Annotated in this window: 54 protein-coding genes and 2 tRNA genes (2 of these 56 running past the window's edge); 26 read left to right on the top strand and 30 right to left on the bottom strand. The window is 67.6% G+C overall.

All coding sequences use genetic code 11. From position 1 onward, the window contains the following. Positions 1-913 carry the final stretch of a beta-propeller fold lactonase family protein gene (locus tag ADBZ9K_RS03025; RefSeq protein ID WP_526618421.1) on the top strand. The gene continues 1847 nt to the left of window position 1, outside the view, so the window shows 913 of its 2760 coding nt (coding positions 1848-2760); the start codon falls outside the window, past its left edge; its stop codon occupies positions 911-913. A gap of 30 nt (positions 914-943) precedes the next feature. Here ADBZ9K_RS03025 and ADBZ9K_RS03020 read toward each other — a convergent pair whose 3' ends face one another. Further along, positions 944-1954: a magnesium transporter CorA family protein gene (locus tag ADBZ9K_RS03020; RefSeq protein WP_526618420.1), complete on the bottom strand. Its 1011-nt coding sequence runs from the start codon at positions 1952-1954 to the stop codon at positions 944-946. A 23-nt stretch (positions 1955-1977) separates the two neighbouring features. Beyond that, the gene (locus ADBZ9K_RS03015; RefSeq protein ID WP_526618419.1) at positions 1978-2424 is read right to left on the bottom strand and encodes a universal stress protein; all 447 of its coding nucleotides are present in this window, start codon (positions 2422-2424) and stop codon (positions 1978-1980) included. Between the two features lie 145 nt (positions 2425-2569). On the opposite strand from ADBZ9K_RS03015, the gene ADBZ9K_RS03010 reads away from it, so the two are divergent. Beyond that, entirely contained in the window at positions 2570-2791 is a 222-nt protein-coding gene (locus ADBZ9K_RS03010; RefSeq protein ID WP_526618418.1) for a hypothetical protein, read from the top strand. Beyond that, on the top strand, positions 2788-4335 hold the full coding sequence (locus tag ADBZ9K_RS03005) for a glycosyltransferase family 39 protein (protein ID WP_526618417.1): 1548 nt from the start codon (positions 2788-2790) through the stop codon (positions 4333-4335). Before ADBZ9K_RS03010 ends, ADBZ9K_RS03005 begins: the two co-directional genes overlap by 4 nt. An 18-nt stretch (positions 4336-4353) precedes the next feature. On the opposite strand, the gene ADBZ9K_RS03000 is transcribed toward ADBZ9K_RS03005, so the two are convergent. Both ADBZ9K_RS03000 and ADBZ9K_RS02995 read right to left on the bottom strand, forming a co-directional pair. Then, positions 4354-6462 (bottom strand): hypothetical protein, encoded by a 2109-nt coding sequence (locus ADBZ9K_RS03000; RefSeq protein ID WP_526618416.1) that lies wholly within the window; start codon positions 6460-6462, stop codon positions 4354-4356. Then, entirely contained in the window at positions 6459-7400 is a 942-nt protein-coding gene (locus ADBZ9K_RS02995; RefSeq protein WP_526618415.1) for a hypothetical protein, read from the bottom strand. The genes ADBZ9K_RS03000 and ADBZ9K_RS02995 overlap by 4 nt, the downstream gene beginning before the upstream one ends. Positions 7401-7459: 59 nt before the next feature. Between ADBZ9K_RS02995 and ADBZ9K_RS02990 the strand changes: the two genes are divergently transcribed. Beyond that, on the top strand, positions 7460-7687 hold the full coding sequence (locus tag ADBZ9K_RS02990) for a hypothetical protein (protein ID WP_526618413.1): 228 nt from the start codon (positions 7460-7462) through the stop codon (positions 7685-7687). A 324-nt stretch (positions 7688-8011) separates the two neighbouring features. On the opposite strand, the gene ADBZ9K_RS02985 is transcribed toward ADBZ9K_RS02990, so the two are convergent. The 3 genes from ADBZ9K_RS02985 to uvrB form a co-directional block, all read right to left on the bottom strand. Further along, positions 8012-8085, bottom strand: a tRNA-Cys gene (locus ADBZ9K_RS02985). A 317-nt stretch (positions 8086-8402) separates the two neighbouring features. Then, complete coding sequence (locus ADBZ9K_RS02980; RefSeq protein WP_526618412.1) at positions 8403-9809, bottom strand: MFS transporter; 1407 nt, start codon at positions 9807-9809, stop codon at positions 8403-8405. Positions 9810-9857: 48 nt separating this feature from the next. Further along, a complete protein-coding gene (gene uvrB / locus ADBZ9K_RS02975; RefSeq protein ID WP_526618411.1) occupies positions 9858-12020 on the bottom strand; it encodes an excinuclease ABC subunit UvrB in 2163 nt (720 codons plus the stop codon). An 11-nt stretch (positions 12021-12031) separates the two neighbouring features. Here uvrB and ADBZ9K_RS02970 point away from each other — a divergent pair, with 11 nt between their 5' ends. Continuing rightward, the gene (locus ADBZ9K_RS02970) at positions 12032-12631 is read left to right on the top strand and encodes a ribonuclease FAU-1 family protein (protein ID WP_526618410.1); all 600 of its coding nucleotides are present in this window, start codon (positions 12032-12034) and stop codon (positions 12629-12631) included. Between the two features lie 11 nt (positions 12632-12642). Beyond that, positions 12643-13197, top strand: a complete 555-nt coding sequence (locus ADBZ9K_RS02965; RefSeq protein ID WP_526618409.1) for a hypothetical protein — start codon at positions 12643-12645, stop codon at positions 13195-13197. 3 nt (positions 13198-13200) lie between these two features. Here the strand turns inward: ADBZ9K_RS02965 and coaE are convergent, their stop codons facing one another. Continuing rightward, positions 13201-14409 (bottom strand): dephospho-CoA kinase, encoded by a 1209-nt coding sequence (coaE, locus tag ADBZ9K_RS02960; protein ID WP_526618408.1) that lies wholly within the window; start codon positions 14407-14409, stop codon positions 13201-13203. A gap of 93 nt (positions 14410-14502) precedes the next feature. After that, on the bottom strand, positions 14503-15954 hold the full coding sequence (gene rpsA / locus ADBZ9K_RS02955) for a 30S ribosomal protein S1 (protein WP_526618407.1): 1452 nt from the start codon (positions 15952-15954) through the stop codon (positions 14503-14505). A gap of 187 nt (positions 15955-16141) precedes the next feature. Here rpsA and ADBZ9K_RS02950 point away from each other — a divergent pair, with 187 nt between their 5' ends. After that, positions 16142-17284 (top strand): PrsW family intramembrane metalloprotease, encoded by a 1143-nt coding sequence (locus ADBZ9K_RS02950; protein ID WP_526618406.1) that lies wholly within the window; start codon positions 16142-16144, stop codon positions 17282-17284. 45 nt (positions 17285-17329) lie between these two features. Then, positions 17330-17998, top strand: a complete 669-nt coding sequence (locus tag ADBZ9K_RS02945) for a TRIC cation channel family protein (protein WP_526618405.1) — start codon at positions 17330-17332, stop codon at positions 17996-17998. Here ADBZ9K_RS02945 and polA read toward each other — a convergent pair. Continuing rightward, positions 17965-20628, bottom strand: coding sequence for a DNA polymerase I (gene polA / locus ADBZ9K_RS02940; protein WP_526620680.1), 2664 nt, complete (start codon positions 20626-20628; stop codon positions 17965-17967). The two genes, ADBZ9K_RS02945 and polA, sit on opposite strands and share 34 nt — an antisense overlap. A gap of 476 nt (positions 20629-21104) precedes the next feature. Next, the gene (locus ADBZ9K_RS02935; RefSeq protein ID WP_526618404.1) at positions 21105-21785 is read right to left on the bottom strand and encodes a TetR family transcriptional regulator; all 681 of its coding nucleotides are present in this window, start codon (positions 21783-21785) and stop codon (positions 21105-21107) included. Between the two features lie 209 nt (positions 21786-21994). On the opposite strand from ADBZ9K_RS02935, the gene ADBZ9K_RS02930 reads away from it, so the two are divergent. The 4 genes from ADBZ9K_RS02930 to ADBZ9K_RS02915 all read left to right on the top strand — a co-directional run bounded on the left by ADBZ9K_RS02930 (position 21995) and on the right by ADBZ9K_RS02915 (position 25534). After that, complete coding sequence (locus tag ADBZ9K_RS02930) at positions 21995-22444, top strand: Zn-ribbon domain-containing OB-fold protein (RefSeq protein WP_526618403.1); 450 nt, start codon at positions 21995-21997, stop codon at positions 22442-22444. Further along, positions 22444-23643 (top strand): lipid-transfer protein, encoded by a 1200-nt coding sequence (locus ADBZ9K_RS02925; RefSeq protein ID WP_526618402.1) that lies wholly within the window; start codon positions 22444-22446, stop codon positions 23641-23643. Before ADBZ9K_RS02930 ends, ADBZ9K_RS02925 begins: the two co-directional genes overlap by 1 nt. A 9-nt stretch (positions 23644-23652) precedes the next feature. Beyond that, positions 23653-23880, top strand: coding sequence for a DUF167 domain-containing protein (locus ADBZ9K_RS02920; RefSeq protein ID WP_526618401.1), 228 nt, complete (start codon positions 23653-23655; stop codon positions 23878-23880). Between the two features lie 145 nt (positions 23881-24025). Continuing rightward, the gene (locus ADBZ9K_RS02915; protein WP_526618400.1) at positions 24026-25534 is read left to right on the top strand and encodes an MFS transporter; all 1509 of its coding nucleotides are present in this window, start codon (positions 24026-24028) and stop codon (positions 25532-25534) included. Here the strand turns inward: ADBZ9K_RS02915 and ADBZ9K_RS02910 are convergent. From ADBZ9K_RS02910 to ADBZ9K_RS02885, 6 genes are all read right to left on the bottom strand, one after another. Further along, positions 25516-26253 carry an ABC transporter ATP-binding protein gene (locus tag ADBZ9K_RS02910; RefSeq protein WP_526620678.1) on the bottom strand — a complete coding sequence of 246 codons (738 nt, stop codon included), beginning with the start codon at positions 26251-26253 and terminating at the stop codon, positions 25516-25518. The two genes, ADBZ9K_RS02915 and ADBZ9K_RS02910, sit on opposite strands and share 19 nt — an antisense overlap. Further along, positions 26240-27070, bottom strand: coding sequence for an ABC transporter ATP-binding protein (locus tag ADBZ9K_RS02905; protein WP_526618399.1), 831 nt, complete (start codon positions 27068-27070; stop codon positions 26240-26242). The genes ADBZ9K_RS02910 and ADBZ9K_RS02905 overlap by 14 nt, the downstream gene beginning before the upstream one ends. Further along, entirely contained in the window at positions 27067-28266 is a 1200-nt protein-coding gene (locus ADBZ9K_RS02900; protein WP_526618398.1) for a branched-chain amino acid ABC transporter permease, read from the bottom strand. Before ADBZ9K_RS02900 ends, ADBZ9K_RS02905 begins: the two co-directional genes overlap by 4 nt. After that, the gene (locus ADBZ9K_RS02895) at positions 28263-29300 is read right to left on the bottom strand and encodes a branched-chain amino acid ABC transporter permease (protein ID WP_526618397.1); all 1038 of its coding nucleotides are present in this window, start codon (positions 29298-29300) and stop codon (positions 28263-28265) included. The genes ADBZ9K_RS02900 and ADBZ9K_RS02895 overlap by 4 nt, the downstream gene beginning before the upstream one ends. A gap of 80 nt (positions 29301-29380) precedes the next feature. Continuing rightward, positions 29381-30592, bottom strand: a complete 1212-nt coding sequence (locus tag ADBZ9K_RS02890; protein WP_526618396.1) for a branched-chain amino acid ABC transporter substrate-binding protein — start codon at positions 30590-30592, stop codon at positions 29381-29383. Positions 30593-30783: 191 nt separating this feature from the next. Beyond that, the gene (locus ADBZ9K_RS02885; RefSeq protein ID WP_526618395.1) at positions 30784-31413 is read right to left on the bottom strand and encodes a two-component system response regulator PdtaR; all 630 of its coding nucleotides are present in this window, start codon (positions 31411-31413) and stop codon (positions 30784-30786) included. A gap of 115 nt (positions 31414-31528) precedes the next feature. Between ADBZ9K_RS02885 and ADBZ9K_RS02880 the strand changes: the two genes are divergently transcribed. The 5 genes from ADBZ9K_RS02880 to ADBZ9K_RS02860 all read left to right on the top strand — a co-directional run bounded on the left by ADBZ9K_RS02880 (position 31529) and on the right by ADBZ9K_RS02860 (position 35376). Beyond that, positions 31529-31602, top strand: a tRNA-Leu gene (locus tag ADBZ9K_RS02880). A 326-nt stretch (positions 31603-31928) separates the two neighbouring features. After that, positions 31929-33470: a hypothetical protein gene (locus ADBZ9K_RS02875; protein WP_526618394.1), complete on the top strand. Its 1542-nt coding sequence runs from the start codon at positions 31929-31931 to the stop codon at positions 33468-33470. Positions 33471-33593: 123 nt separating this feature from the next. Then, positions 33594-34208 (top strand): transposase, encoded by a 615-nt coding sequence (locus tag ADBZ9K_RS02870; protein WP_526618392.1) that lies wholly within the window; start codon positions 33594-33596, stop codon positions 34206-34208. Positions 34209-34224: 16 nt separating this feature from the next. Then, complete coding sequence (locus ADBZ9K_RS02865; RefSeq protein WP_526618390.1) at positions 34225-34974, top strand: phosphatase PAP2 family protein; 750 nt, start codon at positions 34225-34227, stop codon at positions 34972-34974. A gap of 42 nt (positions 34975-35016) precedes the next feature. After that, on the top strand, positions 35017-35376 hold the full coding sequence (locus tag ADBZ9K_RS02860) for a hemophore-related protein (RefSeq protein WP_526618388.1): 360 nt from the start codon (positions 35017-35019) through the stop codon (positions 35374-35376). On the opposite strand, the gene ADBZ9K_RS02855 is transcribed toward ADBZ9K_RS02860, so the two are convergent. The 5 genes from ADBZ9K_RS02855 to ADBZ9K_RS02835 form a co-directional block, all read right to left on the bottom strand. After that, a complete protein-coding gene (locus tag ADBZ9K_RS02855) occupies positions 35364-36023 on the bottom strand; it encodes a biliverdin-producing heme oxygenase (RefSeq protein ID WP_526618386.1) in 660 nt (219 codons plus the stop codon). The genes ADBZ9K_RS02860 and ADBZ9K_RS02855 overlap by 13 nt on opposite strands. Positions 36024-36120: 97 nt before the next feature. Beyond that, on the bottom strand, positions 36121-36690 hold the full coding sequence (locus tag ADBZ9K_RS02850) for a TetR/AcrR family transcriptional regulator (RefSeq protein ID WP_526618384.1): 570 nt from the start codon (positions 36688-36690) through the stop codon (positions 36121-36123). A 35-nt stretch (positions 36691-36725) separates the two neighbouring features. After that, positions 36726-36986, bottom strand: coding sequence for a hypothetical protein (locus ADBZ9K_RS02845; RefSeq protein WP_526618382.1), 261 nt, complete (start codon positions 36984-36986; stop codon positions 36726-36728). Positions 36987-37282: 296 nt separating this feature from the next. Next, entirely contained in the window at positions 37283-37537 is a 255-nt protein-coding gene (locus ADBZ9K_RS02840) for a hypothetical protein (RefSeq protein WP_526618381.1), read from the bottom strand. Between the two features lie 7 nt (positions 37538-37544). After that, positions 37545-38342 (bottom strand): nitrilase-related carbon-nitrogen hydrolase, encoded by a 798-nt coding sequence (locus tag ADBZ9K_RS02835; protein ID WP_526618379.1) that lies wholly within the window; start codon positions 38340-38342, stop codon positions 37545-37547. A gap of 130 nt (positions 38343-38472) precedes the next feature. Here ADBZ9K_RS02835 and speB point away from each other — a divergent pair, with 130 nt between their 5' ends. Continuing rightward, positions 38473-39417 (top strand): agmatinase, encoded by a 945-nt coding sequence (speB, locus tag ADBZ9K_RS02830; RefSeq protein ID WP_526618377.1) that lies wholly within the window; start codon positions 38473-38475, stop codon positions 39415-39417. Positions 39418-39498: 81 nt separating this feature from the next. After that, positions 39499-40770 carry an adenylate/guanylate cyclase domain-containing protein gene (locus ADBZ9K_RS02825; RefSeq protein WP_526618375.1) on the top strand — a complete coding sequence of 424 codons (1272 nt, stop codon included), beginning with the start codon at positions 39499-39501 and terminating at the stop codon, positions 40768-40770. On the opposite strand, the gene ADBZ9K_RS02820 is transcribed toward ADBZ9K_RS02825, so the two are convergent. From ADBZ9K_RS02820 to ADBZ9K_RS02795, 6 genes are read right to left on the bottom strand one after another with little or no spacing between them, the layout of a single operon-like run. After that, positions 40767-42509, bottom strand: coding sequence for a DUF2339 domain-containing protein (locus ADBZ9K_RS02820; protein WP_526618373.1), 1743 nt, complete (start codon positions 42507-42509; stop codon positions 40767-40769). The two genes, ADBZ9K_RS02825 and ADBZ9K_RS02820, sit on opposite strands and share 4 nt — an antisense overlap. 51 nt (positions 42510-42560) lie before the next feature. Beyond that, on the bottom strand, positions 42561-43190 hold the full coding sequence (locus ADBZ9K_RS02815; protein WP_526620677.1) for a response regulator transcription factor: 630 nt from the start codon (positions 43188-43190) through the stop codon (positions 42561-42563). Positions 43191-43203: 13 nt separating this feature from the next. Beyond that, entirely contained in the window at positions 43204-44334 is a 1131-nt protein-coding gene (macS, locus tag ADBZ9K_RS02810; protein WP_526618372.1) for a MacS family sensor histidine kinase, read from the bottom strand. Positions 44335-44340: 6 nt separating this feature from the next. Then, positions 44341-45105, bottom strand: coding sequence for an amino acid ABC transporter ATP-binding protein (locus ADBZ9K_RS02805; protein WP_526618370.1), 765 nt, complete (start codon positions 45103-45105; stop codon positions 44341-44343). Further along, positions 45102-46034: an amino acid ABC transporter permease gene (locus ADBZ9K_RS02800; RefSeq protein ID WP_526618369.1), complete on the bottom strand. Its 933-nt coding sequence runs from the start codon at positions 46032-46034 to the stop codon at positions 45102-45104. The genes ADBZ9K_RS02805 and ADBZ9K_RS02800 overlap by 4 nt, the downstream gene beginning before the upstream one ends. Before the next feature lie 5 nt (positions 46035-46039). Then, complete coding sequence (locus ADBZ9K_RS02795; RefSeq protein WP_526618367.1) at positions 46040-46966, bottom strand: ABC transporter substrate-binding protein; 927 nt, start codon at positions 46964-46966, stop codon at positions 46040-46042. A gap of 149 nt (positions 46967-47115) precedes the next feature. Between ADBZ9K_RS02795 and ADBZ9K_RS02790 the strand changes: the two genes are divergently transcribed. From ADBZ9K_RS02790 to ADBZ9K_RS02760, 7 genes are all read left to right on the top strand, one after another. Further along, a complete protein-coding gene (locus tag ADBZ9K_RS02790; RefSeq protein WP_526618365.1) occupies positions 47116-47436 on the top strand; it encodes a hypothetical protein in 321 nt (106 codons plus the stop codon). A 68-nt stretch (positions 47437-47504) separates the two neighbouring features. After that, on the top strand, positions 47505-48080 hold the full coding sequence (locus ADBZ9K_RS02785) for an HdeD family acid-resistance protein (RefSeq protein ID WP_526618364.1): 576 nt from the start codon (positions 47505-47507) through the stop codon (positions 48078-48080). A gap of 117 nt (positions 48081-48197) precedes the next feature. Next, entirely contained in the window at positions 48198-49646 is a 1449-nt protein-coding gene (locus tag ADBZ9K_RS02780; RefSeq protein ID WP_526618361.1) for a cytochrome ubiquinol oxidase subunit I, read from the top strand. A gap of 13 nt (positions 49647-49659) precedes the next feature. Beyond that, positions 49660-50703: a cytochrome d ubiquinol oxidase subunit II gene (cydB, locus tag ADBZ9K_RS02775; protein WP_526618360.1), complete on the top strand. Its 1044-nt coding sequence runs from the start codon at positions 49660-49662 to the stop codon at positions 50701-50703. 86 nt (positions 50704-50789) lie between these two features. Next, entirely contained in the window at positions 50790-52370 is a 1581-nt protein-coding gene (gene cydD / locus ADBZ9K_RS02770) for a thiol reductant ABC exporter subunit CydD (RefSeq protein ID WP_526620675.1), read from the top strand. Beyond that, positions 52357-54009 (top strand): thiol reductant ABC exporter subunit CydC, encoded by a 1653-nt coding sequence (cydC, locus tag ADBZ9K_RS02765; protein WP_526618359.1) that lies wholly within the window; start codon positions 52357-52359, stop codon positions 54007-54009. The genes cydD and cydC overlap by 14 nt, the downstream gene beginning before the upstream one ends. A gap of 10 nt (positions 54010-54019) precedes the next feature. After that, positions 54020-54553 (top strand): DUF4190 domain-containing protein, encoded by a 534-nt coding sequence (locus ADBZ9K_RS02760; RefSeq protein ID WP_526618358.1) that lies wholly within the window; start codon positions 54020-54022, stop codon positions 54551-54553. Here ADBZ9K_RS02760 and ADBZ9K_RS02755 read toward each other — a convergent pair. Further along, on the bottom strand, positions 54531-55955 hold the full coding sequence (locus ADBZ9K_RS02755) for a phosphatidylglycerol lysyltransferase domain-containing protein (RefSeq protein WP_526618356.1): 1425 nt from the start codon (positions 55953-55955) through the stop codon (positions 54531-54533). The two genes, ADBZ9K_RS02760 and ADBZ9K_RS02755, sit on opposite strands and share 23 nt — an antisense overlap. A 21-nt stretch (positions 55956-55976) precedes the next feature. Next, positions 55977-56460, bottom strand: partial view of an acyl-CoA thioesterase gene (locus ADBZ9K_RS02750; RefSeq protein ID WP_526618355.1) — the 3' portion only. It continues 383 nt past the right edge of the window; the window shows 484 of its 867 coding nt (coding positions 384-867); its start codon lies beyond the right edge, outside the window — the gene reads right to left on this strand; it ends in the stop codon at positions 55977-55979.

Here is a 56460-nt window from a genome sequence, read left to right as displayed (position 1 = left end):
CGCCAACAGCCAGAGCAACTCGGTCTCCAAGATCGCGTTCGACACCAGTGGCACGCCCACCGACGGCGGGACCTACCGGTACGTGGTGACGATGACCGGCGGTTCCACGCCGGGTTGTTCGGCGGCGGGCAGCAACCAGTGCCCCGTCGCCGGGACCACCTCGTACCTCGAAGATCCGCCCGGCACCATCTATTACATTCCATCGACCCAACCGCAGCAGCAGTCCGACGTCCTGCAGAATCTGGTCAGCGATGACCTGTCGAACGCCACGTTCTACACGAAGTCCGAAGCCAGGATCGGATACACCAACCCGCTCAAGGCGCAGGGCTTCAGCCCGTACATCAACAACACCTCGTCACCGTCGACGAGCACCTACACCGTTTCAACGACCACCACCACGGCAAGCAGCTCGACGTGGAACGTGTCGGTGAAGGTGGCTCAGGAAGAGAAGATGGGCACCCTCACCTTGAAGGCCGAGGAAGGGGCGTCATACACCTGGGGTAAGACGACGACCAATTCACAGACGTACACCCAGGCCGTGACCCAGACCGTGCAGCCCGGCGAAACGCTCTACCTGTACACGGAGACCCCGGTCTACCGGTTCTACGGCGACTGGAATGTGCTGTACGGCAACACCACCTACTACCTACAGGACGTCTGGTACGACACCCCGTACGCCGCGGACAGCCTGTACCCGAGCTACATCGCCGCCTACACCTGCCAAAGCGGGTCTCCGCAGTGCACGCAACTGGCCTCCGGCGACCTCACGGGATACCCCGACTCGTTCCCGACCAGCGCTCCGACCTACCCGGTGGCCGAGTCCGACGTGGACTCCAGCTACAACTCGGCCGCGACCGCCCAAACGTCGAGCCTCTCGGCGCCCTCTCTCCGCTGGCCTACGATCAGCATCTGACCCGTCGGAAGTCGATCAGGACAGGCGATTTCAGATCCATCCGCGCCGCCTGAACAAGACATACAGCAGCCCCGAGGTCACGATGATGATCAGGGCGCTGGACACCACTCCCGCCGTCTGGGAGAACCCCGGATAGGGAACATTCTGGCCGTACCAGCCGGTTACGGCGGTCGGCACCGCGATGATCGCCGCCCAGCCGGTCAGCTTCTTCATGATGGTGTTCAGGCGGGCGTCCTGCAGGGACAGGTTCGTCTCGAACACCGTGGTGATCATGTCGCGCAGCGACTCCGTCCACTCCGCGGCGCGGATCACGTGGTCATACAGGTCGGCATACCAGCTGTCGAGTTCGACGGTGTCACCACGCTCGGCGCGGCGGCGCATGATCGTGTTGATCACCTCACGCATCGGCAACACGATGCGGCGCAACTCGACGAGCTCCTTGCGCAGCCGGTAGGTGTCGCGCTGGATCTGGCGAGTCTGAGCGCGGTCATCGAACAACCCGTCCTCGAGCGCCTCGATGGCGTCGTCGAGGTCCTGGATGGTGTCGAACTGTCCGTCCACGATCACGTCGAGCAGACCGTGCAGCAACGCCGGGGCGCCCAGCCGCAGCAGGTCATTGTTGTCGTCCCAGCGGCGGACCGCTTCGTCGATGTCGAAAACCGGCCGCTGAGGGTCGTTTTCGTGTCGCACGGTGACGATTCCAGAATGCAGGACGAAGATCGACACCCGCCCCGTCTGCAGCCGCGACTCGAGGTCGTTATCCAGTGCCGGGCCCAGCGCCGTCGCGTAGACGGTCAGGAAAGTGTGGGTCGAGTACCTGGTCGCCTTGGTGCGTTCGCCGTTGTCGACGGTGTCTTCTACCGCATGCTGGTCAAAGCCGAGTTCATCGGCCAGCTCACAGAGGACCTGATGATCCGGGTTGCACATGTCCACCCATACCAGGGCCCCATCTTCGGCGAGGTGCTCGGAGACGTCCCGGAGCGGAAAGTCCTCGACTTTGAGTGCGCCGTCAACCCACAGTCGAGTCCGGCAGTGGGTCATCAGTCCAGTCTGCCCCCGGGCAGCTAGCCGGTGGTGTGCACGATCAGGACATCGCTCTTGGACCGGCGCGCGACATTGGCCGGCACCGAGCCCAGCAGACGCCCCGCGATCGTGCTGAGTCCGACATTTCCGACGACCAGCAGATCGGCACCGACTTCTTCGGCGAGGTCCACCAGGGCATCGACGGGGGCTCCGACCACGGCGCGCTCTTCGACAGTGGTTGCGCCGGCAGCCTTGGCGCGGTCGCGGGCCTCCCGCAAGATCGCGTAGATGGGGGCGTTGCCCGACATCTTGTAGCCCTCGTCCTTGAGCAGGTCGGCCGCGCGAGTGTCCTCGTTAGCCGGGAAGTAAGCGGTTGCCACGATGACCTTCGAATCCGCATCTTGGGCGAGCTGACCCGCCCGGTCGACTGCACGCAGCGAGGAATCCGAGCCGTCCGTGCCGACGACCACGGTCTTGTAACCGCCCATCCGTTACCCTCCAGTCTTCAATTGCAACGCCATCCGGAACAGTAACGCCTCGGCGCCACACAAGGATGCGATTCACGCCACGCGGTAATTCCGAAACGTCATGCAAGGCCACTCTACCGGCCAAAATGGTGCGACCGGCACCGGCGTGAGCTTGCCGACAGCAACGCCAATTGCAAATCCGCATCGCACCGGAATCGTGATTGTCGGAGCCGCCACATCAATGATGACCAATGGTGAAAATCTGAAGCCTTGCGAATTCCGGCCGTTCCCGAATGATGCGGGACTGTCCGGCACACCGCGCGGCCAGGTGAACGGCGGGTTACCGTTTGGCTCACCAATGGACGTGGTACAGGACGGCCCCGAGTGAGCATCACCATTCGACCAGAGCCAGTCGCCGGCGAGATTGCGTCGTCGGTTGACACCGCCCGGCGATACGACGCGGTCTGGGTTGCCGCGTTCGCCGCGGCGTTCAGTGCCGCCGGAGCGGCGCGCCCGTCGCTGTGGTTCGACGAGGCCGCCACCATCTCCGCGTCCACCCGCTCGGTGCCCGAACTGTGGCGGATGCTCGCCAACATCGACGCCGTCCACGGCCTCTACTACCTGATCATGCAGGGCTGGTTCACGGTGTTCCCGGCCACCGAATTCTGGTCCCGCGTGTCGAGCTCGCTGGCCGTCGGTCTGGCGGCCGCCGGCGTGGTGGTGCTGGGCCGCCGGCTGTCCACCCGCGCGGTCGGGGTCACCTCCGGTGTGCTGTTCGCTCTGCTGCCCCGCGTCACCTCCGCCGGCATCGAAACGCGCTCGTATGCGTTGACCATGGTCGCCGGTGTGTGGCTGACGGTGCTGTGCATGACCGCGATGCGCCGGAATCGACCAGGCTGGTGGGCAGCATACGCGGCCCTGATGGCCGCCGGAACACTGCTGAACGTCTTTGTCGTGTTGCTGGTGGTCGTCCATGCGGTGGTGGTGGCGGTACTGGCCGAGTCGCGGTCGGTGCGCTGGCGGTGGGCGGTGGCCGCGCTGGCGGCCTGCGTGGCAGTAGCGCCCTTCCTGTTGTTCACCCAGACCCAGCTCTTCCAAGTCGGCTGGATCTCCCCGCTGAGCGACCAAACCGTCGGAAAGATCCTGCAGGAACAGTATTTCGACCGCTCACTGTTGTTCGCGGTGTTGGCCGGTCTGGTGCTCCTTGCCGCTTTGCTGTGCCATTCATGGATGCGGGTGCCGACCGGCGACGACCCCGGACGGCTGGTCGCGATCACCGGTGCGTGGATGGCGATTCCTACCGTCGCGTTACTCGTCTACTCGGTGTTGCGCCATCCGGTCTACTACCCGCGGTATCTGTCCTTCACTGCGCCGGCCATCGCACTGCTGATCGGGTTGTCGATCGTGATCGTTGGGCGCTCACGCGCGGGCATCACCGTGGTGCTCACGCTCTTCGCGGTGGTCGCCACACCCAACTACCTGGCCCAGCGCGGCCCCTACGCCAAGGAAGGCATGGACTACAGCCAGGTCGCCGACACCATCACCCGGTATGCGGCACCTGGCGACTGCCTGGTGATGGACAACTCCGCCGCATGGAAGCCCGGCCCGATTCGACCACTGATGGCGGCCCGGCCTGCCGCCTTCGCCAAGCTGCACGACTACGGCCGCGGCCGCACCGCCGTCGAACGAAACAGGTTGTGGGACGCCCACATTGCGGTGTGGACGTGGGCCGACAAGATGCCCGACTGCCCGGCGATCTGGACAGTGTCCGAACGCGACCCGACGATGCCCGCCCATCAGCAGGGAACGCTGTTACCCGCGGGTCCACGCCTGGCCCGTTCGATGGCCTACCAGGTGCCCGACCGCTTCGGGTTCCACGTCGTGGAGCGCTGGCAATTCAACTTCGCCCAGGTCACCAAGTCGATTCGTTGACGCGTCCGCGGCGCGATCTCAGTCGTCAAACCACCGACCCGCCGGGGGCAGCTCGGTGCCCAGCACCGCCCCGGCCGGCGCACCGGACACGACGCCGGCCTTGGCCGACCAGCCGGTGCCGACGCAGAGCAGGTCACGCGGCGTCGAGATCGTCGTCGGCAGCGGGATCCCGAAGCCCGGAATGCCCGGGATCGTCACCTGCGGCGGCGAGAGCAGTGTCGAAATGCCCTGTGCCATAGCGGGGAACAGCTGCGCCGGCGGGGTCGGCAGCGTGGCGGCCGAATCGGCGATCGGCGCCGCCGGGATCAGGCTCCCCAGTCCGCCCGGAGCGGGCGGGATGTAGGCGCCAGGACCGCCGGGCAACACGGTCGGCGGGGTCGGCGGGGTCGCTGCGCGATTGACGCCAGGCGTGCCGGGAGTCGCCGCGGGAGGTGTCGGGACTCCGCCACCACCGCCTCCACCGGGACCACCGGGCACGGCGGCCGGCGGGGTGCCAGGGGTGACCACGTTGTTAGTGAAGGGGACTCCCGGGACCGCGGCCGGGGGCGTCGGCAGACCGCCGCCACCACCACCGCCAGGACCACCCGGCACAGCACCCGGCGGAGTCGGAACCCCACCACCACCACCACCGCCAGGACCACCCGGCACAGCACCCGGCGGAGTCGGAACCCCACCACCACCACCGCCACCAGGACCACCCGGCACAGCACCCGGCGGAGTCGGAACCCCACCACCACCACCACCGCCAGGACCACCCGGCACAGCACCCGGCGGAGTCGGAACCCCACCACCACCGCCGCCACCAGGACCACCCGGCACAGCAGCCGGCGGGGCCGGAATCCCTGCACCGCCGCCGTCGACGGCGGCTGCGGGCAGAGCAGCCGGAGGGGCCGGCACACCAGCGGCGGCCGCGGCGATCGCCTCGGCAGGCACGCCGGCCGACGGCGCGATAACGCCCGAGGCGTCCGCAACCGGCGCACCTGCGGCGCCACCCGCGCCGGCTCCGGCGCCGGGGATGGCAGCCACCGGTGCACCTGTGATGCCAGAGCTGTCGGACAGTGCAGCGGCCGGCACGCCGGTCCCCGCGTTGTCGCTGATCGGGGCCGCGGGCACCCCTTCGCCTACCGGCACGGGGATTCCGTCGCCGCCGCCGACCGGTACGTCGGGCACGCCCGCCGGCGGAGTCGGAACCCCACCACCGCCGCCGCCACCGGGACCACCCGGCACAGCAGCCGGCGGAGTCGGAACCCCACCACCACCACCGCCACCGGGACCACCCGGCACAGCAGCCGGCGGAGTCGGAACCCCACCACCACCACCGCCACCGGGACCACCCGGCACAGCAGCCGGCGGAGTCGGAACCCCACCACCGCCGCCCTCACCGGGACCACCCGGCACAGCAGCCGGCGGAGTCGGAACCCCACCACCGCCGCCCTCACCGGGACCACCGGGCACGACGCCGGGCGGGGTCGTGCCGGTTTCCACGAGGTTGCCGCCCGGGGTTCCGGGGACCGCGGCAGGCGGGGTCGGAACACCGCCGCCGCCGCCCTCGCCGGGGGCGCCAGGAACTGCTGCCGGCGGGGTCGAGAGTTCCTCGACGGCCGGGGTACCCGGCGTGCCGGGAATGACCGTCGGCGGGGTGGGCGGGAGTTCCGCGCCGGGCGTTCCCGGGGTGCCGGGAACCGCTGCCGGTGTTCCCGGAACACCGATATTGATGGAGTTGCCCGGCCCGCCGGGGACTGCCGCGGGCGGAGTGCTGCTGCCCGGCGTCGACGCCGCGCTGGGTACGCCGCCCAGGGTGAGCGGCGGTGTTCCGGGCACGTCGAGCATGCCGCCCGGGGTGGGCACGCCAGGCACCGACACACCTGGCGGGGGCACCGTGGCGGCCGAATCGTTGATGACGTTGCCGGGCGTAATGGTCGGAGGAACGGGCGGCGTGGTGATGCGGGTCTCCGTCGACGTTCCCGGGTTGCCCGGAACGGCGGCGGGCGGAGTGCTCACTGAATCGGTGGCCAAGTCACCGGGCACAGCGGCCGGCGGCGCCGGCGGAGTAGCCACCGAACCCGGGATCACATCGCCGGGCACGGCCGCAGGCGGAACCGGTGGAGTGCTCAGAGATTCGGTCACGACGTCACCGGGCACGGCCGCGGGCGGAGCGGGCGGAGTACCGCCACCGCCACCACCGGGACCACCCGGCACCTCAGCAGGCGGACCAGGCGGAGTACCGCCACCGCCACCACCGGGACCTCCCGGCACCTCAGCAGGCGGACCAGGCGGAGTACCGCCACCGCCACCACCGGGACCTCCCGGCACCTCAGCGGGCGGACCAGGCGGAGTACCGCCACCGCCGCCGATAGGACCACCCGGCACCTCAGCGGGCGGACCAGGCGGAGTACCGCCACCGCCGCCGATAGGACCACTCGGGACAGCTGCCGGTGGGGCGGGCAGGGCGCCCGACGCATCGGCCAGCGGCGCTGCGGGCACCCCTGCGGGCAGCGCGGGCACCAGCCCGCTGGCATCGGAGATAGGAGCACCGGCGTCTCCGCCGACCGGGGCGGCCAGACCGCCCGCTGCGTCGGCGACTGCGGCGCCCGGCGCACCTGCACCGGCACCGGCACCGGCACCGGCTCCCGAACCGGCACCGCCGCCTGCGCCTGCACCGGCACCGGCTGCCGCGGCTTCAGCTGCGGCCGCGCCCCCGCCGCCGCCAGCCGCGGGCAGGGCGCCGGCCGCATCAGCCACCGGGGCGCCGGCAGCGCCGAGGCCACCTCCCGGCAGACCTGCCGCGTTGTCGATCGGAGCGCTGGGCACACCAGCCGGCGGAGTCGGAATCCCACCACCGCCACCACCAGGCGGCGTGCCAGGCACACCAGCCGGCGGAGTCGGAATACCACCACCGCCACCACCAGGCGGCGTGCCAGGCACACCAGCCGGCGGAGTCGGAATACCACCACCGCCACCACCAGGCGGCGTGCCAGGCACACCAGCCGGCGGAGTCGGAATACCACCACCGCCACCACCAGGCGGCGTGCCGGGCACACCAGCCGGCGGAGTCGGGATACCACCACCGCCACCACCGCCGGGAACACCCGGAGTCGCGGCCGGGGGCGTGGGAATGCTGCGGGTGACGTTGGTGCCAGGGGCCCCCGGGACCGAGGCCGGCGGCACCGTCACGCCATTCGTGCCCGGCATCCCCGGCGAGCCCGGAGCGCTGGCCGGCGGAATGCGCACGCTACCGGGGACGGTCGCCGGCGGCACCGGGCCACCCACGTTGGGCGGGCTGTTGGTGAAGATCGAGGTCACGCTGCCCGGCTCGCCCGGGGTGAAGCTCGGCGGATTGGACGCAACCTGATGAAGAATGTCTGCACACGGCACACCCGGGCCACCGAAATCGGCGGCCGCGCGGGGACTGAACAGCGGCGCAGTCCAGAAAAACCCCGCAGTCGCCATGGCGGTGATCGCCGCCACGCGAGAGGTGGTCCGTGACATCATTTCCCCGTTTCTGTGAGAGGCCTGAAGGCAAACTACAGACGTGTAAGTAGGGGAACGGTGGGGCCATTCAGGGGGTTACCGAACTGTTGCTAACCAGTGCCACTGCAGTTACCCGACTGCGCTGCGACAGCGCTGACATGCGGGGAAAGGCATCCCGACGACACCGCAAAGCGGGCCGGATTGCTGGAGCGAGTGACGGGATTCGAACCCGTGTAGACGGCTTTGCAGGCCGGTGCCTAGCCACTCAGCCACACCCGCAGCAGACTCGACCATGTCACTGGCGTCGTGGCGCGGACACCCTTTGAATCAACGTGATCGCGACCGTCCCGGCGCCGGCCTGATCATCACCCGCCAAGGCGCGGTGCATGGCTGACGACAGCGGCACCGGGGTGTTGAGTCAGATTCTCACCGCCTGCGATAAGCACCAGTGGACTCTTACCGGACCTCAGCAAAGATCCCGACGGCGGTGTCGTACGGACCCTGTCGGGCGCGGGGATCCGCCGGGCACCCAACACGGTCGCCGGCATCGACGGGGTGACCGGGGTGCGGCAGCTCGACGCCAGGACGAATAGCCGCTAGCCTGCCTGCCCGCGACCGGACCGGTACGCCGCCACACAGCCGACCGCCGCCAGCACCGCGAACATGGCGAACACCATTCGGCTCGCAGCCGCGTCGGGAGAGTCCCGCAGATTCACCAGCACCCCGGCCAAGCCCGCACCGAATGCCCCGCACATCAGTTGGACGGTGTTGATCGCCGCGGCGGCGACGGCCTGCTGGGGTGCATCATCGACCACCGCACCCATCGCCCACGCCGACAGATGCGGCCAGGCCATTCCGATACCGGAGCCGGTGATGACCAGCGCCAACGCCCAGATGACGACGAATCCTGTTGTTGCACCGTCCTTCTGGGTGAACGCGGCCAGCGCCAAACCGGCGGCCATCACCAACGGAGCGATCGCCACCACCCGCACCGTAATACGCACATTCGTGATCGACGCGCTGGCGATCTCCCCCACCGTCCAGCCCACCGATAACGCCGCACCGAGGAAACCCGCGACCACGGGTGCCAATGCCCCCAGCCGCTGACCGAACAGCGGGATGTACATGTCGACCATGGTGGCCGCCATCAGAAGGCCGAGGGTGAGGTAGATCCATTTCAGCGGCCCCGGCCCGAATGCCATGCGGGGCAGCACCGCGGCTGAGGCTCGCCGGTCGACGATGACGAACACCAGCACCAGCGCGGCACCGACGGCGAGGAGTCCGGCGATGACGGCCGGGTTGTGCGGTATCGCCGCGCCGCTGACCGCAAGCGCGGCCAGACCGAGCAGCAACAGCGACCACACCGGGATCCGCGTGCGGGTGCCCTGTTCGGCTGCCGCCCCGGAACGTGCCGGCAGCGCCAGCGGGACCAGCAGGCTCATCGCAACCGCCAGGACTGCAAGAAGGCCGAATCCCCCTCGCCACAAACCGAATTGAGCGAACAGGCCGCCGGTGGCCGGACCCACCAGTGTGCCTATCCCCCACATCGCCGACACCACCGCCGACGCGCGAGTCCACAACCGGTCGGGCAGTGCCGCGCTGATCACCGCGTATCCCAACCCCGCCAGAACACCGCCGGCCAGCCCCTGGACCACCCGGCCCACCAGCAGCAGCTGCATCGTCGGCGCCACCGTGCAGACCACGCTGCCGGCCGCGAACGACAGCAGCGCGCCCAGATATGCCGTCCGCGGGCCGAATCGCGTCAGCACCGGACCCACCGTCGTCGCCGCCGTCACCGAGGCCACCAGATAGACCGTCGTGACCCAGGCGTACAGCCGTGCGCCGCCGATGTCAGCGATCGCACTGGGCAGCAGGCTCATGGTGATGAATTCGTTGATGGCATAGATCGCCACCCCGCCGGCCAGGACGATGGCCGCACCGAGATAGTCGCGGCCCAGCAACTCTCGCCAGCTACCCTCGGCAGAGGCCGTCGTCTCGGTCATGTGCAACACCGTAGAGGCTCAACCGCGGTTGAGTTCAAGCGCGCAGGCCTACTTCAGACCGGCCGCGTCCATCCCGCGCAGTTCCTTCTTCAGGTCGGCGATCTCGTCTCTGATGCGTGCCGCCAGCTCGAACTGCAGATCGCGGGCGGCGGCCATCATCTGCGCAGTCAGGTCCTTGATCAGGTCGGCGAGTTCGGCTCGCGGCATGTTCGAAGTGTCGCGGCCCTCGATGATGCCGGCGCTGACGGCCCGGCCCGGCTCCCCCTGGGCACGCCGGCCGCGTGAGGAGTTACGCCCCGAACCGCCGACCTCCACCGTTGCGTCGGTGTCGTCGGCCTCGCTGTAGACCTGGTCGAGGATGTCGGCAATCTTTTTGCGCAGCGGCTGGGGATCCACCCCGTGCGCTTCGTTGTATTCGATCTGCTTGGCTCGGCGGCGATCGGTCTCGTCGATGGCTTCCCGCATGGAATCGGTGATCTTGTCGGCGTACATATGCACTTCGCCGGAGACGTTGCGGGCTGCGCGGCCGATGGTCTGGATCAGGCTGCGCGCCGACCGCAGGAACCCTTCCTTGTCGGCGTCGAGAATCGAGACCAACGACACCTCGGGCAGGTCGAGACCCTCGCGCAGCAAGTTGATGCCCACCAGTACGTCGTATTCGCCGAGCCGCAGTTGACGCAGCAGCTCGACCCGGCGCAGCGTGTCCACCTCGGAGTGCAGGTAGCGCACCCGGATGCCCATCTCGAGTAGGTAATCGGTGAGGTCCTCGGCCATCTTCTTGGTCAAGGTGGTGACCAGCACCCGCTCGTCGCGTTCGGTGCGGGCCCGGATCTCCCCGATCAGGTCGTCGATCTGGCCCTTGGTTGGCTTGACCACCACCTTCGGGTCCACCAGGCCGGTCGGACGGATCACCTGCTCGACGAACTCACCGCCGGTCTGGCTGAGCTCGTAGGGCCCCGGCGTCGCCGACAGGTACACCGTCTGCCCGATCCGGTCCGCGAATTCCTCCCAGGTCAGCGGCCGGTTGTCGACCGCGGACGGCAGCCGGAAGCCGAACTCGACGAGGTTGCGCTTGCGGGACATATCTCCTTCGTACATGCCGCCGATCTGCGGGACGGTGACATGGGACTCGTCGATGACCAGCAGGAAATCCTCGGGGAAATAGTCCAGCAGCGTTGCCGGTGACGAGCCGGCCGCGCGGCCGTCGATGTGGCGCGAGTAGTTCTCGATACCCGAGCAGAAGCCCACCTGACGCATCATCTCGATGTCGTAGTTGGTGCGCATCCGCAGCCGCTGGGCTTCCAACAGCTTGCCCTGGTTCTCCAGCTCGGCCAGCCGCTCGGCCAGCTCCACCTCAATGGTCGAGATCGCGTGGGCCATCCGCTCCGGGCCGGCGACGTAGTGGGTGGCCGGGAAGATGCGCAGGGAATCGACCTTCCGGATGACATCCCCGGTCAGCGGGTGCAGGTAGTACAGCGCCTCGATCTCGTCGCCGAAGTACTCGATGCGGACCGCCAGCTCCTCGTAGGACGGGATGATCTCGACGGTGTCCCCCCGAACCCGGAACGAGCCGCGGGTGAAGGACATGTCGTTGCGGCTGTACTGGACGTCGACAAGCAACCGCAGCAGTCCGTCCCTTGGCACCTCGGTGCCGACCTGCAGCTCCACCGAGCGGTCCAGGTAGGACTGCGGGGTGCCCAGGCCGTAGATGCACGACACCGACGCCACCACCACGACGTCGCGCCGCGACAGCAGACTCGAGGTCGCCGAATGCCGCAGTCGCTCGACGTCGTCGTTGATCGAGCTGTCCTTCTCGATGTAGGTGTCGGTCTGGGCGATGTACGCCTCGGGTTGGTAGTAGTCGTAGTACGAGACGAAGTACTCGACAGCGTTGTGCGGCAACATCTCTCGCAGCTCGTTGGCCAGCTGGGCGGCCAACGTCTTGTTCGGCGCCATCACCAGGGTGGGCCGCTGCAGCCGTTCGATGAGCCAGGCGGTGGTCGCCGACTTTCCGGTACCGGTGGCGCCGAGCAACACCACGTCCCGCTCGCCGGCCCGGATCCGGCGCTCCAGCTCCTCGATCGCCTTGGGCTGATCACCGGCGGGCTGGTGGGGGCTGACCACCTCGAACCGGGCGCCAGTGCGCACCACGTCATCGACCGCGCGGTACTCCGAATGCGCGATCACCGGATGTTCGGTAGCGAATGCCATGTACCCAGGTTATGCGCCCCCACCGACACGCGCCGTACGCTGACGCCGTGGCCGAGCCAGCCGTCCATCCGCCCAAGCAGGAGACGTTCGACCTGGTCGAATACACCAACACCGACCCCAAGGGCATCGTGCGGGCGGTCGAGGAGTACGTCGTGCGACCGTGGGGCCTCTACATGGCCCGCCCCACCCCGGGCCGCCCCCAGTTCCACTACCTGGAGTCCTGGCTTTTGCCGTCGCTGGGACTACGCGCCAACGTCTTCCATTTCAACCCCGGCTACGAGCGCGAACAGGACTACTACCTCGACGTCGGGCATTTCACCGCGAGCGAAACCCGTTGGCGGGCCGAGGACCACTACATCGACCTGGTGGTCTACACCGGGGACCGCACCGATCTCATCGACGCCGACGAACTGCTCGAAGCCCACCGCGCGGGACTGCTGACCACCAAGGCCGCCGAGTCCGCCCTGCACCGTGCCGTGACCGCCATCGAAGGCCTCACCCGCCACGGCCACGACCTCAATGCCTGGCTGTCCGCCCAGGGGATGGCGCTGACCTGGCGCGAACCGCAGGCCTCCGGCAACGACTCGGCAACCGATATGGCTAACGAGTAGTCTCGCTAGACATGAGGCCCATCAAGCGCGGATGGCTGACAATCACAGCCGCGACGGCTCTCGCCGTGGGATCCCAGTTAACAGTCGCTACCGCGTCCGCGGACCCGACGCCGACGCCGACGCCGACACCGGCCCCCACCGGCGAAGCCAGCCCGGGCGTGCTGCACAACATCACCTATCGAGCCCGGGTCGACGGCGTCTCACGAGGCGCGACCATCACCTATGCCGCCGAAGGCGATCAGCAGCAGACGGCCAACCCGACGATGCTGCCGGGGCGGGTGTTCGAGGCCAACACCGTGCTGCCCGCATCCGGCCAGGCCGACATGCGGGTCTCGATCCAGTGGCCGTACTCGGCCAACCTGCACTGCGAGATCCTGGTCGACGACGCCGTCGTCGCGCAGGCCGACGACTTCATCGCACCGCGGGTTCTGCCGGTCAAGGACGACCCGGACTACGGCGCGCTGACGTGCGAGGCCCCCGTCAGCGGGGTGCCCAACCCGATACCGGCCGATCCTGCCGCGGCACCCGCGCCGCCGGTCGAACCCGCACCGCCCGCGCAGGGCTGAATCTCAGGGCCGCCAGCCGGTGCTGTCGGCCCAGGCCCACGCCCGCCGGTAGGCGTCGAGGAACCACGGTTCTTTGGCCTCGGCGTACCGGCCCATGTCGGTGTGCTGGGCCGCCGCACGTTTGACCGCCAGATAGTCGGCCTGCACGCCGGGGTTGGCGGCCAGCCAGTCGACGAAGAGCAACGCGAATTGCTGATTCGGCCAACCGTCCACCCTGATATGCACGTTGGTGGGCCGGCCCGGATCACCCGAGGCGTGGAACCGCTTGTGCCACAGCCCCGCATCGGTGACGCGATCGAAACGGCCGTCAGCGCTGCGGGCATCGGCCTTGGGCACGTCGGCGGTGATCGTCGCGACCCGGGGGTAGCCCGCGCGCAGCACATCCCCGGCGAGTTCGTCGGCCACCTCCAGCGAGGGCACGGTCACCTGGACGTCGATGACGTCCTTGGCGTCCATACCGGCCACCGCCGTCGACCCGATGTGGTCGATGCGCACCGCGCGATGCCCGAAGGTGGTGTTGAGCCGGGCCACGATCCGCCGGGCCTGGTCCGGCCAGGTGGGGTCGGAGGCAACCAGCTGCGGCGCTGCCGTGACCGGGGTCCCAGCGGTGAGATTGTGCGCGAACGGCAGGATGCGCTGGTACCACAGCTCGCGCGCCTTCTCGACGAGTTCGCCTGAGGTACCCGAGTTGTCCAGCCACACGTCGGCGACCGCCCGCCGCTGCTCCTCGGTGGCCTGAGCGGCAATGCGGGCCCGCGCGTCGGCCTCGCTGAAGCCGCGGTGCTCGATGAGCCGATGCACCCGCACGTCGGGATCGGCGTTGACGATCGCCACCAACGCGAACAGCGGCGCCATCTGCGATTCGACCAGCAGGGGGATGTCCTCGACGATCACCGCATCCTCGGCGGCCGCCGCGATCAGCTCCGAGCGGCGGTGTGCCACCAGCGGATGCACGATGCCGTTGAGCGTCTGGCGCTTCTCCTCGTCGCTGAATGCGATCGCGGCCAGCGCCGGCCGGTCCAGGGCACCGTCGGGGCGCAGGATGTGCGCACCGAACGCGTCGACGAGCCTGGTCAGCCCGTCGGTGCCTGGTTCCACGACCTCCCGCGAGATGACGTCCCCATCGACGACGATGCCGCCACATTCAGCGAATGTGGCCGACACCGTCGACTTCCCGGCGCCGATACCGCCGGTCAAACCGATGCGCAGCAATACAGTGCCCTCACGTGATGGCGGTGAAAAAGAACCGCGCAGCACGTCGATGAGACGTGCTGCGCGGCTTCACTCGGCGAATGAGTGTCTTGGTTACGCGTTACCCGCGAGCTTCTCGCGAAGAGCGGCGAGCTGAGCATCGCTGGCCAGCGACCCGCCGGCCGACTCACCCGAGCTCGACGACGAAGACGAACCGTTGGCCGTGGCCGGCCGGCTCGCAGCCTCCGCCTCGGCCGCGGCGAACTTCTCCATCTGCGCGGTGTGCATCTTGTGCCGGCGCTCGGCCTCGGCGTAGCGGGCCTCCCACTCGGTGCGCTGCTTGTCGAAGCCTTCGAGCCATTCGTTGGTCTCGGCGTCGAAGCCCTCCGGGAAGATGTAGTTGCCCGCGTCGTCGTAGCTGTCGGCCATGCCGTACTTCGAGGGGTCGAACTCCTCGGTGTAGTCCTCGTTGGCCTGCTTGAGGCTCAGCGAGATGCGGCGACGCTCCAGGTCGATGTCGATGACCTTGACCATGGCGTCGTCGCCGACCTGCACGACCTGATCGGGCACCTCGACGTGACGCTCGGCCAGCTCGGAGATGTGCACCAGACCCTCGATGCCCTCCTCGACCCGGACGAACGCACCGAACGGCACCAGCTTGGTGACCTTGCCCGGCACGATCTGGCCGATCGCGTGGGTGCGGGCGAAGTGGCGCCACGGGTCTTCCTGAGTGGCCTTGAGCGACAGCGAAACCCGCTCGCGATCCATGTCGACGTCGAGCACCTCGACGGTGACCTCGTCGCCGACGGTGACGACCTCGGACGGGTGATCGATGTGCTTCCAGGACAGCTCCGAGACGTGAACCAGGCCGTCGACCCCGCCGAGGTCGACGAAAGCGCCGAAGTTGACGATCGAGGACACGACACCCTTGCGGATGGCGCCCTTCTGCAGCTGGTTGAGGAACTCGCTGCGAACCTCGGACTGAGTCTGCTCGAGCCAAGCGCGCCGGGACAGGACCACGTTGTTGCGGTTCTTGTCCAGCTCGATGATCTTGGCTTCGATCTCCTTGCCGATGTAGGGCTGCAGATCGCGGACCCGCCGCATTTCGACCAGCGACGCGGGCAGGAAGCCGCGCAACCCGATGTCGAGGATCAGGCCGCCCTTGACGACCTCGATGACGGTGCCCTTGACGGCCTCATCCTTCTCCTTGAGTGCCTCGATGGTGCCCCAGGCGCGCTCGTACTGAGCGCGCTTCTTGGACAGGATCAGGCGGCCTTCCTTGTCCTCCTTGGTGAGGACAAGGGCTTCCACCTCGTCGCCGACGGACACAACCTCATTGGGGTCGACGTCGTGCTTGATGGAGAGTTCGCGGGAAGGGATGACACCTTCGGTCTTGTAGCCGATGTCGAGCAAGACTTCGTCACGGTCAACCTTGACGATGGTCCCTTCGACGATGTCGCCATCGTTGAAGTATTTGATGGTCTTGTCGATGGCGGCGAGAAAATCCTCCGCTGAGCCGATGTCGTTGAGGGCTACTTGCGGCGAGGTGGCGACGGGACTTGGCATATTGTTGGGTTGCTCCGGACAGCTTCAATCGTAGGGACAGTGTGTTTTGGTGCCTGTGGTGATGTACCCGCAATGGACACAGGTACTGTCCGAGCTTACTTGACTAGGCGCACGCTGGACAAACCCGGGTCCCGGGATAGCTCGACAACGCAGTCTGCGGGCGCGGTCCGGCGATTACCCTCCACTGATGTCCTACGCCACCACGCCGCCGTTTCCCCGGCCGATCCGCAAGGTCGGGGCGCCGCTGGCGGTGATCGTCGCCCTGGGCACCCTCGCCGGGCTGATCCTGATCCTGCTGACCGCGGTCAACCCGGTCGGGACGACAATCGGCTTCGTCCTGTCCACGGTGGCAATGGCGCTGGTGCTGCTGTGCTACCTGTGGCTGGACCGGTGGGAGCCCGAGCCACCCCGGCTGCTGGTGTTGGCCTTCCTGTGGGGCGCCTCGGTGGCGATCGTGGCCTCGGTGGTTCTCGAACTCGTCGTCGAGAAGTCGGTGAATCCCGGCGGTGAGGAGGCGGGCTTCTTCACGGTGGCATTCGCTGCCCCGGTGATCGAGGAGGCTGCCAAGGGCTTGTTCCTGCTGGTGATGATGACCAGGGTCCGCCGCAACGAGCTCAACTCGCTGACCGACTGCCTGGTCTACGCGGGCGTGACGGCGGTGGGCTTCGCTTGGCTCGAGGACATCTTCTACATCGCCGACGGGGAGTCGCTGGCCAGCTCCCTGGTTACCGCGGCGATGCGCCTCATCATGGGCCCGTTTGCCCATCCCCTGTTCACCACCTTCACCGGGATCGGTGTGTATTTCGCTCTGCACCAGCGGAATACGGTGGCCAAGGCGGGCTATGTACTGCTCGGCTATCTCGCCGCGGTGCTCATGCACGGGCTGTGGAACGGCTCGGCGCTGGTGAGCGTGGGCGCCTACTTCGGGCTGTACGCCGTGTGGATGATGCCGGTTTTCGGCCTGACCATCGCGCTGGCGGTGCACAGCCGCCGGCGTGAGCAGCGGATCGTCGCCGAGAAGTTGCCTGGCATGGTCGCGGCGGGGCTGGTCACCCCCGCCGAGGCGGGCTGGCTCGGGTCGATCCGCACCCGCAAGCAGGCGGTAGTGGCGGCAACCCGGTTTGGCGGGCGCCCGGCCGGCAGCGGGATCAAGAGGTTCGCCGTGCAGGTCGTGGAGCTGGCGTTCGTGCGGGACCGCATCGAACGTGGCTTTGGCGATGCCCGGGTGTTGGCCCTGCAGCAGGAAGAGGTCGACGGCGTCGTCGCGGCGCGGGCCGCCGCCGGACCGGTCCTATACTGGCTGAACGGTTTTCGTCCGTCGATGAGGTAGGGATCTGTCAGCCGATTCCTAGTTTCGCCTCCTACCTTCGCGGGCATGATCCAGCACTTTCTGGAATACGCCGGGATCGCCGTCCTGGCCACCTCTGGTGCGGTAGTCGGCATTCGAAAAGGGTTCGACCTGTTCGGCATCGCCGTGCTCGCCGTGTTGACCGGTATCGGCGGGAACCTCCTGCGCGACGTCCTGCTCGGCGTGTTCCCGCCGGCGTCCCTGCAGCACTGGGCGCCGATCACGGTGTGCTTCGTGGCCGCACTGCTGACCACGGCGTTCGCCAAACTCGTGATCAAGCTCAACCAGCTCGTCCTGGTTCTCGACGCCATCGGGATGGGGTTCTTCGCGACCACCGGCGCGGCGATATCCGTCGATCACGGTGCGAGCTATTTCGCCGCCGCACTGCTAGGCATGGTTTCAGCGATCGCCGGCACCATCATGCGGGACATCGTCGCCCGCGATATCCCGCTGGTCATGGGGCCCGACGACATGTACGCCGCGCCCGCGATGCTCGGTGCTGTCATCTACGTCGCAATCGACTCGTTCGGCTCCCAATGGCTGGCTGTGGCGGTCGGCTCGCTGGTGGCCACACTGCTACGGCTGGCCGCAATCACGTTCCACTGGCGTCTGCCCACCGGCCCGCGGGAACTGCACATCAGCGCCGAGCCGGGCAGCTGCCGTCAGTGCGCGGCCGCATCCCAGCTGCGGCCGTAGCCCACCGACACCTCGAGCGGGACGTCCAGCGGGTAGGCGGCGCCCATCTTCTCGCGCACCAGCGCCTCGACCGCGTCGCGCTCTCCCGGCGCCACTTCCAGCAGCAGCTCGTCGTGCACCTGCAGCAGCATCCGTGACGTCAGCCCCGAGCTGCGCAGCGCGTCGGCCACCTCGATCATCGCCACCTTGATGATGTCGGCTGCGCTGCCCTGGATGGGGGCGTTGAGCGCGGCCCGCTCGGCGGCCTCGCGCACGTTGCGGTTGCTGCTGTCGAGCTCGGGCAGATACCGGCGCCGGCCCAGCACCGTGGAGGTGTAGCCGTCCTTGCGGGCCTGGTCGACCACGGACTGCAGGTAGTCCCGCACCCCGCCGAACCGGGCGAAGTACGACTCCATCTGGTCCTTGGCCTCTTCGGTGGAGATCTTCAGCTGTGATGCCAGACCGTAGGCGGACAGCCCGTACGCCAGTCCATAGGACATCGCCTTGACCCGCCGGCGCAGCTCCGGTGTCACATCGGCGATGTCCACCCCGAAGGCCCGTGCCGCGACGAAGGAATGCAAGTCCTCGCCGGTGTTGAACGCCTCGATGAGACCGGCGTCCTTGGATAGATGCGCCATGATGCGCATCTCGATCTGGCTGTAGTCGGCGGTCATCAACTCCGCGAAGCCGTCGCCGACGACGAAGGCATCCCGGATCTCCCGGCCGGCCTCGGTCCGAATCGGGATGTTCTGCAAGTTGGGCTCGGTCGACGAAAGGCGGCCGGTCGCGGCAATGGTCTGGTTGAAGGTGGTGTGTATCCGACCATCGGCGGCAACGGAATTCAGCAGGCCGTCAACGGTGACCTTGAGCCGGGTGACGTCGCGGTGGGTCAACAGGTGCTGCAGGAACGGGTGCCCGGTCTTGTCGAAAAGAGCCTGCAGAGCGTCCGCATCCGTGGTGTAACCGGTCTTGGTGCGCTTGGTCTTGGGCATCTCGAGTTCGTCGAACAGCACCACCTGCAGCTGCTTGGGCGAGCCGAGGTTGATCTGTTTGCCGATCACGCCGTAGGCCGCTTCGGCGGCGTCGCGGATCGCGTCGCCGAAGGTGCTCTGCAGCTGCCGCAGCCGGTCCTGGTCGACGGCGATGCCGACCGATTCCAGGCCGGCCAGCACCGTCTGCACCGGCAGTTCCATCTTGTCGAGCAGCGCCGAGGAATCGATGCGGACCAGCTCCTCGTCGAGCGCGTCGGCGAGGTCGGTGACGGCCCTTGCCCGCAAGATCAGGGTCTGCACCGCCTGATCGTCGACGCCGTCACTGTCGTCGAGCAGCGAAAGCTGTTGTTGCTCCGGGGTGTCGGCCCGCAACTCCCGACGCAGGTAGCGCAACGAGAGATCGTCGAGGGTGAAGCTGCGCTGTCCGGGGCGCACCAGGTACGCCGCCAGCGCGGTATCGGAGGTGACCCCCGCCAGCGACCAGCCGCGCCCGGCCAGGTCGTGGATCGCCAGTTTGGCCTCGTGTAACGCCTTGGGCTTGTCCGTCGCGGCCAGCCACTCACCCAGCGCTGCCTCGTCCTCGACGGTCAGCGTGGTGGTGTCGACGTAGCAACCCTCGCCGTCGGCGGCGGCGATCCCTATTGCCGTGGCGTCCCCGTCGTAAGCCAGATGCGTGCCCACCACCGCGAGGCCCGAGCGCGCACCGCTGGAGGCGTGTTCGGTCAGCCACGCACCGACGGTGCCGGGTTCCAGCGCGCCGCCGCGGACATCGAAGCCCTCGTCTACCTCGGGGTTGGTTGAAGCCAGCGTGTCGAACAGCCGGTCGCGCAGCACCCGGAATTCGAGGTCGTCGAACAGGTGGTGGATCTGGTCACGGTCCCACGGCTGCATCCGCAGGGTGTCCGGGGTCTGGGCCAGTGGGACATCCTTGACCAGTTCGGTGAGGTCGCGGTTGAGGACGACGCTGCCCAGGTTGGCGCGCAGCGCGTCGCCGACCTTGCCCTTGACCGCATCGACATTGTCGACCAGCGATTGCAGCGAGCCGTACTCGGCGATCCACTTGGTCGCGGTCTTCTCCCCTACGCCGGGGATGCCGGGCAGGTTGTCGCTCGGGTCGCCGCGCAGCGCCGCGAAATCCGGGTACTGCCGGGGCGTCAGACCGTACTTGGCCTCGACCGCCTCTGGGGTGAAGCGGGTCAGTTCGCTGACCCCCTTGATCGGGTAGAGCACCGTCACGTCGTCGCTGACCAGCTGAAGCGAGTCCCGGTCCCCGGTGACCACCAGGACGCGGTAGCCGTCGTTCTCGGCCTGGGTGGCCAGCGTCGCGATGATGTCGTCGGCCTCATACCCCGCTTCGGCGAGCACCGTGATACCCAGCGCGACAAGGACTTCCTTGGTGATGTCGATCTGGCCGCGGAATTCGTCGGGGGTGGCCGACCGGTTGGCCTTGTACTCCGGGAACTTCTCGGAGCGGTGGGTCTGGCGCGAGACGTCGAAGGCCGCGGCGATATGGCTGGGCTGCTCGTCGCGCAACAGATTGATCAGCATGGCGGTGAACCCGTAGACCGCGTTGGTGGTCAGCCCGTTCTTGGTCTTGAAGCTCTCGGCAGGCAGCGCGTAGAACGCCCGGAAGGCCAGCGAATTGCCGTCCAGGAGCATCAGCGTCGGCTTGGTGTCGGTCTTCTTCGCAGCTGGGGATACACCCTGAGCGGTCTGGGCTGGACTCACGCGATCACTCTATGCATCCGCACCGACACGAGGTAACCACCAGACCGTGGTGGCATCCGCGCCGACACTCGCGACGAGCCCGATCGAGGAAAGTCCATCGCAACCGGAGCGAGTGCGGCAACGCCCTCGGGCCCCGGCACACCGGCCAGCACATGGGAACCCATCAGATAGGAGCAGTGGAGCTGCGCCGATACCTTCTCGACCGGAATACTGATGCAGCGCAGCGGTTTCCAGCCAAAGGCCCCGTCAACGAGGCGACTCCGGTCGAGCGAAGGCTGACTGACGACCTTGGCTCTGGCAAACACACGCCCGAATAGACCACAAGAGCGGACCGCGACGTGACCGGAAGCAACCAGGCAGTGTCAAGTTTCGCGCGTCTTGCGGGCTCGAAGAAGGCAGATGGGACCTTACCGAACTGGATCCACGACAGGAGCCAGGTCATCGCCAGCCAGCACATACCGGCCATACGTGCGCTCCAGGAACTGCCCGAAGTAATTCACTGATTCAGCTGGCACGATCGATCGCAGCAGCACCCGCCAGGACTGCTCCATTCGGACATACACGTCGTCCATCATCGCGTCGGACAACAGGTGGCATCCATGAACGCTGATCCAGACCAGACCACCCACGTCCTCGAGCGTCAGGTCGTCTCGGATGTCGGAGCGGCGGATGACACCGGCGACGCCCCCGATGAACTGCTGCGCTCGTTGCTGAAAGGCGCGGCGGTACTCCTCGGTGAGCTGTCCGAACGCCTGGTTGAGGTGGTTGGCGATCCATACCGATTTGTCGCGCTTCATCAGGTCGCTGAGCGCGAATGACATCAGGATGACGTTCTCCAGCCCATTGGCCGGAGGCGCGAGGCACGGAACAATCACACCCTCCGCTGCCTTCGCCCAGCCTTGGTTAATGATGGTCACCGCGAGCGCTTCCTTGGAGTCGAAATGGTGGTAGAACGCGCCAGTGGTGACGCCGGCCCGGCTGGTGATGTCCTTCAGGCCCGCCTTCCCGTATCCGATCTCGACGAAGAGGTCAACCGCCGCGTCAACAATCTTCTGCCTCGCCGACGATTCCTTAGCCTGCACAACCATTTGGTTAGCGTAACCTGTCCTTCGCCGCCCAGCGCTGGCAAACGTTCGTTTCGCGGGCGCTAAGACGACGATGTCGATGTACAACGCCGCGGCGTGTGGCGGGAGCCCCGGTCGATGCCACGTCGCCCAGCACGCCCATTGCCGTAGCCGACGACCACAGAACTGGAACACGTTTCAGTTCGGTCGCGGTGATCGCATACGATGACCGCGTGCCAGCTTCTCCAGACGCGCCCACCCAACTACCGGCGATTGAGGGTTGGTGGGATTACGACGATGCCGGTGTCCCCCATCTGGTCGGGGGCAAGTGCCCGCAGTGCGGCACGTATGTGTTTCCTCCGCGGGCCAACAACTGCCCGAATCCGGCGTGTGACAGCGATGTGCTCGAACCGGTCGCGCTGTCGCGGCGGGGCACGGTGTGGAGCTACACCGAGAACCGCTACGCACCCCCGCCGCCATACCCGTCGCCGGATCCGTTCGAGCCGTTCGCGGTGGCCGCCGTGGAGTTGGCCGATGAGGGACTGATCGTGCTGGGCAAGGTCGTCGAGGGCACCCTGGCCGCCGACCTGACGGTCGGCATGCAGGTCGAACTGACCACCATGGCGCTCTACACCGACGATGACGGCATCGAGCGGATCACCTACGCCTGGAGGACCCTCTGATGGCACCCGAACCCGTCTACATCCTCGGCGCGGGCATGCACCCCTGGGGCAAGTGGGGCCGCGACTTCACCGAATACGGCGTCGTGGCCGCCCGCGCCGCCCTGGCCGACGCCGGCCTGGACTGGCGCCAAATCCAACTCGTCGCCGGTGCCGACACCATCCGCAACGGCTACCCCGGCTTCGTGGCCGGGGCCACCTTCGCCCAGAAACTGGGCTGGAACGGCATCCCCATCACCTCCAGCTACGCCGCCTGCGCCAGCGGCTCCCAAGCCCTGCAGTCCGCACGCGCCCAGATCCTGGCCGGCCTCATCGATGTCGCCCTGGTCATCGGCGCCGACACCACCCCCAAGGGCTTCTTCGCCCCCGTCGGCGGTGAACGCCGCAACGACCCCGACTGGCAGCGCTTCCACCTCATCGGCGCCACCAACACCGTCTACTTCGCCCTGCTGGCCCGCCGCCGCATGGACCTCTACGGCGCCACCCTCGAGGACTTCGCCACCGTCAAGGTCAAAAACGCCAAACACGGCCTCAACAACCCCTACGCCCGCTACCGCAAAGAAGCCAGCGTCGCCGACGTGCTCGCCAGCCCGGTGGTCTCCGACCCACTGCGGCTGCTCGACATCTGCGCCACCTCCGACGGCGCGGCCGCAGTGATCGTGGCCAGCAAGGAATTCACCGAAAAACACCTCGGCTCGGCCAAGGGCGTGCCCTCGGTCCGCGCGGTGAGCCTGCAAAGCCCCCAATACCCCCAACACCTGCCCGAACTACCCGACATCGCCACCGACTCCACCGCCGTCGTGCCCGGCCCCGACCGGGTGTTCAAGGACCAGATCCTCGATGCCGCCTACGCCGAGGCCGGTATCGGCCCCAAAGACCTGAGCCTGGCCGAGGTCTACGACCTATCCACCGCGCTGGAACTGGACTGGTACGAGCATCTGGGGTTGTGTGCCAAGGGCGAAGCCGAACAGCTACTGCGCAGCGGTGCGACCACCATCGGCGGCCGAGTCCCGGTCAACGCCTCGGGTGGACTGGCCAGCTTCGGCGAGGCGATCCCCGCCCAGGCCATCGCCCAGGTCTGCGAACTCACCTGGCAGCTCAAAGGCCAAGCCACCGGCCGCCAAGTTGAAGGCGCCACCGTCGGCGTCACCGCCAACCAAGGACTCTTCGGCCACGGCTCCTCGGTGATCGTCGCCAAGTAAGCTCCACGGGTGGCCGAGACCGTCGTTGTCACCGTCAAGCCGGGTAGCCGCAAGGGCCCGCTGGTTGAAGCCGACAGCGACGGGGTGCTGACGGTCTACGTCCGCGAGCGAGCCATCGAGGGTAAGGCCACCGAGGCTGCGGCCCGGCTGCTCGCCGAACATTTCGGGGTGTCGCGCAGCTGCATCGAGCTGGTCTCGGGCGCGACGTCGCGGATCAAGCGCTTCCGCGTGGGTTAGCCGTTCCCTAAGGGTCGCCGCGGCGAACTGTCGAGGAACCAATGCTGAATTGTTGCGGCGCAGACAATTAACTCCGCCTCGTGGTCGAGGCTGGCCTCACCGTCCGGTGCGACGATCAGAGCCAGTGACCCAGCAGGAGGACTCTATGACGGCGCCCCGGACCGTTCAGGACTACATCGACGAACGGCCCACGTGGTCTGACGGCACGGCGCTCACATCCACTCCGATGACGGGCATGCAATGGCGCATCTTCGGCCTTGCGTCGGCGGGAAAGTTCTTCGAGGGCATGGTCGTCTTCATGACTGGCGTTGCGCTGCCGTTGATCTCGCTCGAGTTCGGTCTCGCGCCCGCCGACAAAGGTCTGCTCACTGCAGCGTCGCTGGCCGGCATTCTGGTCGGCGCCAGCGCGCTCGGCGGGTTGGCCGACGTCTTCGGCCGCAAGCGGATGTTCATCGTGGAGATGATCATTTTCACCGGCTTTCTGATCGCGCTGACCGTCTCGCCGAACTTCCCCGCCCTGGTGATCTGCCTCTTCGGAGCAGGCGTCGCGCTGGGCTGCGACTATCCCACCGCGCACATGGTGATTTCAGAGAGCATCCCGACCTCGATGCGGGGTCGGCTAGTGCTGAGTGCCTTCGCTTTCCAGGCCATCGGTGCATTGACCGGAACCGTCATCGGGTTTGCGATCCTCTTCGAAAACCCCGATGTCACAGCGTGGAGATGGATGTACGCCTCGGCGATCGTGCCGGCGTTGCTCGTGATCGCTGGGCGTCTCTACATCACTGAGAGCCCGCACTGGCTGTTGTACAAGGGCCGTATCGCCGAGGCGGAACAAGCCACCCTCAGGCTGCTCAGGCGGTCGCCCACCTATCCCACGCAGGTATCGTTGGGCCATCTGATCCACCGGGCGTCCGCATCGGCGAGTGGTTACGCGGCGCTGTTCAATCGGAAGAACCGCCGAGCGACGATTCTCGCTTCCGTGCCGTGGTTTCTCCAGGATCTGGGCACCTACGGGATCGGCATCTTTACCCCAACAATTCTGGCCGCTGTGATCGGTAAGACCTCGGACGGAACGGGGTTGGCCGACACCATCCACAACGACCTCCTCGGCATCAAGGGTTCGGCGTTGATGGATGTCCTCTTCGTCTTCGGCATTCTGGTCGCCATCGTGCTCGTCGATCGGGTCGGACGCATCAAACTACAGACGATTGGGTTCGTCGGTTGTGCTGTGGGGCTCCTGCTCGCGGCCTTGTCGATCCGTCCCCATGGCGACCACATCATGGCGTTGCTGTTCGCCGGGTTCATGTTGTTCTACTTCATGACGAACTTCGGCCCGAACTCGATGACCTATCTGATCGCGGGCGAGGTCTTCCCCACTGAGGTTCGCGGCAGGGGGGCCGGCTTCGCGGCATCCTTCGCCAAAGTCGGCGCGGTGCTCACCGCCTTTCTGTTTCCCATCCTGCTCAAGGAGATCGGGACGTCGGCGCTGTTGTACCTGTTGGTCGGGGCGTTCGCGCTGGGGGCCGTCGTCACCGTCGCCTTCCGAATCGAGACGACCGGAGTCAGCCTGGAGGCCATCGGCCAGGCCGACTCCGACGCGGAGGCGCCGGACAACCAGGCCGCTGAGCGCGTGCCTCAGGCCACCCCAAGGTAGGCCGCGCGAATACTGTCGTCGGCCAACAATTCTCGGGCCGGACCGCTGCGTGTGACCGTGCCTGTCTCCAGGATGTAGGCCCGGTCCGAGCGGCTCAGCGCCTGCTGGGCGTTCTGCTCCACCAGCAGCACCGTGGTGCCCTGGGCATTGATCTCGGAGATTATCTTGAAGATCTGCGAGATGATCATGGGCGCCAGGCCCATCGACGGCTCGTCGAGCAGCAGAACCCGCGGACGCGCCATCAGCGCCCGACCGATCGCCAGCATCTGCTGCTCCCCACCGGACAGGGTGCCCCCGACCTGGCTGCGCCGCTCGGCCAGCCGTGGGAATGTCTCGAACACCCAGTCCAGCCGTTCGACCCGCTCGGTTTTGCTGTCGAATTTCCTTCCATAGCAACCCATTTCGAGGTTCTCCGTGACGCTCATGCCAGGGAAAACGCCACGACCCTCGGGTGCCTGCACCAGCCCGTCGATAGCTCGCTGGTGGGCCTTGACCCGGCTGATGTCGCGGCCCTCGAACCACACCGATCCCGACGACAGCGGCCGTAGCCCGGAGATGGCCCGCATCATCGTCGTCTTGCCTGCACCGTTGGACCCCAGCAGCGTCACCAGTTCGCCCTGCCGCACGGTCAGCGAAACGCCGTGCAGCGCTTCGATCCTGCCGTAGTGCACGACGATGTCACGTACCTCGAGCAGGGGCGGAGCCTCAGAGTTGGTCATCGGGCACTCCCAGGTAGGCGGCGATGACGGCGGGGTCGTCGCGGATCTCGGCCGGCAGGCCGTCGGCGATCTTGCGACCGAATTCCAGGACCACGATCCGGTCGGTGACGCCCATGACCAGGCGCATGTCGTGCTCGATCAACAGCACGGTGTAGCCGTCGTCGCGGATGGCCCGGATCAGGTCGATGAGCGCGGCCTTCTCGCTGGGGTTGAAGCCGGCCGCCGGTTCGTCGAGGCAGAGCAGCTTCGGTTCGGTGGCCAGCGCGCGGGCGATCTCAAGTCGGCGCTGATCGCCATAGGGCAGGTTTTTGGCCTTCTCTTCGCCGCGGTGGGCGATGCCGACGAACTGCAGCAGTGCGGCGGCTTTCTCGATCGCGGCGCGTTCCTCGCGTCGGTGCCGCGGGGTGCGCAGCAGCGCACCGGGCACCGAGGTCTTGTGTCGGGCATCGGTGCCGACCACGACGTTCTCCAGGGCCGTCATCTCGCCCCACAGGCGGATGTTCTGGAAGGTCCGGGCGATTCCGCGGCGGGTGATCTGGTGGCGCTTGATCCGCCCCAGCGGCGCGCCGTCGAAGGTGACCGACCCCGAGCTGGGCCGATACACCCCGGTGATCGCGTTGAAGCAGGTGGTCTTGCCTGCGCCGTTGGGGCCGATCAGGCCGAGGATCTCGCCGCGCTTGATGGAGAAGCTCACCGAATCCAGCGCGGTCAGCCCGCCGAACTTCACGGTGAGATCCTTTGTCTCGAGCAGGCTTTCGCCCTCCGCGACGTTGACCTCGCGCTGCAGGCCGGCCAGTTCCTCGTCGATCTCGGTCATGCGGCCGCCTTGCTGTCGTCGGCGCGGCGCAGCAGTTTTCGCGCCGATTTGCCATAGGTCAGCAGCTGCTGGCGCACGGGGAACAGACCCTGCGGGCGGAAGATCATCAGCACCACCAACGCCATGCCGAAGAACAGATACTTCAGGTCGCCGAGGTTGATGCCCAGCAAGTGCACGCCGAGCAACCGGTTGGGCAGGTAGACGATGACGAATGCACCGAAGATGACGCCCAGCTTGTTGCCCTGCCCGCCGAGCACCACCGCGCACAGGAACAGCATCGAATTGATGATGTTGAACGTTGGCGGGGCCACGTACTGGACCTGCCCGGCGTACAGCGCCCCGGACAGCCCGCCGATCGCGGCGCCGATGACGAACGCCCACAGCTTGAACCGGAACGTGTTGACGCCCATGACTTCAGCGGCATCCTCGTCTTCCCGGATGGCGACCCAGGCCCGGCCGGCGCGGCTGCGCTCGAGGTTGCCGACCAGCAGCAGGATGGCCACCATCAGGATCAGGCCGAGCCAGAACCACCAGGTTCCGTAGTTCGCGTGCCCTGTCGAGTTGCCGCTGGAGAACACGCCGTCCGGGTACTTCGCGGTCTCGATAATGTGCGGATAGGCGATCTGATTGAGGCCGCGCGACCCGTTGGTGACACCGGAGAGGTTGTCGGCAAGCAACCGGATGATCTCGCCGAAACCGAGGGTGACGATGGCGAGGTAATCGCCGCGCAACCGCAGAGTGGGGATGCCGAGGATCAAACCGGCCAGCGCCGTGATCGCCATAGCGATCGGCACACAGGTCAGCCAGGCCCACTTCTCCCCGAACAGACCGCCAGAGCCCACCCGGTTCCACGGGCTGTCCGGACTGGTCAGCAGGGCGACGGTGTAGGCACCGACGGCGTAGAACCCGACATAGCCCAGGTCGAGCAGCCCGGCCTGGCCGACCACCACGTTGAGGCCGATCGCGATGATCGCCACCATCGCGAACTGGGCCATGGTGCCGCCGAAGCTGATCCCCGGGGTGTCGAAGAACGGTGGCGGAAACAGCGGCAACAGCGCCAGCGCGCCGAAGGCCAGCACCCCGATGCCCCACTTCTGCACCCGGCTCAGGCCCGACCACCAGTCCCGCAATCCGTCACCGGGGGCCAGCAGCCGACGGCTCCACCTGCCCGGGGGCTCTACTCGCTGGTGGCTCATGCCCGCGCCTTCCCGAGGCTTTCCCCGAGTATCCCGGTGGGTCGGATCAGCAGCACCAGCACCAGCAGGACGAAGGCGACCACGTCACGCCACTGGGTACCGAACACGGCCTGGCCGTAGTTCTCCATGATCCCCAGGATCAAGCCGCCGAGCAGCGCACCGCGCAGGTTGCCGATGCCGCCGAGGACCGCCGCGGAGAACGCCTTGATACCCAGCAGAAAGCCGCCAGAGTAGATGATGCCCTGCGGCACCTTGAGGGTGTAGAGCAGCGCGGCCGCACCGGCCAGCAGGCCACCGATCAGGAATGTCGTCATGATGATCCGCTCCCGGGATACCCCCATCAGCGTCGCCGTAGTCGGGTCCTGGGCAACGGCACGGATTCCGCGGCCGAACTTCGTGCGGTTGATCGCGATATCGGTGAGCACCGCCAGCAGAAGGGCCGCGGCCACGATCACCAGCGTGACATTGGATACCGTCGCGCCGAAGATGTGGAACTGGGTCTTGGGCTGCACCAGGATGATCGGTTGTTGCGCGTTGCTGCCGCCGTAGCCCTTGATGATCTTGGGCAGCACGAAGTGGACGAACTCCTGCAGCACGAACGACATGCCGATGGCGGTGATCAGGAAGGTCAGCGGGCGCGCATTGCGCCGCCGCAGCGGCCGGTAGGCCACGAACTCCAAACCTATTGCGGCCGAACCGGATACCAGCATCGCGAACAACATCGCGATGCCCAGGTAGCACACCGTCAGCAGCACGCCCTTGTTGTAGGCGTTTCCGCTGGGATTGAACCCCAGGATGATGTCCAGGCAGAAGTAGGCGCCGAACATCCCCAGCATGAAGATCTCGGAGTGGGCGAAGTTGATCAGCCGCAACACGCCGAACACCAGGGTGTAGCCGACCGCCACCAGCGCATAGATGGCGCCCCAGGACAATCCGTCAACCGTCAACTGCCAGAAGCCTTCTCGCAGGTTGGCGATGTTGAAACCGATATCACCAGCGAGACAGGCGTATTGGCCGAGGCACTCCTGGATCATCGGCGGGGCGGCCTCCTCACGGGCTGTCGTAAACGAGAACGCGTCCGAGCCTTACGGTCCCGGACGCGTCTCGTACACGGTTACTGAACCTTGTAGATCCAGATCAGGGTGGTTGTGAGCTCACCCTTGTCGGTCCACTGGTACTTACGCGCGACGCCCTGGCCGTTGTAGTTCTTCACGAAGTCCAGCAGGGCGGGCCGGGTGATGGCTCCCGAGTCTATGCCCTTGAGCAGGATCGTGCCGAGGTCGTAGCCCTCGGTGCTGTACGTGCCGGGGGCCTGGCCGAATTTCTTGGTGTACTCGTCGGCGAAGGTACCGGTGGCCGGGCCGCACGGGCAGGACAGGATGGCGTCCTTGGAGGCCTGGCCGGCCTGCTTGACGAACTCCGGGTCCTTGGTGCCGTCGGCGCTGACGAACTTGCCGGTGTATCCGCCGTCGCGCAGCTGCTGCACGAACGGGGCGGCCTCGGCGTAGTAGCCGCTGTAGAACACCGAGTCCGGCGACTGACCCTTGACCTGGGTGACCGCGGCCGAGAAGTCCTTGTCGCCCTTCTTGACCGAGATGTTGCAGGCCGAGTCGGCGACCGAGCCGAGCGTCTCGCGGACCGCCTGCGCCAGGCCGGTTCCGTAGTCGGTGCTGTCGTCGACGACGCAGACCTTCTTCTGTCCGAGGGTGTTCTTCAGGTAGTTGGCGACCGACGGGCCCTGCACGCCATCATTGGCCAGGCCACGGAAGAACGTCTTCCAACCCTGCTCGGAGAGCGTGACGTTGGTGGCCGACGCGGTGGCCGCCACCAGGCCGGCCTGGTCGAACACCGAGCCGGTGGCCTTGGTCTCGCCGGAGAACGCCGGGCCGACCAGCCCGATGGTGAACGCGTCGTCGACGATCTGCGGGGCGATTGCGGTCGCCTTCTGCGGGTCGCCTTCGGTGTCGAAGGGCTTGAGCTGAACCTGGCAGCCGGGGTTGGCCGCGTTGTGCTTGTCGATGGCCAACTGCACGCCGTTCTTGATGTTGATGCCCAGCGCGGCGTCGGGCCCGTTGAGGGCACCGGCCATCGCGATGGACACCGGCGGGCAGGCGGCCTTGCCGTCGCCGGTCGGGTCGGCCGGGGTCACCCCGGACTCGGGTTTGACCTCGGCGCCGTTCTGGTCGATCTGGACCTGTTCGACAATCTTCAGGTCACTCTGTGACGAGTTCTCAGTCGGCGAGGACTGATTGCAGCCGGCGATGCCGAGCACCGCCAGCAACGCCGAACTCGCAGCGATTGCACTCCGTGTAGCGCGTGCGCGCACAGTTCACCTCCGGGTCGGTTGTTCATTCGGCATCAACCCCACAGACCGGCACACGGCCCGACCGTCGACACTGCGTAGAACATAGTCAACCCGTGGCCGCAGCGCGTGATCTTGGCCAACGCCTGGCCGTGAGCATATTCGGTATCGGGGTAAACGGCGCGGTCAGAGGAAACTCGCCGTTAACCCAGGGCTCAATTCGACGGTGTGGCGTCGTTGGGCGTGTCGAGGGTTTCCAGCACCACTTCGGCAACGCGCTTCATGGTGGTGCGCCGATCCATGGCGGCGCGCTGGATCCACTTGAACGCCTCCGGTTCGGTCATGCCCTGCTTGGTCTGCAGCAGACCCTTGGCCCGCTCCACCAGCTTTCGGGTCTCCAGCCGATCCGACAGGCTGGCCACCTCGCGCTCGAGTTCGGTGATCTCGCTGAATCGGCTGACCGCGACCTCGATCGCGGGGATCAGGTCGGTGATCGAGAACGGCTTGACCAGGTAGGCCATCGCGCCGGCGTCGCGGGCCTTTTCGACGAGATCGCGCTGGCTGAACGCCGTCAGCACCACGATGGGCGCGATGCGCTTGCTGGCGATCTCGGCGGCGGCGTCGATGCCGTCCCGTCGGGGCATCTTGACGTCCATGATCACCAGGTCCGGGCGCAGCTGCTCGGCCAGGTCGACGGCTTCCTGCCCATCACCGGCCTCGCCGACCACGTCATAGCCCTCTTCGCGGAGCATCTCGGCCAGATCCAGCCGGATCAGCGCCTCGTCCTCGGCGATCACAACCCGGCGAGGTGTGCGGTCTTGGGCGTCGTTGGTAGACCCGGTCATGCAGCCATTGTCGCGTGGCCTGGGCCAAACAGCGACCTCGGGGCACCGCAGCCTCCCGCCCGTCAGCCTCGCCAGGCCCATCCACTATGGTGGAACACCGCCGCAGCGTCGGCTCGCCCTCGTATCCCAACTGGCAGAGGAAACGGATTCAAAACCCGTGCAGTGTGAGTTCGAATCTCACCGAGGGCACCTCGCTCCAACAATGTTGGGGCCGGCGACGACGGCCGGTCGGCGCCGGCGATAGAACAGACACTCCCCCCGTTTCGTCGCGCGCACCGGCGCAAACCGACGCTTCCCGCCGCCTGCGACGCGCGCGTAGCGGTCTGTGTCGATCGACACTCCATCTCGGTTCATTCCGCCGCCAAGTCTGCTATCGGCAACCTTCCACTTGACGTGACGACATTCCATCGGAAGGTCAATCGCCCCTGTAGACGATGTCAACGTGCTCGGATTCTCCTGGGGTGCACTTCACGAGGGGGAATCGAATGACTGTTGAGATGCCAGGCTTCCGTCGGGTGGGCGGCCTTCTCCGGGTGGCGCCGTTGATGACGCTCGGCGCGGTGGCCAGCGCTGGGATGATGCTGATGACGCCGACTGGAGCGCCATCGCTCTTTGCTGCCGTCCCCCCAGTGCCGGTACAGACTGCCAATATCGAACTGACCGGTTCTCCGGGCGGCCTCCTGGGGTCGGTCGTCGGTTTCCTCATCGGCGACGGAACGCAGACCAACCCGAATGCGGGCCTGCTGATTGGCAGCGGATACAGCTACAGCGCCGCAGATGACACGTACTGCACGTCGCATGTCTGCAACGGCGGCAACGCCGGCCTGCTATTCGGTAACGGCGGCAGCGGCTGGAGCGCCACCGCAGGCTCGGGTCTGGCCGCCGGCAACGGCGGAAACGCCGGGATCTTCGGATTCGGCAACGCCGGCAAGGGCGGCAACGGCGCCGACGCCGGCTATGTCTCAAACGTGCGGACTCAGGCCGCCACCGCCGGAGGACGGGGTGGCCGCGCCGGGTTGTTCGGCAATGGCGGAGCCGGTGGCAACGGCGGTGAAGATCGCGGTGGCACTGCGCAGAACCTTCCCTCGGTCGGCGCCAACGGTGGCGCAGGTGGCCGCGGTGGCGTGATCTGGGGTGACGGCGGAGCTGGTGGCGGGGGTGGCTATGCCGAGGACCACGTCGGGTTTCCCGTCGCCAACAACGCCACCGGCGGTTCGGGCGGCGCGGGCGGCGGCACCGGCCTGTTCGGCGCCGGCGGCAGCGGGGGTGCGGGTGCGAAAGCCCTCGCGGACTTCGGCCTCGCTACCGGCGGTGCCGGCGCCAACGGTGGTCGCGGTGGACTGGTGCTGGGCAACGGCGGCGCCGGCGGCAACGGAGGAGGCTATACCCCCAGCACAAATCCCGAGGACTGGTACAAGTCCGGGGTTCTCTCCGGCGATCTGAACGCCGTCGGTGGGCCCGGCGGCAACGGCGGTGGCGCGACCGTCGGCTCCGGCGGTCAGGCCGGCGGCGGCGGCTCGGCCGCGTCGAACGGAGGCAACGCCACCGGCGGCGCCGGAGGTAACGGCGGTAGCGTCCGGTTCGCCGGCCCGGGCCAGTCCGGCGGTACCGGCGGCGGTGCTGTCGCCTTGATCGGTATCACCGAGGGCGGGGCGGGTGGCAACGGCGGTGCAAGCTTCCTCAGTCTCATCCGGGCAGCTTCCGGCGGCGCAGGCGGTTGGGCTACAACCGTTAACCCCGGCGCCGGGACCACCCGCGGCGGTAAGGGCGGCACCGGCGGCAAGGGTGGGCTCTTCGCCGTCGGCGGCACCGGCGGCACCGGCGGTTCGCTCGTGGGCACCGGCCCTGCCCGCAACGACGCGCAAGGTGAGGCTGGCAACGGCGGCACCGGCGGCAGCGGCGGCCTGTTCCGCAACGGCGGCAACGGCGGCACCGGCGGAAACGCCAAGTCGCCGACGCCATCAGGTTCTACGCCCAAGCCCGGCACGGGCGGCTTCGGCGGACCCGGAGGCGTCGGCGGCCAGCCGGGTGGCAGTGGCGCCAACGGAACCACGTAACCCTGTTGCCGACGCGCCACGCCGGCCGGCCATGGCGATCAATCGCGCACGGCTCAGGACGCGGAAGCTCGTTGGGTCGAATGGAAGGTTCACACCACCCCGGTCTGAGACGATGGCAACCTGATGGGCGCACCCTCACGGCCTCCCGGAGTCTCGTCGAGAATTTCTCCGGCGACGGGACCTACTCATCCGTGGACAACCGGCGAGGTCACGGTCAACCTGCCCGTCATTGTCGACTGGATCGAGGTAGATCCCTCGACCGGTGAACAGAAGGTCAGGATCGAAGCCCGGGTGGACCTGGTCAACGGGACACCCGAGGTCGTCGAAATGTCGCTGTCCGCGCACCACGGCCTTGACCTCGCGACGCTTCAGCGTGACTTCCGCTGGTCTTCGCCGCTGGCCGTGGTGACCGGCATCGTGCCGCGGCTCATCGCAGCCGGATCCGACCCGTTCGCGGTCGATCTTCCGGTCGCAGGGTTCCCCGCCGTCGCCGCCCAACCCATCCGTCGGCACGGGATTCTGAGCGACGAATTCCTGACCACGATCGCCCGCGAGTACCTGGCACGGGGCCGCGGCTACGCCGCGACCATGGCGCGGGAATATTCGGTGACACCGCGCACAGTGGTCAGCTGGATCGAAAAGGCCCGTGCCCGAGGACTTCTCAGCGCACCGCCCCATCGCGGGGCGGCCGGTGGACGGCTGGTTGCGAAACCAGGCGTTAGAGCAAGCACCAAATAGGCCCTCGATTGGCACAATGATCGCCATCGACATCACTGTGACCACCCTGACCATCGCCGCCGCCGCCTTCGCGGTGGCGGCATTCGCGCGCCGCGGCCGGGTGGGATTAATCCTGCTGTCGGCCGCACTGTCGAGCGTGCTGGCCATCATGGCCGTACAGATCAATGCGGAGTGGATGACAGCTCTCGACACCTCGGTGTGGAACTGGTTCGACGCCCACCGTGAGCACCGCGGGCAGGGTGACTCGGCGGGGATCTTCAGCTATATCGGCCGCCCGGTCCACGTCGCGGTGGCCGGTGTGGTCAGCGGAACGCTACTGGCGCTGCAGGCCCGATCGGTCATGCGGGCCGTGGTCGTCATCGGAACGGTCGGGGCGGGCGCGGCCGGCGAGCAGATCCTCAAGCACCTGCTCGAGCGGACGCCCGCCAACCTCGCTCAGTTGCGCAACGGATCGGCTGTCGACTGGTCTCAGATCGACTACTACGCGCACTCATTCCCCTCCGGCCATGTCACCGGCAGCGCCACATTGCTGGGAACCATCGCGGTTTGTCTGGGTATCGGGCGTAGCCGCGCGGTCAAGATCACAGCGGCCGTGCTGGCCGGCACAGGTGTCGTCTTCGTCGCGATTCTTGCCCTCTACGTGCGCGCACACATTTTCACCGATGTGATCGGCGGGATGGTCCTGGGCGGGGCGCTGGTCGCCCTGGGTGCCGCGGTCCTGGTGCCCGCCGACCGGGCCGCCAAACACCGATTTCAGCCGGTCTGACCCCGTACAGTCTGATTCCGGATCTCATCGCAGGAGCTGGTCATGAGCATGACGCGTTCGATACCGCGCGCGGTCGCGATAGTGCTGGGCGCTGCCGCCCTGCTGCTGGGCGCGACCGGCCCGGCGGCTGCCGACCCGCCGCCCAACTGCACGTCGGCCGACCTGGCCGGGATCATGGCAGGCACCGGTTTCGCGTTGTCGGGCTATCTGTTCACCCACCCGGACGTCAACGACTTCTTCACCAGCATCAAAGGCCTGCCGAAGGACGAGATGCGTTCCGCGGTGCAGGACTATCTGGACGCCAACCCGCAGGTGCATGCCGACATGAAGGGAATCCGTCAGCCCGTCACCGACTTTCGCAATCGCTGCGACGCCGGACCGGACGACGGTCAGGGGCGGTAGGCGGCCAGATTCTCGCCGAGCTCGGCGAACACCGCCTGGTTGAGCCGGAAGGCGACCTTCACCTCGGCGACCACCCGGTCGACGTCGGCGGCCTCAAGTCCCAGCCCGTCGAGGCGGGCCCGGTACTCGTCCTTGTAGGGCTTGGACCTCAGCGGGAACGTGTAGAACGCCAGCCCGGCACCCCCTAGACAAAAGGTGCGATCGAGGATCCGGCCGATGGCCTGCCCACCGGAGAGGTCGCCGAGGTAGCGGGTGTAGTGATGCGCGAGCAGGTCACCGCCCCAGGACAGGCCGGCCACCCGATCGCGGTAGGTCTGCGCGGCCGGCGAGTCGATGTCGCGGCCCGATCCGGGCGCCCAGTGCTCGAGGTCGGCGTCGATCGCCGACAGTCGCTCCAGGGCCGGATCGTAGACGGCGGCGACCAGGGGGTCGTCGTGGTACGCGCGAACGGCATCCTCGATCGCGGCGTAGATCATCCGCAGGCGGAGCAGGTAATCGACGTAGCCGCGCGGGCTGATCTTGCCGTCGAGGAGCTCGGTGACGAACAGCGCCTGTTCGGCGGCCTCGTGGTCGTCGGCCGAACCCGCCCGCATCGCGGTGGCCAACGAGGTGGCCGACTCGGACGTCGACTGGGTGCTCATGGACATCTTCAGCTCCGTGTCGTAGCGGATTTTCCTGACATCTCGTCAGGATGATGTTGACGAGATGTCAGGAAATTAACACGGTGCCGAACGTTTGTGAGGGCTACCTTTTCGGGGGCTTCAGGGCGCGCAGCACAAACCGCTCGACCGTGGCTGCCGGCAGGTGCCGGGGTGCCAGGCAGGCATGAATCAGCGACATGGTCGCGACCGCGTCATCGACGACGAACGTACCGGCCGCGACACCGTCGGCCAGGATCGAGCGCAGCACGTCCTCGACGGCCACCACATGGTCGCGAATCGCCAGCTTCGCCGTCGGCGACAGCGTGCCGTAGAACTGACCGCTCGAGCTGATGTGGAACTGCTGGCCGGCGTCGAGGTGATGACGAATGTAGAGAGCCAGCCGCTCGGACGGGTCCCCGACATCGGCCAGTGCAGCCTGCAGTTCATCGATGTAGTGCGCGGTCTGGTAGGACGCGAACGCGACGACGACGGCTTCCTTGTCGGCGAAATGGTGATAGATCGCCGTTCGCCCGATACCGGCCTCCGCGGCCAGTTGCGCCATGGTGATCGCGTCGATGCTGTGCTCGGTCAGCAGGGCGCTGAATGCCTCGAAGACTCGGCGATGCACCTGCTCACGGTGCTGCCCCAGCGAGGGAGCGCTGATCCTGGGCACGCCCCGACTCTATCGCCGGGGCGCGCCAAGACCGGCTAGCGAATGCAGTTGTTGCCGACGATTTCCTTGCAGACCGTGCCGGGAGGAGCCGGGTTGACGGTCGGCGAGAAGGAGTTGGGACCACCCGGGGCGACGGCCTTCTCGGTGGGCGTCACCGAGACCGTCGTGGACGTTGTGGTGGTCGTCGACGGGGCTTCCTTCTCGCTCGGGCTACAGGCGGTCAGCGCCCCCATCCCGAGGATCGCGGCACCGCCAGCAAAGAGTGCAATCTGACGGGTCAGGCGACCAGAGCTCATAATCGTTTCCTATCTGTGCGTGCCGAGATGTCGGACCGTCCGGATTGCTGGCTCGGCTGATATACCAGCTGCCCCGAAAGGCTGGACAATCGCTGTGAGTACTTACCGTCGCGTTTTGCTGAGATCATACGGTAAGCACCCGCAAAATGTGCTTAGCCGTCCAAGACTGCTGCGACGGTGCAACCCACCCGGATCCTGCGCCGTTGCCCGACCACCCAACCATCGCCCAAAAGGCGGAGCATAGCGTTCAGGCAAACCCGTCGGTAGGGCAAATGGTCACCGTGCGCCCGGGGCGATCAGCCGCCGATCGAGATGATCAGGCCACCACCCCAGAACGGCCAGCCCCAGTTGGGGGTGGCGATGGTGCCGGGCGAGGTGGTGATCTGCGCGTTGCCCGGGCTCTGGCAGACCGTGGTGTTCGGGCTGACGTTGGTGCACGATGGCGTGCCGGAGGCGCTGGCGGCGATGCCCAGGCCGGCCAGCAGCACGGCACCGAAGAACAGCGCGGTCAGCGCTGCCGCGTGCCAGAGTCGAATGCCTCGAGGTGCCATCGGGTGCTCAGTAGAGGTCCACGCGGCGGTCGGAGAACAGGTCGACGAGTTCGGTGAGCGTCTTGTCGTGGGTGGCGGACAGGTCGACGTCGGCGATGGCCAGGCCGGGTCCCGGGCCGGCGGCCGACACCACCCAGCCATCAGGATCGACGATCACGCTGCCCTCGGTCCACGGCTGTCCGCGCTCCACCCCGGCCCGGTCGCACACCGCGACCGCGATCCGGTTCAGCCGGGCGGTGGACATGGCGGTGATCACCTCGCCGGGCCGCTCCCCCTCGGGCCGCGGGAACAGGGGCCAGTTGACCGGCGCGACGATCAGCTCGGCACCGTCGAGCGCGACCCGCCGGGTCACCTCGCCGAACTCCAGGTCGTAACAGACCATGATCGCGATCGCGCCGTATCGGGTCCTCAGCACCTGCGGCAGTTTGTCGCCGCGGGTGAAGATCAGCTTCTCGCGGTCCCACAGATGTGTTTTGCGGTAGGTGGCGAGCACACCGTCACGGTCCAGGGCGAGGGCGCTGTTGTAGATCAGGCCGTCGTCGCCGAGTTCACAGAACCCGCCGACGACGATCGCGTCACCGGCGGCCGACCGCCACGCCTCGAAGGCCGCATCCGCAGGCCTCAGCGCGACCGATCTGGCCTCCTCGGCGTCGGCGAGCATGTAGCCCGAGGTCGTCAACTCAGGCAGCACCACGATCTGGGCACCCTGGGCGACGGCCTCGGCGACGGCATCGGCGGAGCGCTCCAGGTTGCCGTCGACATCGCCGATAGTGGGGTCGATCTGGGCACACGCGATGCGGGTCACTCCTGCAGGCTAACCCCGCGGGCGCGGGGATGTCCGGTCATGACATCGCGCTGTCCGCACCCTGGACGGGACCCGCACACCGGCGATGATTGAGGCCCGCGATCGCCCACCCCGTTGCCCAGGAGGAACAATGACATCCGACATCGTCGGACCCGTCGACGCGACCAAGTACCCGCGTTACACCGAGCCGTCGACATTCGCCCGGCTGCCCCGCATCTCGGAGGTCCCCGGCGCCGACGTCCGCATCGTCGGTGTGCCGTTCGACAGTGGGGTGTCCTACCGACCCGGCGCCCGGTTCGGCCCCTCGCACGTGCGCGCGGCCTCCAAACTGCTGCGACCCTTCAATCCCGCACTCGGCGTCGAGCCGTTCACGGTCCAGCAGGTAGCCGATTGCGGAGACATCGCGGTCAACCCGTTCAACCTCGACGAGGCCATCGACACCATCGACACCGCCATGACCGACCTGCGCAAGGACGGGTCGACGGTGCTGACCATCGGCGGTGACCACACCATCGCCCTGCCGATTCTGCGTTCCCTGTCCCGCGACCACGGCCCCGTCGCGGTTCTGCATTTCGATGCCCACCTCGACACCTGGGACACGTATTTCGGTGCGCCCTACACCCACGGCACCCCGTTCCGGCGAGCCAGCGAAGAAGGCCTGATCGACATGGAGCGCTCACTGCACATGGGGATCCGCGGGCCGCTGTACAGCAAGACCGACCTCGAGGACGATGCCGTGCTGGGCTTCCAGGTCATCCGTTCCGACGACTACGAATTCGATGGTGTCGCAAGCATTGTCGAGCGGATGCGTAAACGGCTCGCCGGCGGGCCGGTGTACGTCTCGATCGACATCGACGTACTGGACCCAGCGCACGCCCCGGGCACCGGAACCCCCGAGGCCGGCGGGCTCACTTCTCGCGAGCTGCTCAACACCCTGCGCGGGCTGGTGGGGTTGAACGTGGTCGGCGCCGACATCGTCGAGGTGGCCCCGGCCTACGACCACGCCGAGATCACCGGGATCGCCGCCGCCCACGTCGGCTACGAGATGCTATCGGTGCTGGCAGCCAACCGATAGGCTGCCAAGGTGGGGACCATGCGGAAATGCGCTGGTCCGGTACCGCCTGAAGGGCCGTTCCGGCGATCGGACTGTGAGCGCATGCAGCGGCGCCCACCGGCCCGCAACCAGCATTGGGCCGAATCGGTTACCCGCCGCCAGCGGGTCCTCAACATCGCTGCGGCCATCGCCGCCGTCGTCACCGCCCTGGTGGGGATCATGCAGCTGGTGGCCGACCAGCGGCTGCTGTCGATCGGACTGATCAATGTGGGAACCGCCGCCATCTTCGTGGCGATCCCGCTGCTGCACCGCTTCGGCGAGATCATCGCCTCCCTGGCCTTCGTCTTCGTCGCGTTTTTGTCCCTGACCATCGTCGGCTGGCAGGTCGGCACCGACGCGGGAATCCAGTTCTATTACCTGGTATCGGCGTCGCTGGCCGTGCTGGTGCTCGGCGTCGAGCACATCGTGATGGCGTCCTCGGTGGTCGCGATCGGCGCCGGGCTGACCATCGCCTCGCAGTTCCTGGTGCCCGGCGACACCGGGATCCAACCTCGCTGGCTGGTCAACGCCGGTTTCGTCATCACCACGGTGTCCTCATGCGTGCTGGTGTTCGCCACGGTCTGGTACGCGATGCGTGAGGTGTCCCGCGCCGAGGCGGCGATGGAGGTCGAGTACAAGCGCTCCGAGGCGCTGCTGGCCAACATCCTGCCCGCCAGCATCGCCGCCCGCCTCAAGGACCCGGCCCGCGGGGTGATCGCCGACCGCTACGACGACGCCTCGATCCTGTTCGCCGACATCGCCGGGTTCACCGAGCGGGCCAGCCAGATCCCGCCGGCGGAGCTGGTGCGGTTCCTGGACCGGCTCTACACCACCTTCGACCGGCTCGTCGACAAGCACGCACTGGAGAAGATCAAGACCACCGGCGACTCCTACATGGTGGTCAGCGGAGTGCCACAGCAGCGGCCCGATCACGTCGAGGCCCTGGCGAACCTCGCCCTCGACATGAGCCGTGCGGTGCGCGACCTGCGCGATCCCAACGGCCAGCCGGTACCGCTGCGGATGGGGATGGCCTCAGGACCGGTGGTCGCCGGGGTCGTAGGCGCCCGCCGCTTCTTCTACGACGTGTGGGGCGACGCGGTCAACGTCGCCTCACGGATGGAGTCCACCGACCCGGAAGGCCGCATCCAGGTACCCCAGGACGTCTACGAACGGCTGCGGGACGGCTTCGTGCTTGAAGAGCGCGGCGATGTCGAGGTCAAGGGCAAAGGGATCATGCGCACCTGGTATCTGGTGGGCCGCAGGCCGACGCCCGCCCCGGACAAAGCCCGACCCGCCCAGGAAGAGACTGGGCGGGTCGAGAGTCCAACTCGCTAGACATCACGCCTGGCGGCCAGGCTGCGGGCGTAGCCGGTGCCCATTGCCAGCAGGATCAGGCCGACGACGATGAATGCACCCACCCGGAAGATGCCGTCGAGGGTGCCCAGGTCGAACAGGAACAGCTTGACCATCGCCGCCGCAGTCAGCACCAGACCCGCCGCGATCGGTCCAGCCTGCAGGTCGCTGCGCCGGGTACGCAGCGCTGCGGCAAACAGCGCCGCGGCGATCGCGATCCAGCAGATCGTGGCAGCCATGTGTCCGGCCAGGAACCCGTCGTCGGGACCGCCGAGCAACACACCGGCGGTGACCGTGAACGCGGTCACCGCGTACACCGCGAGCAGTCCCGCGCCCGCCCACACCGCACCGGGTTCGGTGCCAGCCCACGCCCATGCCACCACGCCGGCCCAGCCCATTAGCAGCACGCTGGCGGCCAACGTCGACACCGCTGTCGCGACGCGCAGTTCGGTGCCGAAGGCCAGCAGACCGGGCGGGGCTTGGCCGACGAACATCACGGCACCGACCGATCCCAAACCTGTTGCCGCCCAACGGCCAACGGTGTCCTTGCGGGCTGTGACCGCTACCACGGCGGCCACGGCCAGCAGCACCGGGGTGGCCAGCTGGCCGCGAAACGCCGCCGTGATCGCCAGCAGGGCAGCCACCGCGGAGGTTGCCGAGAACACCTGGGCCACGACCCCGGGTACCCCGGGCAGCCGATCCGACAGCAGCACGATCGCCAGCAGCGACACCGAAAGCGCGGCCGCCAGCAGCGCGGCCAGCCACCGATCGGCCGCGATCCCCGCAACCAGCACCGGCGCCACCCCGCCGACGGTCACCAACGCGATCCCCGGCCGGTTGGTGGTCGACCGCAGCACCACCAGCGCGCCGGTGACGGCCAGCAGCGCCGCCACCCCGGTGGCAGCGCCGAGCAGCCAGGTGTCCTCGGCGGATCCGAAGTGGGCGACTACCAGCGCGAGCAGCAGCGGCAGCGTCACCGCCGCCGTTCGCGCCGCGTGCATCCCGAGCCAGTCCCGACCGATCTGCACCGGCAGCGCCGCCGCCGACAGCACGGTCATGAATCCGATGAGCAGCAGCGTGACGCCGTCGGTGATCGCCGGTGCGAGCACCGCCAGCGGCACCAGCGCCAGGACCGCCAGCTGCTGGGAGTCCCAGCGCCGGGCCAGACTCAGGCCGGCCCCGCCCACGAGCGCGCCGATCACCAGGGCGACGACGGGGGCCACCCAGTGGTAGATCGTCGCCACCGCCATGATGTCGATGTAGGCCGCGGCGATGCCGGTGGCGCTCAGGGCGATCGCGCCGACCCGCCCGCCGGGCCGAGCCTGCAACCAGACTCCGACACCGACCAGCGACCCCGCCAACAGCGCGCCGGCACTCACCCGCAGTTCGGGCCGCAGTAGACCCGCCTGCGCGGCGAGCACCAGCAGCAGCACCACCCCGATGAGCGTGACGGCCACCCCGGCCACCGCCAGCGCCTTGCCGATCCAGCCCCGGTCCGGGTCCCGCGCCACCACCGACTTCGGCGGTGGCGGGACCGGCGCCGGTCGCGGCCAGGGCGGAGGCGGGGGTGGCGGCCAGTACGGCATGGCCGGCTGGGGCGGCGCGGGCGCCGAGACAGCGTCGAGCTCGGCGAAAGCCGCGGAGATGCGGGCCATCTGCGCCGACACGGCGGCGAATTCCTGGGCGAGCCGGGCCAGCGCGGCCCGGTGCGAATCAGTCATCCGTCCATCGTTGCCATGGCGGCGGCGGTGCGGATGAGTAGTACTACTCGACTATGGCTGGTCGTCGAGCCCGTGTTCGATCGCGTAGCGCGCCAACTCGACCCTGTTGGCCACCTGCAGTTTGCGCAGCGTCGCCTGCACGTGGTTCTCCACCGTACGATGACTCAGCGACAGTTTGGCGGCGATCTGCTTGGCCGTCAAACCCTTTGCCACATAACGCAATACCTCCGTCTCGCGGTCGGTCAGGCTCGGTGCGGCGCCGCCGGGGTCCTTGGCGATGCGCCGATACTCCCCCAACACCAGCCCGGCCAACCCCGGGGTGAACACCGCCCGGCCGGCGGCGGTGGCGCGCACCGCCTCGGTCAGTTCCTCCCGCGACGCGCTCTTGACCAGGTATCCACTGGCACCCGCCTTGACCGCGTCCAGGACGTCGTCGCGCTCACCGGAGGCCGACAACACCAGCACCCGTGTCGCCGGGGACACCGCCAGGATTTGCGCCGTCGCCCGCGCCCCGTCACCGTCTCCGAGTCGCATGTCCATCAGCACGACCGCGGGCTGCACCACAGCGGCTCGGCGGCGGGCCGAGGCAACACCGTCGGCCGTGGCGACCACCTCGAAGCCGTCGGCAGCCAGGTCACGAGCGACGGCGTCCCGCCAGATCGGGTGGTCGTCGACCACCATCACCCTGGTCGGCTCAGCCACCGCCGGCCCCCTTCGGAACGCTCATCTCCCACTCCGTGCCGCCCGCATCGGTGGATAACGTGGCCTGTCCCCCCAGCGAACGCAACCGTCCCACAATCGATTTCGATATCCCCACTCGCCCCTCGCCAAGAGCTTGCTCCAGCCGGCCGGCCGGGATTCCGACGCCATCGTCGCGGACGGTGACCGTGACGGTATGGCCGAGGTCCTCGAGGAGCACGAAAGCGCGCGCGTGTGGGCCGGCGTGTGCGACCACGTTGTCCAGCGCATTGCCCACCGCGGCGTCGAGTTCGGCCGCCGCCGCAGCATCCAGCTGCACTGCCGTTCCGGGCAGACTCAGCGATACCCGGTCGGTTTCCCGCCGCGCCAGCAGCGTGCGCAGGTCGACCGCGCCGGGTCCGATGTCGGGGCCCGGGCCGGAAATGAGCCGCCGCAGCGCCCGCTCCTGCTCGCCGGCCAGGGTTCCGAGTTCGGCTGCCTCCCCGCCTAATTCGCGGCCCCGCTTGGCCACCAGCGCGAGCACCTGGACGACGCCGTCGTGCACCTGCCGGGAGAGGCGCTCCCGTTCCTCAATGGTCGCCGTAAGGCGCGCCGCCCGTTCCAGTTCGGCGTGTGCGCGTCGCGCGGTCTGGGCGGCCATGCCGACCGCCAGCCCCACCGCCAGTTCGATGACGATCGAGGCGTTGCGACCCAGGTCAAGGTTGACGTGCCCCTTCAACGCCGCGGCGGTGGCCACCACCGCCGCACCCGCCGCCATCCCACCGACCGGTCCGAGCAGTATCGCCGCCGAGATTGTCGCGTTCGTCGCCCACAACGTGGTCGGTAGCGACTGGTTGTCGGCGACCCAGGCGTCGCTGGCCACCAGTTGGGTGCTCAGCATCAGGGCCAACGCCACGGCGATCTCGGCGACCACCCAGCCGGCCCGGCGCCCGAAACCCTGCAGGTAGGCCAGCGCGCACAGCAGCGTCCACCCGCTGAGCACGCCGAAGAGCACCCAGCCCAGTCCGGGCCTGGTGAGCTCAGCGTTGCGGGTGATCTGGAAGTAGACCGCGTAGGCGTAGCTGAGCAGCCGGAAGATCTGCGCCGCACGCCATAGCGGCGTCGTCGGGTCCGCGGTGGACGCCACGCTGCGCTACATGACTTTCGACAGGAACGCCTTGGTACGGTCGTGCTGCGGATTGCTCAGGACTTCCCGGGGCGCGCCGCTCTCGACGATCACCCCGCCGTCCATGAACACCAACTGGTCGGCAACCTCGCGAGCAAACCCCATCTCGTGCGTCACCACGACCATGGTCATGCCCTCACTGGCGAGCTTCTTCATCACGCCCAGCACCTCGCCGACCAGTTCGGGATCCAGCGCGGAGGTGGGTTCGTCGAACAGCATGAGCTTGGGATCCATCGCCAGCGCCCGCGCGATCGCCACCCGCTGCTGCTGCCCACCGGACAGCTGCGCCGGATAGGCATCGGCCTTGTCCGAGAGGCCGACCTGGTTGAGCAGATCACGCGCCCGCTCCAGGGCGGCGGCCTTCTTGACCCCCTTGACGTGAATCGGGGCCTCGATGATGTTGTCCACTGCGGTGCGGTGTGGGAACAGGTTGAAATGCTGGAACACCATCCCGATGTTGCGGCGTTGCTTGGCCGCTTCGCGCGGTGGCATCTCGTAGAGCTTGTCGTTGCGCTCGCGGTAGCCGATCAGGTCGCCGTCGACGTAAAGCCTTCCGGCACTGACATTCTCGAGGTGGTTGATGCACCGCAGGAATGTCGACTTGCCGGAGCCCGACGGTCCGACGAGGACCAGGACCTGACCCCGATCCACCGTCAGCGTCACGCCTTTCAACACCGACAGCGCCCCGAAGTCCTTGCACACGCGCTCGGCGCGCACCATCGGCTCTGTCATACGTGTCCTGCCTCCGTACCGGTCTGCGCCTTGGCCAGCGCCTCCAGCTGCTTGGACGTCAGCTTCCTGGAGATGCCGCGGGAGAAGTACTTTTCGAGGTAATACTGGCCGACCATCAGCACGCTGGTGACGACCAGATACCAGGTCGCCGCGACCAACAGCAGCGGGACGGGCTCGAAGGTCCGCGCGGCGATCTCCCGCGAGGCGATGCTGTACAGGTCATAGGAATAGGGCACCGCGGTCACCAGCGACGTGGTCTTCAGCATGCTGATGAGTTCGTTGCCGGTGGGCGGGATGATCACCCGCATCGCCTGCGGAAGCACGGTGCGCCGCATGGTCATTCCCCACGACATGCCCAGTGCGGTCGAGGCCTCGGACTGGCCTTCGGGAACCGAGGTGATGCCGGCCCGGATGATCTCGGCCATGTACGCGGCTTCGTTGAGCCCGAGGCCGACGACCGCCAGCAGGAACGGGATCGACAGACTCTGCAGATTGAGGTGGAAGAACGACGGCCCGAACGGTATTCCGAGCTGGATGTTCTGGTAGATGGTCGGGATCAGCCCCCAGAACACCAGCTGTACGTACACCGGGGTGCCGCGGAAGATCCACAGGAACGCCCAGGCCACCCAGGAGAACACCGGGTTGGGCGACAGCCGCATCACCGACAGGATCACGCCGAGCACGACGCCGAGCAGCATCGCGTAGATCGTCAGCTGCAGGGTGTTGAAGACACCCAGCATGATGCGGTCGTTGAACAGGTACTCGCCGTAGGTCGACCAGCCGTAGGCCGGGTTGGTGGCTGCCCCATAGATGAACAGCCCGACCAAGGTGACGATGACGGCCGCCCCCACCCACCGCCAGGGGTGACGCAACGGGACCGCGTCAATGGGTGCCGGGCTGATGGGCGGGGCCGACTCGTCAACAGTCATAGTGGTTAGCTGGTCGCTCCGTTGATGACCGGCTTGTTGATCATGCCCGCTTCGACACCCCAGTTGGCAGCGATGGTCTTGTAGTCACCGGTGTCGATGAGGTGCTGCAGTGCCTTCTCCAACGACTGCGCCAGCGGCGAGCCCTTGGCCACCGGCCAGCCGTACGGTGCCGCGTCGCTGATCTCACCAGCAGCCTCCAGCTTGCCGTTGCTCTGCTTGATGGCGTAGGCCGTCACCGGCGAATCCGCCGACATCGCGTCGGCCTGGCCGAGCACCACCGCGTTGGTGGCGGCGTCCTGGCCGTCGAACTTCAGGATCTCGATCGCCGGCTTGCCGGCATCGGTGCACGCCTTGCTCTTGGCGGGCAGCTCGTCGGTCTCCTCGGTGGTGGTGGCCTGCACGGCCACCTTCTTGCCGCAGGCGTTGCTCGGGTCGATCGGTGAGCCCGGCCGCTGTGCCCACAGGATGCCGGCGTTGAAGTAGTCGACGAAGTCGACCGAAGCCTGGCGCTCCTTGGTGTCGGTGAACGACGACATGCCGACGTTGTAGGTGCCGCCCTGGATGGACGGGATGATCTTGGCGAAGTCGGATTCGCGGTACTCGGCGGTCAGCCCGAGCGTGGAGGCGATGGCGTTCATCAGGTCCACGTCGAAGCCGACAATCTTGCCGCTGGAGTCTTTGAACTCGTTGGGGGCGTAGGGGATGTTCACCCCGACGATCAGTTTGCCCGACTTCTTGATGTCGTCAGGAACGGTGGCCGCGATCTCGTCGACCTTCTCGGCCTTGGCCGCGGTGGTCGAGGTCGACGGACCCGCGCTGGTCTCACTCTTGCTGCTGCAGCCCGACAGCGTCAACGCACCGGCGACCGCGATAACGCCGGCGGCACGCCACCAGAGGTGCACCCCACGACGGTCTTGACATCCAGTAAGCACTGTTGCCTCTTTCTCTCGACGGCATCCGGGCTGTCTTGCCCGAAACTAATGGCCTGGTCCGGGTTTTGTACTACCGGTAACGGAACAGTAGTCGGAGCGTAACCATCTGGCAGCGGATCCACAGGTGCGAGCGTCTAACGTGGCCCGCCATGCCTGATCTGAGCAGATTCCACTTCGTCGTAATGGACGGCCCGACGGCCGCCACCCTGGCACAGGTTCTGCCGGTGCTGCTGCTGAGCCTGATGGTCGAAGTACGGCGCACCCAGCTGCACCGCTCGACCGCCCGGCTGTACATCTTCCTGTTCTTCGTGTTCTTCGCGCTCGTCGAAACCGTCATGGTGCTCTCCATCGACGGGGCCGTCTATCCGTTCCAATGGTCCGATCTGATCGCGGCCCTGCTGATTTTCGGACTGATCACCCTGATCTACCGGCTCTCGGTCGCCGGGCATATCAAGGACGACCATCAGTAAGCCCGAATTCCACTGCTGAACTGCCCAAGTACCGCAACTCGCCAGCCCGCTGTGAAACACTCTCCGCCATGACCACTACCTCTGCTCCACCCCTGTTGCCACACTTGTGGAAGTCGGTCCTGCTGTCGGGAATCCTGTCGCTCGTCCTCGGCGTCCTGGTGCTCGCCTGGCCGGGTATCTCGATCTTGGTGGCCGCGATCTTCTTCGGCGCCTACCTGTTGGTGACGGGCATCTCACAGGTGTTCCATGCGTTCACCTTGCACGTCTCGGCCGGCGGCCGGGTTCTGCTGTTCATCAGCGGCGCGGCCTCGCTGATCCTGGCGGTGCTGTGCTTCCGCAGCATCGAGAACTCGATCCTGCTGCTGGCCATCTGGATCGGCATCGGCTTCATCTTCCGGGGCGTGGCCACCGCCGTGTCGGCGATCAGCGATCCGGACACCCCGGGGCGCGGCTGGGAGATCTTCGTCGGCATCATCAGCCTGATCGCCGGCATCGTCGTGCTGGCTTCGCCGTTCCCATCGCTGGCCACCCTGACCATCGTGGTCGGCGTCTGGCTGATCGTGATCGGCGTCTTCGAGATCGTGTCGGCGTTCGGAATCCGCAAGGCGTCCAAGAACCTCACCGACCGGATCGGCGCCGTTTAGTCCGGTTGACTCTGGTCACACAGGCCGAAAGCCCCTAGCGGAAACGGCGTGGATCGCTACTACACTCTGTCGTAGATAGGCGATCCACGCCTTTCCGTCTTTTTGGGGTGTGCTGGTATGAGTGCTCTTGACGTGTCCCGGTGGCAATTCGGAATCACGACCCTCTACCACTTCATTTTCGTTCCGCTGACGATCGGATTGGCCCCGCTGATCGCCGTCATGCAGACGATCTGGGTGGTGACCGACAACCCGGCCTGGTACCGCATGACGAAGTTCTTCGGGAAGGTGTTCCTGATCAACTTCGCCATCGGCGTCGCCACCGGCATCGTGCAGGAATTCCAGTTCGGGATGAACTGGAGTGAATACTCGCGCTTCGTCGGCGACGTCTTCGGCGCCCCGCTGGCCCTGGAGGGTCTGGTCGCCTTCTTCCTGGAGTCCACCTTCATCGGGCTGTGGATCTTCGGCTGGACCCGGCTGCCGAAATGGCTGCACCTGACGTCGATCTGGCTGGTGGCGCTGGCGGTCAACCTGTCGGCGTTCTTCATCATCACCGCGAATTCGTTCATGCAGCATCCAGTCGGCACCCGGTTCAACCCGGCGACCGGGCGCGCCGAACTGCAGAGCATCACCGAGCTGTTCACCAATAACACTGGGGTTGCGGCCTTCTGGCACGCCGTCGCCGCGTCGTTCCTCACCGCCGCGACATTCGTCGCCGCGGTGTGCGCGTGGTGGATTGTGCGCGCCAAGGGCACCCCCGACGCCGCGAGCCTGTACCGCCCCGGCGCTATCCTCGGCTCGGTAGTGGCGCTGGCCGCCTGCGTGGCGCTGTTCTTCACCGGCGACGTCCAGGGCAAGCTGATGTTCCATCAGCAGCCGATGAAGATGGCCGCGGCCGAATCGCTGTGCCACACCGAAACCGATCCGAAGTTCTCCGTGCTGACCGTCGGCACCCACAACAACTGCGACAGCATCACCCGGGTCATCGAAGTGCCCTACGTGCTGCCGTTCCTGGCCGAGGGCAAGTTCAGCGGTGTCACGCTGAAAGGCGCCAAAGACCTTCAGCAGCAATACGAGCAGAAGTTCGGCCCGGAGTGGTACGTGCCGAACCTGTTCGTCACCTACTGGTCGTTTCGCGCGATGATCGGCCTGTTGGCCATCCCGTTGCTGTTCGCTCTGACCACGCTGTGGCTGACCCGCGGCGGCCGGACGCCCGAAAAGCGCTGGTTCTCCCGATTCGCGTTGTGGACGATCCCCACGCCGTTCCTGGCCTCGATGGCCGGTTGGGTGTTCACCGAGATGGGCCGCCAGCCGTGGGTGGTCGCCCCCAACCCCGACGGTGACCAGCTGGTCAGGCTCACGGTGCGCCAGGGCGTCTCGCTGCACGGGCCCGCCCTGGTCTGGGTCTCGCTGATCTCGTTCACGTTGATCTACGCCGTGCTCGCGGTGATCTGGTTCTACCTGATCCGCCGCTACGTGATCGCCGGACCGCAGGAACACGACTCCGAGCCGGCGCCGCCCACTCCGCCGCGCGACGACGAGGTCGCGCCCCTGTCCTTCGCCTACTGAGGAGCTTGTGATCATGGGATTGCAACAGATCTGGTTCATCCTCGTTGGGGTGCTGTTCCTGGGCTTCTTTGTCCTGGAGGGCTTCGACTTCGGCGTCGGCATGCTCATGCACTGGCTGGGGCGAATGGGCAAGGGCGATGCGGAGACTCACCGCCGGGCGGTGCTCAACACCATCGGACCGGTGTGGGACGGCAACGAGGTGTGGCTGATCACCGCCGGTGGCGCCATGTTCGCGGCCTTCCCGCACTGGTATGCCACCGTGTTCTCGACGCTGTACCTGCCGCTGCTGGTCATCCTGCTGGCGATGATCGCCCGGATCGTCGCGATCGAATGGCGGGGCAAGATCGACGACCCGAAGTGGCGCAACTGGTGTGACATCGGTATTGCCGTCGGCTCGTGGCTGCCCGCGATTCTGTGGGGCGTGGCATTCGCCATCCTGGTCAACGGGCTACCGGTCGGTCCGGACAAGAACGTCGTGGGCCTGTCGATCACCGATGTCCTCAACCCCTACACCCTGCTCGGCGGGCTGGCCACCTGTGCCCTGTTCGCCTTCCACGGCGCGGTGTTCTTGGCGCTCAAGACCGGCGGCGCGGTGCGCACCGACGCGGTCCGGCTGACCCGCCTGCTGGCCCTTCCCGCCACCGTCCTGGTGGCCGGGTTCGGTCTGTGGACCCAGCTGGCGCACGGCACGTCCTGGACGTGGGCGGTGCTGGCGGTCGCGGTGATCGCGCAGTTGGCCGCGGTCGCCGCGGCCGGTGGCACGCGGGAAGGGTGGGCGTTCCTGTCGACCACGGTGGTCATCGCCGCGGTGGTCATCCTGCTGTTCGGCTCGCTGTACCCCAACCTGGTGCCCTCCACCATCGACCCGGCCTACAACCTGACGATCTACAACGGATCCTCCAGCCCGTATACGCTCAAGGTGATGACCTGGGCCGCAGCCATATTCACTCCCCTCGTCCTGGTGTACCAGGCCTGGACGTACTGGGTGTTCCGCAAGCGGATCTTCGCCGAGTCGATCCCGCCGTCGATCGGTCTGCCGCCCAGGCGCGTGCCCTGAGCGCCGGGGACGCACGCCGGTCGGGCCCGCTGGACCCGCGGCTGTGGCATGCGTCCGCCGCGGTGCGCCGCTACCTGATCGCCACGGTGGCCTGCGGCACGCTCATCGCCGGCTGCGCCATCGCCGGCGCTGTGGTGCTGGGCCACCTGGTCGCCGGGGTTATCACCGAACCGGCCACCCGCAGCCTCGGCCATTGGCGCACCCAACTGGTGATTCTGACCGCGCTGTGGATCCTTCGGGCGCTGACCCAGTGGCAGCAGGGCCGGCTGGGCCAGCGCGGGGCCAGCGCGGTGATCGCCGACCTGAGCGGTCAGGTGCTGCGCACCGTGACCGCCTTGGCGCCCCCGGTGCAGAGCACCCGCCGTGACGACGCGGTGACCGTGGTGACCTCCGGGCTCGACGGACTGCGCCCCTACTTCACCGCCTACCTGCCTGCACTGTTCCTGGCGGCGATCCTGACCCCGGCCACCGTACTAGTCATCGCCGTCAACGACATCGAGTCGGCGCTGATCGTGGTGATCGCGCTGCCGCTCATCCCGATCTTCATGGTGTTGATCGGCCTGGCCACCGCCGACCGCTCAGCGGCCGCGCTGGAGGCGATGACCACACTGCAGGCCCGCCTGCTGGACCTCATCGCCGGGATCCCTACGCTACGAGCCTTGGGCCGAGCCGACGGGCCGGCCGAGCGGATAGCCAAACTCAGCGCCGCCCATCGCCGTTCGGCGATGGCCACGCTGCGCATCGCATTCCTCTCGGCACTCGTTCTCGAGCTCATCGCCACCCTCGGCGTGGCGTTGGTGGCCGTCAGCATCGGCCTGCGGCTGGTGTTCGGTGAGATCAGTCTGGCTGCCGGGCTGACCGTGCTGCTGCTGGCCCCCGACGTGTTCTGGCCGTTGCGCCGGGTGGGTGTGGAATTCCACGCCGCGCAGAACGGAAAAGCAGCCTCCGACAAGGCATTCTCGCTGATCGAACAGAATCCCGAACCTCCGGCGGGCATCCGCACTGTCGAGGCCGCAGGAGCGGTGATCGTGCTCGACGGGCTGTGCGTCGCAGGGCGCGACGGCATGTCACCGACGGACTTATCCGGCCGGCTGCTGCCCGGCCGGGTCACCGTGCTCACCGGCGCTAACGGTGCCGGCAAGACCACGACGCTGCTCACGATCGCTGGTCTGGTCACCCCCACCGCCGGCCGGGTCACGGTCGACGGCGTCGACATCGCCGACCTGGAGCGGGCGGCGTGGTGGCAGCAGCTGTCCTGGCTGGCCCAGCGCCCGGTGATCATCCCGGGCACCGTCGCCGAGAACCTGGCGTTGTTCGGCCCGCTCGCCGATCGCGACGGCGCCTGCCGCGCGGCCGGTTTCGCCGAGGTGATCGCCACCCTGCCCGACGGTCTCGACACCGCCCTGGGCCGCGGCGGGACGGGTTTATCGCTGGGACAGCGCCAGCGGCTCGGCCTGGCCCGTGTCCTCGGCTCCCGGGCGCCGGTACTGCTGCTCGACGAGCCCACCTCGCACCTCGACGAATCCACGGAACGTGTTGTGCTGCATGCTATCCGCGAGCGTGCAGCGGCCGGGGCCACAGTTGTGGTGGTCGCCCACCGCGACAGCGTGGTGCAGATCGCCGATGACGTCATCGCGGTGGAGGCCGCCCACCATGCCGGCCTCTGACGGGTTGCGGGTTGCACTGCCCTTGCTGCGGCCCCGGCTGCCCCGGCTGCTGCTGGCCGTCGCGCTCGGCGCGCTGTCGCTGGGCAGCGCACTGGCCCTGGCCGGAGTATCGGCCTGGTTGATCACCCGGGCCTGGCAGATGCCGCCCGTCCTGGACCTGTCGGTGGCCGTCGTGGCGGTCCGGACGTTCGGCATCTCCCGCGGCGTGCTCGGCTACTGCGAACGGCTGGCGTCCCACGACACCGCACTGCGGGCGGCGGCCAGCGCCCGCAGTGAGATCTACCACCGGCTGGCGCACGGGCCCGCCTCGGTCACGGCGCGCCTACACAGCGGCGACCTGCTCGCCCGGGTCGGTACCGACGTCGACACCCTGGCCGACGTCCTGGTCCGCGCGCTCGTCCCGATCGGGGTCGCCGGGGTGCTGGGCGTCGCCGCGACCGCGGTCATCGCCCTCATCTCCCCCGCCGCCGCGGTAGTGCTGGCGGTGTGCCTGCTGATCGCGGGCGGTCTGGCACCGTGGCTAGCCGCCCGGGCGGTGCGGGCAGCCGAAGCCGTTGCCCGCCAACTCCAATCACAGCGGGACATCGCCGCCGTCACGGCTCTCGAGCATGCCGCCGAACTCCGCGTCGCCGGGCGGCTGCCGGGGTTGATCACCGAAGCAGAGCAACGGCAACGGGAGTGGGGCCACGCGATCGACCGCGCGGCAGCCCCGGCGGCGGCGGCTACCGCCGTGCCGACCCTGGCCGTGGGGGCCAGCGTCATCGGAGCTGTCGTCGTCGGGATCGGTATCGCCGCGCACACCGCCCCGACCACGCTGGCGGTGCTGATGTTGTTGCCGCTGTCGGCTTTCGAAGCCGTCGCCACCCTGCCCGCGGCCGCGGTCGCCCTGACCCGGGCCCGCATCGCGGCGACCCGGCTGGTGGACCTCGTGCCGGCCGTGGCCACGCCGTCGGCCGCCGTCACCATCGCGACCCCGCCCAGCGCACCGGCGTTGCACGCCGAGCAGGTGCGCGCCGGCTACCCGGGCGGCGCGGCGGGCCCCCCGATCACCGTGCGCCTCGAGCCCGGGGGCCGGCTGGCGATCACCGGACCCAGCGGGGCGGGCAAGACCGCACTGCTGATGACCCTGGCTGGCCTGCTCCCATCGATCAGCGGCGAGATCAGCCTCGACGGAATGCCAACCACCTCGTTGAACGAATCCGAATTGCGCAGCGCCATCTGCTATTTCGCTGAAGATGCCCACCTGTTCAGCACCACCGTCCGGGACAATCTGCTGGTCGCCCGCGGCGACTGCTCCGAGGCGGAACTCACCCACGTGCTCGCCGTGGTAGGCCTGGACGGGTGGCTGCGGAGCCTTCCCGACGGATTGAGCACGGTCCTGCTTGGCGGTGCGGCCGCCGTGTCAGCGGGCCAGCGCCGGCGGCTGCTGCTGGCCCGGGTGCTGTTATCCCCCGCGCCCATCGTGCTGCTCGACGAACCGACCGAACATCTCGACGCCGCCGACGGGCATCGGGTGCTGAGCGCCCTGCTCGACGGCACGCACGGGCTGCTGTCCCCGGCGCGTTCCGTCGTCGTCGCCACCCACCAACTCGGTCGGGACATCGCCTGTCGGCGACTATCGATCGACAACGCCGGGTAACGTGCACGTCATGACTGAGCCCCCAGAGCAGGCACCTCAGCAGCCCACCCCTCCCCAACCCCAGGCGCCCTACCCCTACCCGTACCCCACGGGCGCCTACCCCGGCGGCTATCCGCCGCCACCGCCGCAACCCTATGGCGGCTACGGCTATGCGCCGCCGTCCGCGCCGCGCAATGGCCTTGGCGTCACCGCCCTGGTGATCGCCGTCGTCGCACTGCTGTCATCGTTCTCGGTGGTCGGCGGCATCGTGCTGGGCATCGCGGCCGTAGTGATTGGCTTCGCCGGGCGTAGCCGGGTCAAGCGAGGTGAGGCCAACAACGGTGGCGTTGCCCTGGCTGGGGTCATTCTCGGCTTCGTGGCCATGATCGTCGGGCTTGCCTTCATCGCGGTCTGGGTCGGCGTGTTCAAGGAAGTGGGCGCCGGTGACTACATCGACTGCCTGCAGAAGGCCGGCCAGAATCAGTCCGAGATCCAGCAGTGCGCCGACCGGTTCAAGCAGTCCGTCGAGAACCGGTTCAGCGTCACCCTGACGCCGACGCCGTAAGTTCGGGCAGCTGCCGTTTGCGCGGCAGGAACTCCAGCGACAACAGGACGACCAACAACGGAAGCACCTGCGCCAACGGCAGCAGCACATAGCGGCGGTCGCCGAGGGCATGGAACTTGCGCAGGTATCGATACAGCGACTCCAGCGCGATCAGTGAATCCCCCAGGTGGATCACCTCGTAGAAGAAGCTGCGAACCAGGCCGCGATTCTTGTCGTTGAAGATCTCCGGGAATGCGGCGAAGGCCAGCGAGAGACGTTGCGCGCCAACCTCTCTCATCGCATGGATCATGTCGACGGAGAGCCGTTCATCGATCCCGTTCGGGGCGCCGCGGCGCCGCCAGGGGACGTCGAGGGTGATATCGCTGCCACCACCGGCCACCGCGTAGCGATGGAAGCCCTGGAGGCGACCGGCCCTGTCCCGGGCCAGGATCAGCAAGATCCCGGGGTACCGGCCGGTCAGCGTGCCGTCGAGGATCATCGAGAAGCCCCGCTCGGTGCGCGACCCCTTCGCCGAAGACAACAACACGTCGGTCAGCTCGGCGAGGCGCTCGTCGTCGAGTTCCTGTTCGGCGACGACCTCGGTGGTGATGCCGAAGTTACGGGTCCGCTGCACCGCCTGGCGCAGGTTGCGGAACCTCCTGCCCACCATGTCGAACGCCGGCACGTCGATCACCACGTCACGGCCGATCGGAACCGGTCGTAGCGTCTGCCCGATCACCTCCGGATCCCGCCACAGTCCCAGCCGACGCTGGCTGCACCCCAGGACGACCACCCGCCACCCGCGGGTGTGGCACATCGCGACGAAGTCGCCGACCACGTCGTCGAATCGACTGTCGTCGCCGATCGGGTCTCCGCTGACCACGGCGTACCCCAGCCGGGTGCGGTAGGCGATGGCCGCGGCGCCGTCGGCGGTGAAAAAGTAACTCTTCAACATCTGCATCGCGAACGGCGCCACCGGATCGCCACTCGTCACCTTCACCAGCTCCCACACCTGGGGCAGCAGCCCTGGCTGCGGCCGCGCCGTCGTCGGCCACATCAAGGCCAGACCCGAGGAGGCGATCAGGATGTTGCCAGCCGCGTCGAAGGCCAGGATGTGGGCGGCGAGACCGGCCAGCACGGCCCCGCCGGCGGCGATCGCGTGCGCGGCGGTGACGGGCCGGCCCAGGAAGATGCCCCGCGAGATCAACGCCACGGCGCCCAGGACTGTCAGCGACCAGGCCAGCCGGCCATCAGCCTCCCAGTTCGCGTGGTGGTGTGAACGGGCCACCAGCACGGTCAGCCAGCTGGCCGCAATGAGCAGGGCCAGTGCGCCCACCCAGCGCGCAGCCAGGCTGTCGACGTGCATCACGACCCGTTCCCGCGCCCGCACGTGGTAGGCCACCTCGACCGGCCGTTCGGTCATGGGAAAACCCTACGCCCGACCTCAGCCGTTGCCCGGGAAGTGCTTGACGATTCCTTCCTGCACCACGGTGGCCACCACGCGGCCGGCCGGGTCGAAGAAGTGGCCGGTGCCCAGCCCACGCGACTCGGCGGCGACCGGGGAGCTGGTCGAATAGAGCACCCAGTCGGCGAAGTCGACCTGCCGGTGAAACCACACCGAGTGATTGACGGTGACCGCGAAGATCCGGTCCCACCCCCAGGACAGCCCGTGGGTGGTGATGATCGAGTCCAGCACGGTGGTGTCCGAGGAGTAGATCATCGCCGCGGTGTGCAGTGTCGGGTCGGCCGGCATCGGCCCGTCGGCGGTGAGCCACACCCGGTTGTGCGCCAGCCGGCCGCCCTTGTCGCGCATCACCCAGGCCGGGTCGTTTGTGTAGCGCCACTGGATCGGCCGCAGCGCATTCACGAACCCGGGCACCACATCCTCGTAGCCGGTGAGCAGCTCGTCGATGGTCGGTAGGGCCTCC

The sequence above is a fragment of the Mycobacterium sp. genome (genome assembly GCF_965229265.1).
GTDB lineage: Bacteria > Actinomycetota > Actinomycetes > Mycobacteriales > Mycobacteriaceae > Mycobacterium.
Note: the sequence above shows the minus strand (reverse complement) of the source record. Positions and strands in the feature narration are given on the sequence as shown.

Coding starts and splice junctions, on each gene's coding strand:
- ADBZ9K_RS03020 (WP_526618420.1), bottom strand. CDS start 1,954: ATGACCCACTGCCGGACTCGACTGTGGGTTGACGGCGCACTCAAAGTC.
- ADBZ9K_RS03015 (WP_526618419.1), bottom strand. CDS start 2,424: ATGGGCGGTTACAAGACCGTGGTCGTCGGCACGGACGGCTCGGATTCC.
- ADBZ9K_RS02980 (WP_526618412.1), bottom strand. CDS start 9,809: ATGACCGAGACGACGGCCTCTGCCGAGGGTAGCTGGCGAGAGTTGCTG.
- uvrB (WP_526618411.1), bottom strand. CDS start 12,020: ATGGCATTCGCTACCGAACATCCGGTGATCGCGCATTCGGAGTACCGC.
- ADBZ9K_RS02970 (WP_526618410.1), top strand. CDS start 12,032: ATGCGCCCCCACCGACACGCGCCGTACGCTGACGCCGTGGCCGAGCCA.
- ADBZ9K_RS02965 (WP_526618409.1), top strand. CDS start 12,643: ATGAGGCCCATCAAGCGCGGATGGCTGACAATCACAGCCGCGACGGCT.
- rpsA (WP_526618407.1), bottom strand. CDS start 15,954: ATGCCAAGTCCCGTCGCCACCTCGCCGCAAGTAGCCCTCAACGACATC.
- ADBZ9K_RS02950 (WP_526618406.1), top strand. CDS start 16,142: ATGTCCTACGCCACCACGCCGCCGTTTCCCCGGCCGATCCGCAAGGTC.
- ADBZ9K_RS02945 (WP_526618405.1), top strand. CDS start 17,330: ATGATCCAGCACTTTCTGGAATACGCCGGGATCGCCGTCCTGGCCACC.
- polA (WP_526620680.1), bottom strand. CDS start 20,628: ATGCTCCTGGACGGCAATTCGCTGGCCTTCCGGGCGTTCTACGCGCTG.
- ADBZ9K_RS02935 (WP_526618404.1), bottom strand. CDS start 21,785: ATGGTTGTGCAGGCTAAGGAATCGTCGGCGAGGCAGAAGATTGTTGAC.
- ADBZ9K_RS02925 (WP_526618402.1), top strand. CDS start 22,444: ATGGCACCCGAACCCGTCTACATCCTCGGCGCGGGCATGCACCCCTGG.
- ADBZ9K_RS02915 (WP_526618400.1), top strand. CDS start 24,026: ATGACGGCGCCCCGGACCGTTCAGGACTACATCGACGAACGGCCCACG.
- ADBZ9K_RS02910 (WP_526620678.1), bottom strand. CDS start 26,253: ATGACCAACTCTGAGGCTCCGCCCCTGCTCGAGGTACGTGACATCGTC.
- ADBZ9K_RS02905 (WP_526618399.1), bottom strand. CDS start 27,070: ATGACCGAGATCGACGAGGAACTGGCCGGCCTGCAGCGCGAGGTCAAC.
- ADBZ9K_RS02900 (WP_526618398.1), bottom strand. CDS start 28,266: ATGAGCCACCAGCGAGTAGAGCCCCCGGGCAGGTGGAGCCGTCGGCTG.
- ADBZ9K_RS02895 (WP_526618397.1), bottom strand. CDS start 29,300: ATGATCCAGGAGTGCCTCGGCCAATACGCCTGTCTCGCTGGTGATATC.
- ADBZ9K_RS02885 (WP_526618395.1), bottom strand. CDS start 31,413: ATGACCGGGTCTACCAACGACGCCCAAGACCGCACACCTCGCCGGGTT.
- ADBZ9K_RS02870 (WP_526618392.1), top strand. CDS start 33,594: ATGGGCGCACCCTCACGGCCTCCCGGAGTCTCGTCGAGAATTTCTCCG.
- ADBZ9K_RS02865 (WP_526618390.1), top strand. CDS start 34,225: ATGATCGCCATCGACATCACTGTGACCACCCTGACCATCGCCGCCGCC.
- ADBZ9K_RS02860 (WP_526618388.1), top strand. CDS start 35,017: ATGAGCATGACGCGTTCGATACCGCGCGCGGTCGCGATAGTGCTGGGC.
- ADBZ9K_RS02855 (WP_526618386.1), bottom strand. CDS start 36,023: ATGTCCATGAGCACCCAGTCGACGTCCGAGTCGGCCACCTCGTTGGCC.
- ADBZ9K_RS02845 (WP_526618382.1), bottom strand. CDS start 36,986: ATGAGCTCTGGTCGCCTGACCCGTCAGATTGCACTCTTTGCTGGCGGT.
- ADBZ9K_RS02840 (WP_526618381.1), bottom strand. CDS start 37,537: ATGGCACCTCGAGGCATTCGACTCTGGCACGCGGCAGCGCTGACCGCG.
- speB (WP_526618377.1), top strand. CDS start 38,473: ATGACATCCGACATCGTCGGACCCGTCGACGCGACCAAGTACCCGCGT.
- ADBZ9K_RS02825 (WP_526618375.1), top strand. CDS start 39,499: ATGCAGCGGCGCCCACCGGCCCGCAACCAGCATTGGGCCGAATCGGTT.
- ADBZ9K_RS02820 (WP_526618373.1), bottom strand. CDS start 42,509: ATGACTGATTCGCACCGGGCCGCGCTGGCCCGGCTCGCCCAGGAATTC.
- ADBZ9K_RS02815 (WP_526620677.1), bottom strand. CDS start 43,190: ATGGTGGTCGACGACCACCCGATCTGGCGGGACGCCGTCGCTCGTGAC.
- ADBZ9K_RS02805 (WP_526618370.1), bottom strand. CDS start 45,105: ATGACAGAGCCGATGGTGCGCGCCGAGCGCGTGTGCAAGGACTTCGGG.
- ADBZ9K_RS02800 (WP_526618369.1), bottom strand. CDS start 46,034: ATGACTGTTGACGAGTCGGCCCCGCCCATCAGCCCGGCACCCATTGAC.
- ADBZ9K_RS02790 (WP_526618365.1), top strand. CDS start 47,116: ATGCCTGATCTGAGCAGATTCCACTTCGTCGTAATGGACGGCCCGACG.
- ADBZ9K_RS02785 (WP_526618364.1), top strand. CDS start 47,505: ATGACCACTACCTCTGCTCCACCCCTGTTGCCACACTTGTGGAAGTCG.
- ADBZ9K_RS02780 (WP_526618361.1), top strand. CDS start 48,198: ATGAGTGCTCTTGACGTGTCCCGGTGGCAATTCGGAATCACGACCCTC.
- cydB (WP_526618360.1), top strand. CDS start 49,660: ATGGGATTGCAACAGATCTGGTTCATCCTCGTTGGGGTGCTGTTCCTG.
- cydC (WP_526618359.1), top strand. CDS start 52,357: ATGCCGGCCTCTGACGGGTTGCGGGTTGCACTGCCCTTGCTGCGGCCC.
- ADBZ9K_RS02760 (WP_526618358.1), top strand. CDS start 54,020: ATGACTGAGCCCCCAGAGCAGGCACCTCAGCAGCCCACCCCTCCCCAA.
- ADBZ9K_RS02755 (WP_526618356.1), bottom strand. CDS start 55,955: ATGACCGAACGGCCGGTCGAGGTGGCCTACCACGTGCGGGCGCGGGAA.